This window comes from Syntrophomonas palmitatica JCM 14374, from assembly GCF_001311885.1.
GTDB lineage: Bacteria > Bacillota > Syntrophomonadia > Syntrophomonadales > Syntrophomonadaceae > Syntrophomonas_A > Syntrophomonas_A palmitatica.
Map to the genome: position 1 here is coordinate 57672 of NZ_BBCE01000008.1, position 57671 is coordinate 115342.

Below are 57671 nucleotides of genomic sequence, written 5' to 3' on the forward strand. Positions count from 1 at the left end.
GCATCCGGGCCAACCAGCACCGTACCTATATCACGGGCGAGGTCACCGGTTTTAAACATTAACTCCCTGAATTTCTCGGCGGTTATATTGGAATGTTCAACTACGAATCGCACTACCCTATCCTGCATTTTATCGAGATATTCATACGTCTGCGGAACCCCGATCACTAATCCTGTTAGTCTTATCGGGTGAATCGTCATCGTGGCTGAAGGAGCGATGAAAGAATAATCGCTGGCGACAGCTATGCTGGCGCCTATGGAGTGTCCTCCTCCCAGTACAATTGAAACCGTAGGTTTTGACATGCTGGCAATCATTTCAGCCAGTGCCAGACCTGCTTCAACATCCCCGCCGACTGTATTAAGGATAACCAGCAATCCTTTTATTTCCGGGTTTTCTTCCACTGCCAGCAGCTGAGGTATAAGATGTTCGTATTTAGTTGATTTGTGCTGAGGCGGCAAAAGGATGTGTCCTTCCACCTGCCCGGCTATGGTCAGGCAGTGGTAGTCGCTTTTAAAATTAGGTATATTCAGTTGTCCCAATTCTTTTATCTGTTCCAGTTTCGGATTTCGTTCCGGTGACGGTGCTTCTTCCGGATCCTGAACAGGCACTTCCGGTATGTCGTTCACAGGCTTAGCCCCTTTCAATAAGGTAAATAGACATTGCAGTCGCGGATTTAATAAGAAAATAGCCACAGATTAACACTGATTTAAGTGGTTAATTCATTACTAAATAGATTGGCCTGTTGTTGAAATAAACATACACGTGAAAAAAGCCACCTTTCAAAAAAAGGCGGCTTTTCGAATCATGCCGTTAATTTGTAATAATCCTAGACTTCCATTATTATGGGCAATATCATGGGACGCCGACCGGTTTTTTCAAATAGATGTTTACCCAACCGTTCACGAATCTGGGTTTTTATAACCGCCCATTCCGTAATGTGCTTGCGGGTGCATATATCCATGGCTTCGCGCACTTTTTCTTTAGCATCCTCGATCAGCTGTTCAGATTCTCTTACATAAACAAAACCGCGGGTAACAATATCAGGCCCGGCTGCCACTTCACCGCCGTCTTTGTTAATAGTAACAACGACTATCATGATGCCATCCTGGGAAAGCTGCTTGCGGTCTCGAAGAACTATATTACCTACATCGCCCACTCCCAGTCCATCAACCAATATCTTGCCGGCAGTAACTTTACCTGATATGGTGGCTTTTTTCCTGCCTACTTCAATAATTTGGCCATTGTCAACCACAAAAATCCGTGAGCGTGGTATTCCCAGCTTTCCGCCAGTTTAGCATGCTTCATCAAATGTTTATATTCCCCATGCACGGGTATAAAGTAGCGAGGCCGAATCAGATTAAGCAGTATTTTCAGTTCTTCCTGCGAAGCGTGTCCCGAAACATGAACTCCCATGCTTTTCTCATATATTACTTCTGCACCCTGCCGATATAGTAAATCCACGGTTTTGGCAACCAGTTTTTCATTGCCGGGGATAGGGGTTGCGGAAATAATTACCGTATCACCCGGTTCTATACCTACCCAGCGATGGTCTGCCGTAGCCATACGGGTTAAAGCTGACATTGGCTCACCCTGTGAACCGGTTGTTACCACCACCACCTGGTCAGCAGGATACTGGCTGATCTCTTCCTGCTCAATCAGCAGTCCTTCAGGTATATTCATATACCCCAGTTCGCTGGAAATCCTGACATTATTGACCATGCTGCGGCCTACCACAGCAACTTTACGGTTATATTTCTGTGCGGTTGTAACCACCTGCTGAATCCGATGCACATTGGACGCAAACGTGGTAACAATTATACGACCCTCACAACGTCCGAAGAGATCGTCAAAAGTATTGCCTACCACCTTTTCAGACATGGTAAAACCTGGTTTGTCTGCATTGGTACTATCACCAAGCATAACCAGAACGCCTTTTTCGCCCAGTTCAGCCAACTTGCGAAAATCCACTACTTCTCCGTCCACAGGCGTCTGATCTAGCTTTATATCACCGGTATGAAGAATGATACCCAGCGGTGTATGAATAGCAATACCCATAGCATCCGGTATACTATGACTGACCCGCATCTGTTCAACTTCGAAAGGACCGATTCTTATAATATCGCGGGGACGAACCACATTTAACAGCGACTTATCCAGGCCATGTTCGTCCAGCTTGGCTTCCACTATGCCCAGGGTAAGCCGGCTGCCGTACACCGGCACATTAATCTCCTTCAACACATAGGGAAGTGCCCCGACATGATCTTCATGCCCGTGAGTAAGGAAAATAGCCTTGACTTTCTCCTTATTCTCGACCAGAAAGGTTATGTCGGGGATAACAACATCTATACCCAAAAGTTCTTCTTCAGGAAACATGAGTCCCGCATCAATTACAATGATGTTGTCCTCGTACCTGATTGCCGTCATATTCTTCCCTATTTCCCCCAAGCCGCCCAGGGGAATAATCTGTATGCGGGAATCAAGCTCCGACAAGCTAACACCTCCTTTATTCAATTGTAAATCCGCTCAACGTCGCCACGCTTATTATAGCCCATTAGATGGCAGGATACAACGGTTTAAAATTGTAAGAACTTAGACAAATATACCAGGGGTTTTGTCACATAATATAAAAAGAGCAGACCTATTGTCTGCTCTCTAAGATTCTGACCATTATTCTTATGCCAACAACCCAAAATCAATCAGCATCTTCTTGATAGCAACTAGTTCCTTTTCCTCGGCATGACATAACGGAGGTCTAAACCCACCCACCTGCATGCCCATCATATTCAAGGCTTCTTTTAGCGGAACGGGGTTGGTCGTAATAAATAACCCCCTAAAGATGGGAAACAGTTTTTTATGGATATTTAGGGCTTCTGCGCCATTCCCCTGAACGAAGGCGTCTATCATCTTTCTCATTTCTTTTCCCACCAGGTGTGAGGCTATACTGACTACACCTACAGCTCCCAGAGCCATCATGGGCAATGTCATGGAATCATCACCAGAGTAAATGGAAAAATCATCTGGCAGTAAGGTTTTTAACTGGGTCATCTGGTCCATGTTCCCGCTGGCTTCCTTAATAGCAGTTATGTTCTTCACCTCAGCCAGCCTGGCTACGGTTTCCGGCAAGAGGTTGATACTGCTTCTGCCGGGGATATTATATAACATCACCGGCAAAGATATGTTTTGCGCTATTTGTTTAAAATGCTGATATAGCCCTTCCTGGGAGGGCTTATTATAATAAGGTGTGACCAGCATAATACCATCCACACCAAGTTTTTCCGCTTCACGGCTGAGTTCAATGGCTGCCGCAGTATTATTTGAACCGGTTCCAGCCCACACTGGTATTTTCCCGCCTACACTGTCACGAACTACAGCAAACAGTTTTAGTTTTTCCTCATGGCTTAATACCGGAGATTCGCCGGTAGTCCCGCAAACCACCAGTCCTTCGGTGCCATTCTGGCAAAGATATTCAGCAATTTCGCCTGCTTTGGCATAGTTTACCTGCAAATCATCTGTGAAAGGGGTTATCATGGCTGTCATCATTCTGGGAACCGACACTGTATCACCGCCAAATTATTAATAAATATTTTATATAGTATAAAACAATACTGATAAATGAGTAACTATTAGTTTTGTTTTCCAATAGATTTAAGCACCCGGCATATTATAAACCTTCATCTGCTCGCTATTTCTGCACCTAATTGGAACTTATCGTGCAAAGCCTTTACTGCCAGCTCCATGTGTTCTTTTTTAACCAGGCACCAAATATTGGTATAGGAATCACCTGACTGCAGGATGGGTATTCCATGGTGATTAAGGCTTCCACGACCTGGGCCATTACTCCTGGAATACCTGTCATAGCCGCGCCTACTACCGCAACTTTCGCACAGTTATATTCTATTTCCGGATAAACCCCGATTTCATGTAACAGACTCAATGCTTTTTCTGCCAAATCAGCGGTAACCGTAAACGAAATCCATTCGCTTTGTACATTAATAAAATCGACACTGATACCATCATTAGCCAGAGACTTGAAAACCCTTAATTCCAGGTCATCGTTTGGCAGGGCAACGGTCTTTTTGAGTTTCAGCTGCACTATGTTAGACGTGTAAGTAATCCCAGTTATTAAACGATCACTAATCATGCGAATCTCATAGTTTTTACCGTTTAGCCTGTGACCTACCAGGGTACCGGGGGTGTCGCTCAGAGTAGAACGAACCCGCAAGAATATTCGCCTGCATGGCTATTTCCACTGAGCGGGGGTGAATGACTTTGGCTCCGTCCCGGGCTAACTGGCAGATTTCGTTATAGGTAATGGAATCCAGCAAGCGCGCGTTTTCCACAATACGGGGATCGGCCGTCATTACCCCTTCCACATCGGTAAATATATCAATTACCTCAGCATTCAAAGCTGCTCCCAACGCGCTGGCGGTTGTGTCACTGCCGCCTCTGCCCAAAGTAGTTAAATCGCCCCTTTCACTCCGGCCCTGAAACCCGGCAACTATTGGGGTAATTCCATCCTCCAGGCACTGTAAGATGTTCTGTGGTTTTACATACAGGATATGTGCGTTGCCATAATTGCTATCAGTAACGATACCGGCCTGTTCCCCGGTTAAGCAGCGGGACGGTATACCCTGAACTGAAAGCTGACTGGCTAAAAGCGTCGCGGTTATAATTTCACCACAGGACATAATCAGGTCCATTTCGCGGAGAGAAGGGTCAGGGTTTACCGCCCGAATCATGTTTATAAAAGTATCTGTTGAATAAGGATCGCTTTCCCTTCCCATCGCAGATACTACTACTACCACTTTATAACCCGAATCCAAAGTAGAACGTACCCGGTCACATACTTTGGATCTCATTTCCGGCGTGCTGACCGAAGTTCCCCCAAACTTCTGCACTACAATTCTCAAGACTCAGCCCACCTTTAGGATATATAAATTTACATGGAAATCGCGGACTATCAAGGGGGTTTATGCTGGTTTTGAAATATCAGATGTTACCGCGACTAATATTTATTTTCTATAATCATATGTCAATGATTTAATATCTAGCCCCTTACCATATATCTTAGAACAAACCTTTTTCAACTACTATTTCTGCAATCTGTATGGCATTAGTGGCAGCGCCTTTCCTGATCTGATCAGCCGCCACCCAAAGAGCAATGCCGTTGTCAATTGATATGTCCCGCCTGATTCTGCCCACAAACACCTCATCCCGGTTGGATGAATATAAAGGCATAGGATACAAATTGGCCCCTGGATCATCTTGTAACACTACGCCGGGCGCATTGGCCAGAATCTGCCGAACTTGGTCCGGAGTCAAAGGTTTTTCCAATTCAATATTTATCGATTCGGAATGACTGCGGTAAACCGGTACTCTAACTGCTGTGGCAGCTATCTTTATCTGCGGGGCATGCATTATTTTACGGGTCTCCCATACCATCTTCATTTCTTCCCGGGTATAGTCTTCGTCCAGGAAACTATCGATATGAGGAATGAGATTAAAAGCAATCTGATGCTGAAAAACTTTAGCTTGAAAATCCCTGCCGGCAGCCATATCATTAACCTGCTGTTCCAGTTCTTTCAAACCTGCAATACCTGCACCCGATACTGCCTGATAAGTTGATACTATTATTCGTTTGATTCCTGCAGACCGATGAATGGGATTCAAAGCTACCACCATAATAATTGTCGAACAATTGGGATTGGCTATAATACCCTTATGTTCTTCTATATCATCGGGATTTACCTCGGGCACCACCAGAGGTACACCTTCTTCCAGGCGAAAAGCATAGCTGTTATCCACTACCACGCAGTGGTTTTCAACCGCCCATGGAGCTAATTCTCTGCTTATATCGGTTCCCACCGCAAATAAAGCTAAATCCGCCTTTTTAAAGGCATCTGCGCTTACAGCCTGAACAGTAATCTTTTCCCCGCCATATTCTATAATGGTCCCAGCTTCGCTGCGATCAGCCAGGCATAAGAGCTCTTTTATTTTAAACTGCCTCTCCTGCAGGACTTTCAACATTTCCTGACCCACGGCCCCTGTGGCCCCAACTACTGCTAAACTTATCCCTTGCGACATAATATGAACCTCCTTGTCTAAAAACTCTGGCTACTATTTTAGCACAAGCACAGAGTCGGGCCAATTAATTATAGGGGTCCCAGGAGTACCGGTTGTTTCTGTTTCCCCTGCAAGGCAGATACTACGGTATCGGCTAGCTGGTCCATATCGGCTACGAGTGAATTAGCCTTTTCTACCGGGTTATCCTGCCGGAAAGGAACAAAGAATATGTTCTTCATATTAAGCAGCATACCTATATTTCTGGCATTCAGTCCCAACGCATCATTACTGGATACAGCTATAACAATAGGACGCAAATTTCTCAGCTGCGCTTTTATCGCCATGAGAGCCGGGGTATCTACTATTCCGTTGGCCAGTTTGGCAATGGTATTGCCTGTGGCTGGCGCTACCACGACCACATCCAGTATTTTTTGGGGTCCGATCGGTTCAGCCTCCACAATACTGCTTATTATAGGTTTATCAGTTATTGTGGCGATCCGCTTTTTCAAATCGTCAACCGCATAGAAACGGTTATCTGTTTCTTCAACTGTATAAGAAAAAATAGGGTAAATTTCTGCGCCTTCACTTTTTAAGTTCTCTATTTGCGGCAAAACCTCACCCATTGTACAGTGTGAACCGGTAAATACTACGCCGATTTTTACTCCCCGGAGGCGAGTGGTACTCGCTGGCTGCATTTTCTATAACACCTCTCTTTCAGGTAAATATAGATTCTCATCGATACTGCTTAGTTCGTTTATTATCAATCCGGGCAATACTTCAGCCAGTATCCTGCCAGCAAACACTGGAGCTACTTTCCCCGGTAAACCTGGAGCAAGTACAGCCTTTAAACCATATGCATTAGCTGCTTCAAAATCGGTTCCTCCAGGTTGGGCCGCTAAATCTATAACCAGTACATCCGGATTAGCGTAGCGTAATATTTCCTTATCCAGGACCAGAGCAGGAACGGTATTGAATACAATGTCAGCCTGGTTTATTATTTCGCGCAGCTCCGAAAAACCGGCTCGGTGGCAGCCCATCTCATAAGCTCTGGCAAGTTCCCCTTTATTCTGTGATACTACCGTAACATCCGAACCCATGGCTTTTAGAAGACGAACCAGGGTTGTGGCAACGCGTCCGAATCCTAACACAAAACTACGGCTGCCATGTATGGCAATAGAGGTTTCTTCCATGGCTATCTGGACAGCGCCTTCAGCAGTAGGAATGGAGTTCAAGATGGCAATCTCGTCTATATCGACTATTTCGAGCAAGCGAAAACCATACTTTTCTGCCCAATCTTTCAGATATTGCCGGGCAGAGCCAATGATTACCAGAGCATTTTTGTCTATGGAGCTGATGGCCTTTTCAGTAAGGATCAGGCTTTCTTCTGAATATACCGCCCTTATTCTGCCATCAACCGTAGTTCCAGGTAGTGGCAATATTACTACTTCGGCATCCTTGCAAGCTTCTTCCACGCTATTACCGATAAAGGCCCCGTGACATAGTTTTTGCTTGGGATATCCGGCTACTACAACCGTAGCTCCCATTTTTACCAGTTCACTGACCAGTATCAATTCCCGGTCATCCCCGCCCAGTACGGCAATTTTTATGCCGGACAGCAGCGAACTCACCCGTATTCCCCCTTCAGGTCCCTTAATTGCAGCTACAATTAATAGCATTATATGTACAATTACCATAGGGGGTGACTAATCTTGTCTGTATAGCCCGGTTATTATGTTCAGATTTCAGCAGATAATGCTTTCAAAGAAGGGGCTAAAAACACAAACGAGACACGAAGGCGACTATTTTAGTCCCTTGTGTCTCTCCAAGCAGTGGTTTAAATATTTGTACTTTAAATGAGATTTTCCATGCCGTAAATAAGTCCTTTACGGTTTATAATCTCTTTTACCACCATCACCACGCCGGGCATAAAAGCGGCGCGGTCCATAGAGTCATGGCGGATTTTTAAGCTCTGACCCGGCGAACCGAAGATAACTTCCTGGTGAGCTATCATGCCAGGGAGGCGTATGCTGTGAATGCGCACCTGTTCCACCTCGCCGCCGCGGCATCCGGCTACCTTTTCAAATTCCCGAATGTTCTTGGGTGGGCGCTGACCCCGGTTTTCGCTGATCATCTCCGCAGTTTTCAACGCTGTACCCGAAGGCGCGTCCATTTTCTGATCATGATGCAGTTCGATAATTTCCACATCAGGAAAAAACTTAGCCGCTTCGCGTGCAAATTTCATCATTAAAACCGCACCGATGGCAAAGTTAGGTATAATGGCTACCCCGGTATTATTCTCCGCCGCAAGTTTTTCAAGCTGTTTCAGTTCCACTTCATTCAATCCGGTGGTTCCTACCACGCAGCTGACTCCGTTTTTCAAAGCTGTGCGGGTATTATTAAAAACCGCCTGGGGATTGGTAAAATCTATCATTACTTGTGGTTTCCGGTCCACAATAATATAATCCAGGTCGTTTTCAACCTTCATATCTGTGTCTTTAATACCAATAATATCAGTTAACATTTCGCCGCGAGCCCTGCTGTCAATGGCCCCTACCAATTCCAACCCCTCATCAGCCCACACCGCTTTCAGGGTTTCCGTGCCCATTTTCCCCAGGGCTCCGGTAACTATTACTTTGATCTTTGCTGCCATAACCCTACCTCCCATAATGCATCAATTATTGATTCTACGCCGCTTCTTCGGTGAAATTGCAGCGCTTTTTGTATTAGTCTCGGATAATACTTAAAATGAGTCAAGTCCCCGCCCACAATAACGCAGACTCGATTAAACCTTGCTGCTGTTATAGATTTTAGCCTGTTCAGTTACGTATTTCTCTACTTCCTGCGCCATCCTCTTTTCCAGGAAATTTAGGGTGGAATGAGGTTTAAACGCATTTTCAATCAAGTATAAAAACTGTCTTACAAGTGTAATCTCTTCTCGTATAATTGTAATGGTGTCCTCATTTTTCCCGGTGTGTACATATAATTCCCGGATATCATCAAGGATTTTCATTTCCTCATTTCCTGCCGCAACTACGGCAGCATGTTCCAAAAGTTCATGTTTTTTAAGATCATACTGTAAAAAAGAGTTGATTAGCTTAAGGCGGGATTTCTTATCACGACAAATTAAAATATCCCGACTGAGTTCCTTTTTAAGAACTTCTATTTTAAGCACCTGCTGCAGAATACTCTGGTAAAAGGTCATAACAGCATTTTCCATAAATAATGCCTCCGCTTCTGCCTATAGTTTAGTTCGGCATAAGATACAGTATTCCTCCCCTTCACAATGTTTGTCATTATGCCTTGATAGATGCTATACTTTTGCTGTTCCAAATTTAATTTTACAGCCTTTACAGCCGCAAATTTGCACAAGATTATCATAGATTTTATGCTGTGGGGTAAGACGAAAACGCAATAATTAAGAACAGAGTCCTGATTTACAGGTTCAGTTCATTTTCATAATTGATTGTGGCCTGCATACAAGGGGCTTGCCTGATACTAATTAAAGAGGGATAATATATGCCGTTTGATGGGTTAACAATAAGGGCGCTTTGTGCGGAATTAAATAATGATCTTCATGATGCGCGGGTTGACAAAATACATCAACCCGAAAAGGATGAAATCGTGTTATCACTGCGTTCCCGTAATGGGAGCTGCCGCCTGCTGCTTTCCGCTAATCCCCGCTGGTCGCGTTTGCACTTGAGCAGTTACAAAAAAGATAATCCCAAGAATCCCCCCGTTTTCTGCATGCTTTTGCGCAAATACCTGGAGGGCGGAAAAATAAAAGCTATTAAACAGGTGGATTTCGAACGTATAGTCACATAGACATCGAAGCCATGGATGACTTTCGTGAATGGAAGAACAAACGATTGATATGCGAATTTACCGGGCGGCATTCTAATATTATTTTAATTAACCCAGATACCAATATCATTATTGACGCTATAAAGAAATTCAGCAGCGAGCAAAATTCTTATCGTGAAGTCCTTCCAGGCAAAATCTATGTAGCCCCGCCCGATCAGCACAAGTTAAATCCCCTGGAAAGCAGTATGGAGATTTTTGCTCAATCGATGTGGTCGCAATCACCAGACATTGCTCTGGCCGCAGCCTTGTTTGCAGTGTTTACAGGCATCAGCCCCTTTTCTGCCCGGCAGCTCTGCCTGCAAGCGGGTTTGGACCCTGAGCTTCCTGTAGAACAATGTGGAGAGTATGAATTTATACGTTTATATGATAGAGTCACCAGTCTTCTCGTCCAGCTTAGCCAGGAAAAAAATAAAGCTGAAATATTATTATCAGGCCAGCAGCTTATAGATTATGCTCCCTATAATATTTTAGGCATAGCGCCGGATTATCAAGTCAATTCTTTTGAGAGTGTTAACGAGGCTTGCGATGCCTTTTTCGGCAGCAAAATGGAACTCCTGCATCTTGATTCCATGAAGGCCAATTTAAATCGCACCTTGAAAAACTACCTGGACAAGGCTTATAAAAAAAGGTTCCTGCAGGAGGGTGATCTGGCTGCCGCCCATATTAATGAGAAGTACCGGGTGTGGGGTGAACTGCTTACGAGTTATGCTCACCAGTTTAAGAAAGGTGATACCGAAATTGAACTGGCGGATTTCTATTCCGGAGAGTATATCAAGATCCAGCTTGATCCCCGATATACGCCTATACAAAACGCTCAGAAATACTTTAAGATTTACAATAAAAGCCGGGCCGCTTTAAAACATCTAGCCCAGTTAATGGCTCAAAACCAGGAAGAAATTGACTACCTGGAATCGGTAATGCTTGCCGTAAACCAGGCGGAATCTACTGTGCATATTGAAGAAATAATAGAAGAACTGGAGCATGAATCCTATTTAAAGGAACATTCACGCCGTAAATCTAAAGGTGAGAAAACCAAACCCCGGCACTTCACTTCCAGCGATGGACTGGAGATACTGGTGGGCAGAAACAACCGTCAAAACGACCTGTTGAGTTTAAAGCTGGCCGGGCCCCAGGATCTATGGCTGCATGCCCGGCAAATTCCTGGTTCACACGTTATTATCAAGCTTCCCAAGAATATTGCTAATATTGAGCAGCTTCCTGATAAGACCCTGGAAGAGGCTGCTGTTCTCGCGGCTCATTTCAGCAAAGCCAGCCAGTCTGGAAAAGTGGAGGTTGATTATACCTTTAGAGCGAATGTGCGCAAACCTCCAGGGGCAAAGCCTGGTATGGTCATCTATGATGATTACTGGACCATTGTAATCAATCCCCAGGATGAAAACCTGCTGGATATCCTGAACCACGCCCAATAGCAAAAGAATAATTAACCACAGATATACATAGATACTTTTTCATGGTCATAAATGCATAGGATTATGCTCAAGCATAGATCGCTGAGTGGTATTTTAAATCTGTGTACATCAGTGTAAATAAATATCTATCTGCGGCAATTATTTCCTAGTTATACAGAATCTCAACGCTCCCATCGGGGTTTTCTTTTACCTCATCCCCGTTTTCCAGGATGTAAATTTTAAAATTCTTAAAATCTACGGCAATATCACGATTAATAATAGTGGCCGCCTCATCCCTGGTTACCAGAGTTCTTATCTGCACACCATTATCATAGAGCTGCAGGGTCAGTTCACCATGATCTTTTTTTACTACCTGGTGCTGGTGTCTCTGATAGGGTTTCACAAAAACATATTCATAACCACCGTCTTTAAAAGGCATTTCGCGGCCATTTAAATAGAAACGCAATCTTCTTCCCCCTTAGACACGGCTGCCGGGCTTTACAGGTCTAAGTTTTCCTTCCCGGCAAAGCGGGCACTGGCTGGCTTCCCATGATTGGATATCCATGGTCAAAACAGCCTCTTGTTTTACTCCGAAATCAACTGTGCCGTTGCTTCTGTCGACCAGGACCCCGACACCTACCACCTTGCCGCCAAAAGTATTGACAATGTGCATCACTTCTCTAACGGAACCTCCAGTGGTAACGACATCCTCCACCACCAAAACCTTTTGACATGCATCTATTATAAAACCTCTTCTTAAGGCCATTTCACCTTCTAAGCGCTCGGTATAAACGCATGGAACGCCCAGCTGCCGAGCTACCTCGTAGGCTACGATTATACCGCCCATAGCCGGACCTATTACGAGTTCCACTCCATCATCACGAAATTTATCCGCCAGGTGCCGGGCCAGTTTCTCAGTATGTTCCGGATACTGCAATACCTGGGCACACTGCATATATTGATCACTATGACGTCCTGAGGTAAGAATAAAATGACCCTGCATTAATGCTCCTGATTCTGCAAATATTTCGCGTGCTTCTTTTTCGTTCAACATTGTCTAGGCCTCCATTTCTTCGATTATTTTTTGAACAGCCACGAAGGGGTCACTAGCCTGGGTTATGGGCCGCCCTATAACCATATAATCTGCTCCTAACTTTAGAGCATCCCCCGGAGTAGTTATGCGCTTCTGATCATTGGTTTCCGACCAGGCAGGTCTGATTCCCGGTGTCACGATTTTAAATTCTGCGCCGCAGGCCGCTCTTATGGCAGCTATCTCTCGGGGAGAACACACCACACCATTTATGCCGCATTCTTTAGCAACCAAAGCCCATTTTACCACCACATCTTCTATCTGCAAACCCCTAATCAGCATATCGTTTTCAAGGTCCGACTGTCCTATGCTGGTTAAGACCGTAACCGCCAGGGTAATGGGGACAGGCTGGTGCAGTTTGTCTGCTTCTTCCTGAACCGCCGCTGCTAAATTTTTCATCATTTCACGGCCTCCAGCCGCATGTATATTAAACATGGAACACCCCAAACGGGTAACAACCCGACCGGCTGCAGCCACGGTATTGGGTATGTCATGAAATTTCAAGTCCACAAAAACCTTACCGCCTCGATCCTGAATAGCCCTTACGATTCCCGGTCCGGCACTGTTAAAAAGCTGCATGCCTACCTTGTAGAAGCCGATGTTATCTCCCAGCTTATCAGCCAGCCGCAAAGCCTCTTCCTCGTGGTCAACATCAAGGGCCAGGATTATCCTATCTTTAGCCTGCACCTTATCCTCTCCTTATATTTACTCTGGATTATCTGATCTATTCTATTTGACCGCTGCTCCTCTTAATTCAGAGAGGCTTCTTATGCCCCTTTCAGCCATATATTCGCTGAGACCCTGAGATATATTCTCGGCCAGGCTCGGATGCACAAAATTACCGGTGCCGATCGATACGGCTGCAGCCCCAACCATTATGAACTCAAGTGCATCGGTAGTATTCATTATTCCTCCGCCGCCCAGGATGGGAAGGTCAATCTCCTTATACACCTGATAGATCATGCGCAAAGCCACGGGTTTAATAGCGGGTCCGGATAGTCCTCCAAAAACATTGCCCAGAACTGGACAGCGTTTATCAATGTCCACCGCCATTCCCATCAAGGTGTTAATCATCGCCAAGGCATCTGCTCCCGCATCACGGGCCGCCCTGGCGATAACTACGATATCGGTAACATTAGGCGATAATTTAGGAATAATAGGTAAACTGCTATGTTTTTTTACCGCGTTAACAACCTGATAAACCAGTTCGGGGTCGGTTCCAAACTGCAACCCGCCTTCTTTTACATTGGGACAGGAAATATTTAATTCAATACCCGCGACACCGGAATGTCCTTCAATACGTGCTGCTAATTCAGCGTATTCATCAACTGTGTTGCCGGCAATATTAGCGATTACCGTCACGTTTTTTTCCCGCAGGTAAGGCAGATGTTCATGAAGAAAGGCATCAATGCCCGGATTCTCCAACCCGATAGCATTGAGCATTCCGGCAGGGGTTTCTACAATTCTTGGCGTGGGATTGCCCGCCCGGGGCTCCAGGGTGGTCCCCTTTACTATAACCGCCCCCAAATTAGAAATATCCACAAAATCTTCATATTCGCGCCCGTAGCCAAAGGTGCCAGAAGCCACCGCCACCGGATTTTTCATTATAATACCACCCAGATTTACCGATAAATCAGGCAGGTGTTCCTTCATTCCTGTGTCTTTATGCAAGCTTCTACCTCCCTTTATTTCTGCAGTTCTACCGCAGACATTGAAAAAACCGGGCCATCTTTACATACTTTTATATAGTTTTCATCCTTGGGCTTAAGCTTGCGAGCACATCCCAGACACGCGCCCACTCCGCAGGCCATATATTCTTCCAATGATACCTCTCCGGGGATGCCCCATACTTTGGCATACTCACATACCGCTGCCATCATGGGTTCAGGTCCGCAGGCATAAATATAGTCTATTTCCTGGGGGTTCATTTTCTTCACCAGCAGATCAGTTACCAACCCTTTATAGCCCGCACTCCCATCAATCGTTGAAGGCATGAACTCTACCCCCATATCACGAAGCTTTTGCAGAGCCACCAGCTGTCTGCGGCATTCCACCCCATGCAATACTGTAACCTTACAATTATTGTCCACCAGCGCACGTGCCAGGTAAAACAGAGGAGCGATACCGACTCCCCCTCCTACCAGTATTACTTTTTTCCTGGGCGCGGCCAGAGAAAAACCACGACCTAACGGCCCCATGGCATCCAGGTATTCCTTGGTCCTGATACGAGTTAGCAGATTAGTGCCTTTGCCCACTACCTTGTAAAGTAAAGTGATGCTGCCAAGTTTTTTATCCACATCAAAGAGACTGAGCGGACGTCTCAGCAGAGGACTATTATCCAGGCTTGATCTAATGTGAACGAATTGACCGGGCCTGCAATCAGGAGCAATGCTGGGGGCTATAAATTCAAGTTCCCACATGTCACGGGTGAGCTGAGTGTGTCGCACCACCAGTCCCTGTTCTAAAAACGGCATATACTATTCCTCCGACATAAATCGAAAATACCAAGCTCATATATTTGAATGAGATATAGCCTGGCTAATATTATTTTCTTTTTTATTTGCCTAACTTCCTGCATTATCTTCAATCTTATACTTCATGGTTTTTAATAATTATCCCATAATCTGACCGTCACGAGCTACAATTCTGCCTCCTACCATGGTCAGGCAAGGCCAGCCCTTCAAGTTCATACCCTTGAACGGCGTATTCTTGCCCTTCGAATTAAACTGCGCAGGGTCAACACTCTTTACTATTTCGGGATCAATAACAGTTATATCAGCAGGTGCGCCTATATCAAGGCGGCCTTGCTTTAAACCCAATATTGCAGCCGGTCCGCATGTAAATGCTTTAACCATCTGTTCTATATCCAGGTAACCGGGAATAACCAGGCAATCCATAATTAAAGCCACAGCTGTTTCCAGTCCTGAGATACCGGACATAGCCAGATTATATTCACAATCCTTTTCTTCAAACTGGTGCGGAGCATGGTCGGTAGCGATAGCATCAATCAAGCCTTCCTGCAAGGCCTCACGAAGAGCCTGAACATGTTCCAGCGAACGCAAGGGGGGATTTACTTTGGTATCGGCATCATAAGAGCCTACTGCCTGATCGGTTAGTATCAAGTGGTGCGGAGTAACTTCACAGGTCACCCTGATTCCCTCTTGCCTGGCCTGGCGAATCAGTTCCAAAGTACCGCTTGTGGATACATGACAGATATGCAGGCGGCCTCCGGTAAGCCCGGCCAGGATAATATCCCGGGCCACCATAACCTCTTCGGCTGCGGCCGGAATACCCTTCAATCCGTAAATAGTGGAATAATAACCTTCGTGCATCTGTCCGTCGCGGCTCAGGTTCAAGTCTTCACAATGGGCCAATACAGGCAGATCAAACATCTTCGCATATTCCAGAGCATTTCGCATTATATCCCCGCGCATTACCGGTTTGCCATCATCGGAAATGGCTATACAACCGGCGGTCACCATTTCGGCTACCGGGCTGAGCTCATTTCCGGCCTGTTTTTTAGTTATGCTGCCAATGGGCAGGACATTGACCAGACCGGTTCTTTTGCCTCGGTCTCTCACAAAACTGGCTACAGCACCATTATCGATTACCGGGCTGGTGTTCGGCATACAGCAAATTGTAGTAAAGCCCCCGGCGGCTGCAGCCCTTGACCCGGTGGTAATGTCCTCCTTGTATTCAAAACCCGGTTCCCGCAGGTGAACATGCATATCAATGAAACCGGGGCATAATATCTTGCCGGTAAGGTCAATAATCTCAGCCTTATCAAGATTAATCTCTTTGTCAACAGCCTTAATTTTGCCGTTTTCCACTAAAAGATCGCCGACCATGTTTACCCCGTTAGCAGGATCAATTATCTGAGCTCCTTTAAATAGCAATTTCATCTTTGGCGCCTCCCATCATCAGGAATAACAAAGCCATACGCACAGCCACCCCATTTGTAACCTGCTCGTTAATCAAGGCATGGCTTCCGTCAGCAATTTCACTGGATATCTCTATCCCGCGGTTCATAGGTCCGGGATGTAAAACCAGGACATCATCCTTGGCCCGCAGCAGGTGTTCCGGTCGCAGCATATATAAATCGGCATATTCATCCAGGCTGGGGAAAAAGCCGACTTCCTGCCGCTCACGCTGGATGCGCAGGACGTTGATAACATCCACCCCATCCAAGGCCGTATCCAGGTCGTAGTAAACCTTAACCCCCATCTTTTCTATTTCTGGGGGTATTAAAGTGGAGGGTCCCACCACCCGGATTTCACAACCAAATTTGGTCAGACCCCATATATTGGAGCGGGCCACGCGGCTGTGGCGAATATCCCCTACTATAGCCACTTTCAGCCCGTCCAGTTTTCCTTTATGTTCACGCATGGTATACATATCCAGCAATGCCTGGGTAGGATGTTCATTGGCGCCGTCACCGGCATTAATCACCCGCATCGTAGTGTTACGAGCCACATAATGCGGAGTGCCGCTCATGGAATGGCGCATAACCATCAAATCGAAACCCATCATCTCCATGGTTTTGATGGTATCCCGCAGGCTTTCTCCTTTCTGTACGCTGCTGGTGGAAACCGCCAGGTTAGTGGTATCAGCACTCAAATACTTGCCAGCCAGTTCAAAGGATGTTCTGGTGCGAGTGCTGTTCTCATAGAAAATCGTTACCATGGCCTTGCCCCGTAGGGTGGGTACTTTTTTAATATCACGTTTGATTATGTCCTTCATCGGCACTGCGGTGTCCAGGATTTGCAGGATCTCCTCCCGGCTAAGTTCCTTTAACCCCAGTAAATCCTTGCGTTGCTCAAATTTCACCTGGTTGCCTCCTTCACTATAAGTAATAGAATCAACGCCGAAAACGCTGTATGTCAGACACATACTTCACTAACAATTCTGACTTGCACGGACTTTAAACTGCAGGGTAAGATTAAGACCCTTAACTTATAAATAAAAACCTCCCCTGCGTTTTCAGCAAGGAAGGTCCTTACGGGGCTTGTTTTGAGGTCTTCTCCCTTGCTGGCCTCTCGGACCAAATTAAAGGGTTTAATCTCAAGTATCTATTATTTCTTGTATTGTCACTCCGTCCTGACCGTCAATTTCTTCCACCATTACGGAAATAATCTCTTGTCGTGCGGTGGGAACATTTTTGCCTATAAAATCTGCCTTAATGGGCAGTTCCCGGTGTCCTCTGTCCACCAGCACCGCCAGTTCAATCGACTTGGGCCTCCCCAGGTCGATTAAGGCGTCCATGGCAGCTCGCACCGTCCTGCCGGTAAATAATACATCATCAACCAGAACAATAGTTTTATCATTTACATCAAAGTTTACTTCGGTACGGTGTACCTGCGGCTGGGCCGCCAACAGTGTCAGGTCGTCACGATAAAGGGTGATATCCAGTATACCCACAGGAATCTTTACTCCTTCAATTTCCTCGATGCGTTCGGCTAATCGTGCTGCCAGCGGTCCTCCCCGGCGTCTTATCCCTACCAGGACCAGGTTGTCTACACCTTTGTTGCGTTCAATGATCTCGTGGGAAATACGTGTCAGTGCGCGTTTCATGGCTACGGCGTCCATAATCTGGGTCTTATCTCTTAACTCCAAATCGTCTCCTCCTTACCGCACTCGCGCAAAATAAAAAAGCTGCCAAGCTCGTAAGGCCAGGCAGGCTTGTCATCCTGTTCCATCCTTGCCGGCCTCACGGGGCCAACTTAAAGGTACTGGTGTAATTCTAAATAATGGTTAGGGCATTGTCAAGGGAGAAAGAATTAGACGCACCAGAATCTAAGCCAGGTTGCTAAAAAACTTAAATACTTATCAATCATATTCTCTTGTTCATCCGCTAAAAGCAATAAATCTAAGAAATCCTTTTTATTATTCTCTATAACTTGACCCCTGCCTTAGTTTTTCTAACAGCTTTTGAAAATACTCGGGCGGGGGGCTTTGAAATTCCATGTATTCACCGCTGGAGGGATGGATGAAGCCCAGAAGCTGAGCATGCAGGCTTGTGAATCCAAACCCGGATATGATTTGGTCGGTCCGTATAGAGGGTCCCCGGCTACAGGGTGTCTAATATAAGCAAAATGGACTCGAATCTGGTGGGTGCGTCCGGTCATAAGTTTTACCCGCACCAAGGTTAAATCACCAAAGCGTTCCAGAACCCTATAATGGCTTATAGCCGGTCGGCCTTCCGCAACTACTGCCATCTTTTTGCGGTCGCTATGGCTGCGTCCAATGGGAGCTTCTATACTGCCGGCATCTTCCTTTATGTTCCCATGCACCAGGGCCACGTACTCGCGGTTGATGCTGTGTTCCTTGATCTGTTCGGCCAGATGCCGGTGGGCCATATCACTTTTTGCCACTACCATCACCCCGGAAGTATCTTTATCTAAACGGTGTACGATGCCGGGGCGCAGTTCGCCGTTTATACCGGAGAGGTCATGGATATGATAAAGCAAAGCATTAACCAGGGTGTAATCCCAATTGCCGTGGGCAGGATGCACTACGAGCCCTTTGGGTTTATCAATAACCGCTACGTCACTGTCCTGGTAGAGAATATTCAACGGAATGTCACGAGGTATTAAAGCTATTTGCTGAGGCTCGGGTATATCAATACTTATAGTTTCGCCTTCCCGCAGGCGATAGCTGGCTTTGCGTTTCTGTCCGTCGACTAGAATTTTTCCTTCCGCCAACAGGTTTTGCACGGTATTGCGTGACAGGGATTCGATTTCCTCGGCTATAAAAGCATCCAGACGTTCGCCTTCATTCTCATCCCGGACCTGCAGTATTTCATTTGCCGCCATTTTCAATCCTCTTGTTCTTTTTACCTTCATTAATATACAGATGCAAAACCAACAAGATACCTCCGCATACAATCGCCACATCGGCTATGTTAAACACCGGCCACCAGCGCAGATCAAGAAAATCTACCACGTATCCCAGACGCAGGCGGTCAATAAGGTTTCCCCAAGCCCCGCCTGCCAGCAAACCCATGTAGATCGCCAGTCTGTCAGCGGGATGATATTTCATCTGATATATAATTATTCCTAAAATCACTATGGCCGCACAGAACAAAAAAATCTTATCCCATCCCCAGAATAATCCGAAAGCAGCTCCCCGATTATGTACCAGGGTCAAATAAAGAAAACCGTCCAGGAGTGGACGGCTGCTGCCCTGGGGTAAATGAGAACTGAGCCAGTATTTGCTGAATTGATCCAGAACTAATACAGTTGTAAGACTTGACCAAAAACGCATTAAGATCCTCCTGTATATAATCCTTAATCAATTATTCTCTGTACGGATAACTGTTAAACCTGACATGAAATCCGAATCGTTCTTTGTACCCTCTACCGGATGTATTGCCGCAGGTATCCTTCTATATATCTTTTGACTTCAGCCGCAGGCTGGTAAATACCGAAATGGCCTTCGCACAGTATATCTGCTTCGAGAGCCAGCAGTTTCCGCATCGAATCCCGCCATTGTTTCATATCCGAGCCCCACTGTGAACTAAAGGGGCCATGTATGTCCTGGCCAAACAGAATCCGCTGCCCTGCAATATCTATATAAGGGGATATGCCTCCCACCGTGTGACCAGGAGTGTGCGGACAGTAAATCTGCAAATTACCTAAATGAACACCATCATCTCCGTGTAATACTATATCCACATTGACCCCGTCATATTTCATGCCGTACAGAGCGGCGGCGGTCAATTTGGGTTCACCATCCTGTATAGCGGGCAGTTCGAGATGGTGGCATACCACCTGGGCTCCGGTTTGCTCCTGCAGATATTTGAGCCCCCCCACATGGTCAATATGACCATGGGTAAGGATAATATATTTTACTGCTTGCAATGAAAGACCTAAAGACTTGATGTTATCCAGTATACGCTGGCTTCCTTTACCGGCTCCCGCATCTATCAGAACACCTTCCCCTTCGTTCTCAATCAGATAAACGCAGCAGTCCTCGGAAGCGGACAGCGTTGACCCGCCTACCTGGTATATGTGGGGACATATTTTAACAGCTTTTTTCATAAGCTCCCCCTAAATAATGACTACCGCTTTTTATAAACCGCAAACAACTGCAGGGCCACCTTGTCAAACGGATGGGCCCGCAGTTCGTCAGCCAATTCCTGGGCTGGAGAACGGTCGGCAATATCCAGGAAACTATCCCAATCCATAAAATCAAAAGGAATAATCTGCTCTTCCTCAAAACCATTGCGATTAAACATCTCGGTCAGGCTCTGGGGGTCAAAATGGTGCATGTGCAGCATGGCCGGGAATAGGGTTCCTTCAATGCTTTCCCAAATCCGTTGTTCGACTTCGCCGTAACGAGTGGGAGCGGTAATAAAAACACTGCCTCCCGGCTGCAGAACACGGGCGAATTCCTGCACGATCTTTTCCGGTTCAAAGGTATGTTCCAGAACATCCAGGCAGTTTATACAGCTGAAAAAGCCGTCAGGATAAGGCAGACCTGCGATACTGCCTTCGGTAAACGTTACCTCCTGCGAAGACCCGGCCAGCAAGGTGTCTGCTCCGGGGAATTGGCACTCTACATCTATAGTTCCCAGTTCATCCTGAATTAATTGCACTACCCGGGGGAAGATACGTTTTTCCCCTTTCTTCATCATGCCTGACAGAGCCATGGCCCTTTCCAGGCGGGCTTTACAGGCATCCACAGCGAATACCTGCAGATACTGGCTCATTACCAGGGTAGCAAACCCTGCGCCGCAGCCTGCGTCCAGGACCCTGCCCTGCATTTTCTGCACACGCGGATAAACAAATGTAAGGAACGAGGATTCTCCCCCTGAAGAAAAATTCTGCAGAGCAATGATCTCGTTCAGTGTAAAAAGGTCTTCCTGGCATAGGTGCGAACCGATTTCGCGGCGGAACCAGTTGCGCAAGTTCCTGTCCTCTCGCAGTTGATCGATAATCGCATCCAAATCACGCTTTTCCGTAGCCTGATAGACTTTTTCCCTGTCATCATCACTGATGGCTTGCCAAATGTAATTGACAAAGAAGGGAAAGCAAATATTATGGTTGACATTAAACAGAATAGCCTGACCGGGATTTTCTTCCTTCAAACGCGCGGTGGCATTATGAAATTCCAATAAAAAGGCAATAGCTTTCTCGTCATTGCGGGAAAACAGGTCGGCATATGCGGCGGCCAGATCAGGGGCGTCTGGAACCAGACCCTTGTATATCTCTAATACTTCCGGATCAACCACTCCAAAGTAGTAGTCAAAAAACTCTTTTAAAATCATCTTCTGCAACCTCCATTTATCTAATCAAGTCTATTACTCGCCGGTATTCGCTGCGGTTTTTAGCGGTATCAAATTCCCAGCTAATCTCGGCTTTTAATGATGCCTTTCCGTCTGTGAAGCGAACCATTGGCTGCAGCATAGTTCCTGAACTGTAGTAACCTAACCGGCTCTGGTCAGGGAAAACATAGCCCTTATAGTATTCTTTCACTGCAGGTCTCACGATTAACGACTCCATGGCTCCCGAAGATTCCATCTTAATACTCAGTAAATTAGAAAAAAGGCTGTCGTCGCCACCGCGAATCTGATATATATAGTCAATAACTTCTGGTCGCTCATATACAAATTCATCATTAATAACGTTATAATTATCGCCTTGTTTAGTTATCAAATACTGGGCTTTAAATCTGCAAGCCGTATCGGCTGCAGGGATGATGCCCAAACATGCCTGGGGATTAAAGTACCTTTCATCGGATGGAGCCGCCGTGCAAACCAGCTGCGGGACCAGGAACAACGGCAAAGAAGCATCGTCACATGCCGCCTGAAATTCGATTATAAAATGGTTTTTTTCGATCTCCAGCAATTTGCGGATCATAATCTGCATCTGCCTGCCCTTATATTCAAGCAGTTCACTGCGAGTTAAACATATATAAGCCACCCCGTTCTGATATTCAGCCCTTTCGATATGGTAACGAGAGGTTTCAAAACCGCCCAGGCTCTGAGTAAGATCCTCACCCACAGTAATACCGCAGCGCAAGGAGTTGCGGCATATTTCCCGCCTTCCGCCTTCTTCATAATACTTGGCCGCCAAACTGCTGTCGGTTTCACTAAAAACCAGAGGCATCGCGCAACGGTGTATGTTATGGTAAGCCTTGAGCCTTTTGACGTTATCATTTAGCATTTCATGCATTACACTTAATGATAAATCGGGTGCCAGAACATGGTGGTAACTGATACAGCCGCCTTCACTATGCACAACCAGGCTTTGAGCGGGAATGGAGAGCACAACTTCAGGATACCCGTCCGCATCCCAGTCCCTCACTTCCAAAGGTTCCTCATTATCCAAACCCAGGCTTTGATTCAGGTTGTTTTGCAGACGCAGGGCCAGTTCCAGGTAAGCCAGGCCTTGAGCGTCATAATAAGGAGAAGAACCGTAACTGGGATGGCGGCTGGCCCATTTGGGATCCTCCTGGTAACAGAGGTGGCGCACGCGGTTTATCAGTTTATAGGCATCGGCAACATCGATGCCATAACCTTCATTGAGAATTCCGTCAATGATTTCGTAACGGGCCGCTGAATCCAAAAGAGCGCCGGTAATCAAATCACCGGTTGACCCTGACCCTAACAGTTTTTGCTCCCGCCAATCATTCAGTAACTTCTTTTCAAAAAGCAACTGCCTATTTTCCAGATCCTTAATCCGGCACATAACCCGCCGCAGCCGCTCATCACCATATACCACCCCGCGAATACCGCGCCGGGCGGTCCAGTTCTCCCATTCAGGGTAGCTGTGGCTGCTGCTCACCGGATAGGTATCCAGAACTCCCTGGTTCAACAGGTAGTTCTTAAGCCCAGTGAAACTCAGTTCCTGGTCCCTGTCCACCAGACTAAAGAACTCCATCAGCCATTCCCGATCCCCGTTGGGATCTTTGCTCCATTGTCCAAACTTCTCAGCATCTTCAAATATCAAAAGTATGGGTTCGATTTCCCGGCCAAAAACCCTGGCCATTTCAGCCGCTTTCTCCAGGGCATCTTTTATATAGAAATAGTAATGGCCCGGCTTTATACGCACCCGATCATCACCGGTAAAACTCTGCCGTTTAAGCAGCTGGTAGCGGTATTGACTATGAATGGGAATGGAATAAAAACTCTCCCCCCCTATTTCATCCCGCAGGGCAAAATAAAGCATTTCCGATGGTATATGGCTGGTAGTAGTAATTGATACCGGGTCAACAAAATTAAAATGACGCAGACAATAATCACTGTCTGAACCGGGATAGGCAAAATGCACAGGATAAAAGGTTTCCTGATCCAGGTAGTAAAGCGGCACCGCTTTTAGAATACGAGCAGCCCGTGATATCTCCTGCAGGAGCAATTCACCGCACTCCCGTTCCACCAAGTGAATTCCCTGCCAATCACAGGAATTAACCCCGGTAACAGATTGCAGCAGTTCATTGTAACGGCTTAACTGGTAGAGGTAGTCGTCACGGCGGCTGGATAATTGAATAAACGGTTCATCCGCCAAACCACCTATCAGGCCTATCTTTCCGGATTTCAATAACTCTCGTAATTTGCTTACAAACTCCGGTTTTTGATCCTGCATCCAACAGAGGAATGGTCCTGAGAAATGCAGGTTTATATAAAAAGAATCCAGTTTAACAGCCTCCTGCAGTAACTGCAGCCAGGGCTGATAACTGTTACAGTAGGCTTCTTCTCGGGTTCGGTAAAGTTGGAAATGGGGTTGATGAAAATGTGGGCAAAAGGCTATATGCCCTTTCATAAAATACCTCCAGCTTTAATGATGTTAAGAAAATCATCTTCGTATTCTATTCTCTGCAGCCACCGGGCAAAATCCTCATCCATCTGTTTGGTTTGCAGGCAGTTACTGAGCCGCAGCAGTTTGGTGTAATGTTCAAAAAATCTTTTCATGGCATAGTCGCGGGTAAGGTTATTACTTACCATAAACAGCCAGTCGCTGCTCTGAATGAGCATTAACTCCTTCAAGGATTGAATCATGGCACGTGCAGCCAGTCCTGATTGGGGATACGCCAACTTCAAGGTCTCATATTCCAACCCGACCTTTTTGATAATCTCCCACATCCATGTGGTTTCGGCATTATTCCACATATAGTGTTTGCCGCCCATACCCCAGGATGATTCAAACACCTGAGCCTCATACTGGATGTCTCCCATCTGAGCCGGGCTTACCATGGATATTTGAGGGGTACGGTTCAGTTCACGGAACACCTCTTCCAGCCAGTTAACCCCTTCCCACCACCAGTGCCCGAATAGTTCGGTATCATAGCAGCCTACTATGAGAGGAGATGTGAATCCTAGTTTTTGAGCTTCTTTGCTGTTTTCCTTCAGGCTGTTCACAAAATGACAGGCGTGCTCTCGAGCGCGAAATACGGCCCGCTCAGGATGGTAAACCTGTTTGCGGTCCAGCGTGTTCTGGCGGTCAGTTATCTTCCAGTATTTGAAACCCGAATTGGTATGTTTATGGAATTCACGATAATCAGCGTCACCCGGATAACCGTAATCAGCTGACCATACCTGGTTGCTTACCATGGCATTGCGGCCAAAAACCGTAATCTTCTTGCCTTCAATACAATAAGGCCGGTAGGTGCTGAGTCCGGTATTGGCAAAGGTCTCGATTTCCACCTGGTTGCTGGCTTCGCCGCTGAATACCTCCAGCGGCCTGCCCCCTTCGATAGCATGGCTGTCAACATAAAAATATTCAAAGCCATATTCGATTAAAATGTCTTCAACACCCTTAAAATATCCGCATTCCGGCAGCCAGAACCCACGGGGAGGGTGTCCGAAGTAGTGTTCATATGTCTTCTTTCCCCAGAATATCTGGTTTTTCAGGCTGGTATAATCCAGAAGCGGCAGATAGGCATGAGTTGCAGCCGTAGTAATAACCTCGATAGTGCCCTCATTCTGCATACGCTGCAGAGCGCCGATTATATTGCGGTCAAGGTCAACCAGAAAATCCCGGCGGATATCGCGGTAGAAACGGTGATAATAAGCAGCCACCCGGGCCATTTCATTTTCGGCTCGGGACAAGTAATAACGTTCATCTTCAGCTGCCCTTTTTTCCCGCTCATTAAGGTAGTTTACAAACTCGTTTTGTATGTAATGGGAAGCAAGCTGTTCCAGCAATGTGGGACTAAAGCTGAAGGTTAAAGAAAGGTTTATCCCTTCATCACGCAGCCGGTCCAGCGTGCGCAGAAGCGGGATATAGGTTTCAGCCATGGCTTCAAACAGCCAAACCTCGCCAAAAGGCCAGCGGCCCTGGCGTTTGACATAGGGGATATGACTGTGCAGAACCAGCATTAATTTAGAATTCAAAATGTCCTCCACTTCCCCTTTTAAATCTGGCCATGAATGAATACCGGTTTGGTCTTAAAAGACAGGGCCTCATTATAAACCTCTGCCGTACTGCGGGCAATAACATCCCAACTGTAAGTAGTTTCTATAACCTCAGCCGAATTGGCCCGCAGTTTATCAGCCAGCGTCTTGTCCTTTAAAATTCTAATAATTGCCTCGGCCAGCTCGTTTTCATCTCCGGGGGCAACTTTTATTCCCGTTACGCCACTTTCCACAATCTCGCCCAGCCCGCCGGTATCAGCCACCACTACGGGAGTAGAGGTAGCCATGGCTTCCAGGGCCACGATACCGAAAGGTTCATATAGGCTGGGAAAGACAGCAACTTTAGCCTTCTGGTAAACGTAATTTCTCTCTTCACTGTAGATGAATCCAGTAAACTGAATCTGTTCATCCAGATCCATGCCTAGTACCATGCGTTCCAACTCTTTTTGCTGTGGTCCCCGCCCCCCAATATAAAGCCTGGCATTAGGCACCTCTTTCAGTACCTTTGGGAAGGCACGCAGAAGGAAACAAACGCCCTTTTCCGGCACCAGCGCCCGATGAAGAAAACCACTTCTTCGTCATCGTTAATAGTAAAACGGGGACGCTCGGGCATGGGTAAAAATAAGGAAGGGTCAACCCCGTTGGGTATAATTGTAAGTTCTTCCGCCGGACGACCAAATAGGCTGGAAATCTCGTGCTGCATATAACGGCTGCAGCATATCACCCTATCAGCTTCCAGAGCCAGGTTCCTTTCTATCTCGTTGATTTCCATTTGGAAGCGGTTGTGCAGGCCAAGATTGCGCCCGTGTTCAGTCGCATGAATGGTTGTTACCAAAGGGATTTCAAAGATCCTGGCCACAGACCTGCCCGCATAGGCCACCAACCAGTCATGAGCGTGAATTATATCGAAGCCCCCAACCTCTCCATTGATTACCACCGCTTCACGAATGGCCTCACTATTGAATCTGAAGGTCCAGGACTTAAAATTCTCAACTTCCCGGTAAGCGCTGCCTACCCGGTGTATATGCACCCCGTTCTCTTCCTGATAATCAGGATAGTACTTTACCCGGGGAGTAATAATATGTACGCATACGCCATTGCGCACCAGGAACCGGCTCAAATCATATACGTGTTGTCCCAGCCCGCCCACCATATGCGGTGGATATTCCCAGCTGAAAATCAATACCTTCACCAGGAAATCCCTCATTTATTACGATATTTAAAATTATATTACCAGATTGTTGTTTATTTTGTAACCCAATTTATCTTATAATGACCTGGAAAGCAGCGTTAATAACTGCTATAGTGAAATCACGATTTATAAATTAATACGGAGGTTTAATAATGACCGCTATGCTGCATAGCCTGAGTGAAACTAAATCCATTATCAAAGACCTGGCCCTGGCCCCTGCCGGCTACGCCAAACTCGAATGGGTCAGCCAAAATATGCCCGTTCTTAATATGTTAAAAGAAGAATTTACAAAAACCCTTCCTCTGAAAGACATGACTATCGCCTGCTGCCTGCACCTGGAAGCTAAAACCGGCTATCTCCTGCAAACCCTGCAGGCGGCCGGCGCCAATGTGGTGGCCTGTGCCAGCAATCCATTATCCACTCAGGACGATGTGGTCGCCGCCCTGGTAGATTCAGGCATAACTGTTTTCGCTATACATGGTGAAACCATGGAAGAATATCATCGTTTCCTGGAGATGACCCTGGATACCATGCCTGATGCTCTGATTGATGATGGAGCCGATATGGTGGGCTTATTGCACAAGGAACGTAAAGAGCAGGCTCTGTCTATTATTGGAGGTTGTGAGGAAACTACCACGGGGATAGTACGTTTAAGGGCTCTGGACCGTGAGGGAGTTCTCGTGTTCCCCATGATAGCTGTTAATGACGCCTATATGAAATATCTTTTTGACAACCGCTACGGTACCGGGCAATCGGTTTGGGACGGTATCAATCGTACTACCAACCTCGTAGTAGCCGGCAAAGATGTGGTAGTTGTAGGATATGGCTGGTGCGGCAAAGGTGTAGCCATGCGGGCTAAAGGATTGGGTGCGCGTATTATTGTAACGGAAATCGATCCCATAAAAGCCAACGAAGCTATTATGGATGGATTCGAAGTAATGCCTATGGCTAAAGCGGCCGAACTGGGAGACGTTTCATAACCGTAACCGGAAACATAAATGTAATCCGCAGAGAACACATGCGGGTTATGAAAAATAATGCCATCATGGCCAATGCAGGGCATTTTGACGTTGAAGTCAGCAAAGGCGACTTGAACAGCCTGGCAGTCAGCACACGAGTCTTGAAAAATAATATTGAAGAGTTTGTAATGGAAGACGGACGTAAACTGTACCTGCTGGCTGAAGGACGCCTGGTCAACCTGGCGGCCGGCGACGGCCACCCGGCGGAAGTCATGGATTTAAGCTTTTCCCTGCAGGCCCTGTCCCTTTTATACGTAATTAAGAATCGTAAAGAACTGGACAATCACGTATACAACGTACCCGAGGAAATCGACCGCAAAGTAGCCTATCTGCGGTTAAAATCACAGGGTGTGGAAATAGACGAACTTACCAGTGAGCAAAAGACCTATTTGGCCAGTTGGGACTAAATAATATAAAAAGTTGAGCTCAATTTGGTTATTATACTGATATAGTGCTTGAGTGTTCTGTATAAAAGGTTTCCGATGATCTCCGGAAGCCTTTTATTATTTTATCAGTTATATTTGCCCGATTAAGGCAATAATTTTACTTGTTTCTTGTATTAGTGACAATCATGAAGCATATATAACCGCTTTTAATTTGTCCCTTGGTTGCAGACTGAATAAAAATCCGCCTTTTTCAAAATAATAAATAAGCAAAATAATAAATAATAACGATTAAACGAAAAGGGCGGTTTATATGGATAAAGTTCTTGATAGGAAATATGTTATTATATTTTTCATGATCTTATTGGCGGTTATGTTGGTCGCCTATATTTTTAATATTATAAGCAGTCCCCAGGCCAAGCCGCGTTTAAGTCCGGCGCCTTCAACCGAAAAAGCTACTTTACTATTAGAGATACTGCCGGTAAAGTAATTCTGGAGACCGGTTTCCCAGTCAGTGAAAAGGATGAATACATCAGTGAAAAAAATATCCATTATATTATAACCAGTGTAAAGGGAACTAACGCTATCGCTCGCGTAAAAAGCAACTCCGTTAATAATGTCAAACCCAATCTCAAAAAGGCCGTATTGCCATTGAATTCAAAAGGTATCCCCGTTCAAGCCCCGTCTATTAACAGTCATGTGGTAATATATCATACACACAGCGATGAATCATATGGCTATTCAACCGGTATTACCAGTAAACCAGGAAATGGAGATATATATGCTGTAGGAACCTCATTGGCAAATTCCCTCCAACGTTCAGGCATCAGCGTTACTCATAGTTTTAACCGGCACGATCCTCACGATATCAATGCATACCACCGTTCGCGCCGAACGGCTCTGCAGCTATTAAAGGAAAGACCTGATGCCGCGTTTGATGTTCATCGTGACTCCGCCCCAACCAGCTCGTACTTTACAACTGTAAATGGTGTCAATACCTCCCGCGTCATGATAGTAATAGGACGTTCCAACCCAAATTTGAAAACCAACCTCGATTATGCCCGCAGGGTTAAGGCAATGGGCGACACCCTCTATCCTGGTATGATGCGCGGTATATTTATTGGGAAGGGAGACTACAATCAGGATCTTTACCCTACCGCGCTAATCTTTGAAATCGGCACAGACGGAATGTCTTTAGATCTGGCCCAAAACGCGGCCACCTGTCTGGGAGACGTTATCGCCCATGTCATGATTCAAAGCTAGGTAATGGTATTACCGATACAGGAATAGACTAGTGAAATAGAAATTAACCAAGATGCTTGAAACAGCCCTCCATTAAAACCAGGGGGGCTTTTCTTTGCGCATATTTTGCAATATTTTGTTGATCTTTAAGCAGGTTTATCTCAATATAATGGCGAAATATTTTTATATTTATAAATAATGGAAAGGAAGCGGAACAAAGATGACCCCGAATAAGAAACCCCTTCTTCTGTACCTGTTCCTATTGGTGTTCCTGCTGAGCATGAGCACAATAGCGCTAGGGGCTCCGGTTGGAGACAGCAGCATCACTCCCCCGGTACAATCATCATCAGTCGTTAAAACACCATTTACGGACGTAGCAGCCAATGATCCCAATCTGATTTTTATCACTTACCTGTCCCAGCGAGGTTTAATGAAAGGCTTTCCTGACGGAGGCTTTCACCCGGAAGAAGGCTTGACTCGTGCCGAAGCCGCATCATTGTTCGCGCGTATCGCGGGACTGAAAGCGGGCAGCAGTCCCAGTGGTTTTAAGGACGTTGCCAAAGACCATTGGGCTGCAAGCAGTATTGCAGCAGCCGTTAAAGCGGGATACATAATGGGTTTTCCCGATGGCAGTTTCCAGCCCGAAAGGAAACTCAGCCGGGCTGAAGGCATCAGTTTATTTTTCAGGTTAACGAAAGAAAAACCTGATGCAGATTTGCCGTCTCTGCAGGATATTAACAACCAGCACTGGGCCGCCAAGAGTGTTGCGGTTGCCCTGGAAGCCGGGATGATAAGTCTCAGTAAAGACGGCAAGAAATTCTATCCCGACCAATCATTTAAACGCGGAGACCTGGCCCGTACTCTCAGTATACTGCTTACCAAAGAGCCGCAGCTCAGCAGAAGCAGCCTTTACATAACTTTGAAAGTAAAGAGCGGAGAAGTTAAAATAACCCGTGTCGGCGGCAAAGAAGAAAATATCAGCGGAAATAGTACCCTGGCCGTTGGAGACAGCATCAGCACCGGCAGCGGTGAAGCTGAATTAAGCTTCCCCGATGGCAGCGGTTTATTATTGAAGAGCGGTACCAAACTGGCTATTAAAGAAAACCAGGGAAGGTCATACATAACGACCGACGGTACTCCCGGTACGGGAATAGACTTCCTGGAAGTTGAACTTAAAGAAGGAAAAATGTTTGGCGCTCTGGCCAGTAAATCTTCCGCCGAAACCAGCCAACCTGCAGCAGAAACAAAGAAAACCAGTACATTAATCAAGAACTTGAGCAAAGTAGCCAGCTTAAAGAACCTGGGACCCTGCTTTTTGCGGCGGCAGACTCGGCTCAGCCTGGTACAAGACGGCGGAAAAGAAAAAAGTAAGGGTAAAAGTAGACATGCCCTGGGGCGTAGCCGCTATTAGAGGCAGCTTCTGGAGCAACCTGGTTACAGACAAGGGCAACAGCACCAGCCTCCTGGAAGGTGAAGCTGAAGTAACCAGCGGCGGCCAGACCCAATCCCTGGGCCAGCTTCAAAGCACCACAGTTACCGCAGCCAACGCGCCACCCAGTGCGCCCACCCAGATGACAGCCGCTGAAAGCAAGGAATGGGTAGAGGTTAAAACCTGGGTCGAAGCCAAGGCGCAGGAAATCGCCAGTAAACAGGAGGCTGCTCCCCCTCCACCCGCATCGGTTGATGCCCCGCCGGCCCCATCTCAGCCAACGACTGTTCCGCAGTCTGCTGCTCCATCTGTCCCTAATGTTATCAATGCGGTAAGCAGCGCATTATCCCAGGCTGCCAGTACAGCCAGCGGTTCCGCCAGCACCCCGGCTTCAAACAATAATACTGGTTCGGGAGGAACTTCAAACAGCAGTGTAAATTATACTGGTACAATTGGAACCTGGACGGTTACCGATGTGATCAGCACAGTATATAACGGCACAACTTATAAACTGGCCAGCGACTTCGCGGTTAACAAACCCTCAAATATTGTCGGCAATTACTACTGCCTGGAGATAATGAACAACAGTAATTTTAATGTGGGAGTTCTGGAATGGAAACCTGTGACAGAAAAAATGCGTCGCCCTACATTATTTTTCAGTGACCCTGCCAGAATAAGGGTATTATTTGCTAAAAGCTATTCCGGCTGCGATATTACTGGAGTTTATCGGCTTAATACAGACGGAACCCTGTGCGACGAGATGAAAACCATCCAGGGTATCATAACCCTGGCTTCTCCATACAAGGCTCCGGCAGGCGGCTTGCGGGTAGGTATCGAAGCCCATGGAATTTCAGGCGTAGACCAAATCTATGTTTTCACCAATGAAGTAACCATACCGGAAGGCGCCTGCAGCATCAGCTACAGCCTTAAAGTACCGGGTACACTCCCAAACAATTCCGGATATTGTGTTTCCTTCTGGCCCCTGGGTACGTATAGTGAGCCCTGGATGGAAAGCGCACCCGTTAACATTAGCTGCGCCGATATTGCAACAGCTCCCATAAATGGTGAAATTCCCCGGGGAGTCTGGGTCAACGGTTCCGTGCAGCTGCCCGCACCCGTACCCAACGGACAAACACTGGGGGTAACAATAAAATTTGAATACCAGGATCCTAATGAACACCCAGTTTTCACTTGCAGCGGGGTTATCAACGGCAATATATCAAGTTTTAATTATACGCGTCCGGTCAAACCTGGTGATTACAAGGTAAGTTATATACTCTATTCTACAACGGATTTATTAGATTATTTTGCAGCCAATCGTTTACTGGAATGCGCTTATTACCGCATCAATGGTCCTTGCACACCGTTTGACGGCGACATTATTACCATAGGCAGCACCAGCCAGGAGATTAACCTTAATGTTCTCAATAATGGTCTCTTAATAAGCGGCAGTGCTATTCTTCCCTGGCAAGCTCATGAAGATACAGATGTATATATATCTTCTCCTTCACTGCCGCACTATCAAGGTTTTGCTAAAATACCAGCAGGTAGTTTATCAACCAATTACACCCTCGTAGTCCCCAGCGGGACGGTCGGCACAATATATTTCTTTGTTGGCGATGTTAACGGAGAATTAACTATTTTGTCACCGCTTACCGCCGACTTGCCCGGTCAGAATATCTATCTTAGCACCAGTTCGATGGCATCGTCTTCAGGGAAAACACATTTTAATGTTCCTGGCCCCATTGAACCTAATTCTATTTTGATAGGCAGCACCGTTTTCAACCTGGACAGCCCTGATTATACTCTTGACAACCTGCTTATCGCGTTGACACAATTAGATTCATATTGCTTTAAGAATGGTCTCTTGCCCAGCCTGGGGCTTTACTACAAGTCACCCTTGCCAGCCTGGTTTGACCTGAATAACCCAGCCATTGGCAATGGCAGCGGCCTAAATGATCCCGCCAATGCTATAGACCCTGCAAATCTTCCCGAGCTATTCGGAGGGATCTACCCATCATCAAGCATGCTGGGCATACATTCCTCTGTCCTTCACTACTATGTGCCGCAAGGATTCACGGGAAGTATATATCTGCCTTTTTCCCCGCCGACTGTGAATATAGCCGTTTCAGTCGGTTCAACATCATCACCGGTTGTGCTTACTGATCGGGGACCGGTTATCTATCCTCAGCCTATGATAAGGTTCGATGTCGATGCTAAACACCCCGGCCTGGGCACCAATAGCTTAGCTTACACTTTAGAAAATAGCAGTTATTCGCCCTCTGCAGTAACCACTACCATCCAGGTGACATCTCTGCCCGGCTTGGAAATAGTGGATTCTTCAACCCCACCAAAGCATTGCCTGGAAGAAGGCTACGCCGCTACCACCATGACCATAACCGGAGCTGCCATCGGCCAGGCTACCTGGAATGCAGGCGATCCCTTGACACTTGTTCTAAGCTCCGGCTTAGGCAACAAACCTGTGCCGCAGTGCAGTATCGATCAGAGCACTGTTTCAGTTGTTTATAACCAGGTCAGTTTTACCCTGCCGGCTGGTTTGCCCGCTGAAGGCTTCTACTGTGTGGAGTTGTTCCGCACCGGCGATTCGGAGCCTTTCGCCCTGGCGCCATTCCCGGTCTGTCCGGCGGGTAATAATTCGAAGATTAATCCAGGTGCGGTTTACAATAAAGCAGACAACATCTTAACCATACCGGTCAGCGGCTATGAACCCTATGCGTCCCTTAATCCTAATAAGTTGACGATAACCAGCAACGGCAACAGCTATACACTTGGAGGCACATATATGGGTATGCCAGATTATGCATCCTTAAGTCCTGGTTATTTTAAATATTGCCCGGCAAGCAACAGTTTCCAAGTATACCTGACAGGTGTCGATGTCAGTAATATGAACTCATTGGCTAGCGGTCCTGCCACCCTGACGGCTGCTTACGGCTGGTGTATAGATGCTGCAAATAATTACGCTGCCGCAACTACCGGCGGGATCAACATGGTAATTGTCGGTCCATAAGCACCACGAGAATAATATTAACCATCGTAAGATGACATACTTAAAGGGCATTTGTTCCTCACTGGAGCAAATGCCCCGCTTTTTCCCGGCTTTGCCTATTCTGAACCCAAATTATAATAAAAATGTTTCATGGTCAGCTATATAACGTAGTAAAATATTATACAGTATCCCGTTATCTTAAGTATAGAGGCCAATACTTTCAGGCAGGGCGGAAACAGATGATTAATAGGCCGAAGCAAAAATGGCAGGTCCTGACAGTTATATGTATCGGCATCTTTATGGCTACCCTGGACGGCAGCATTCTTAATATAGCCAATCCCAGCATAGCCTCTGCTTTCCATGTAAGCATATCCAGCGTGCAGTGGGTGGTCACCGCTTATATTCTGGTGATAACCGCTACCCTGCTCCTCTTCGGTAAGCTTGGAGACAGAATTGGTGGCCAAAAGATATACAGAAATGGTTTTGCTGTATTTACGCTGGGATCACTGCTGTGCAGTCTTTCATCCTCATTGGGGGTTCTGGTTGGTTCGCGTCTCATTCAAGCCATCGGGGCCAGCATGATGATGGCCACCGGAATTGGCATTGTATCCAACACATTTCCTCCCGCAGAACGCGGCAAGGCCCTGGGGCTGACTGCCAGTATGGTCGGTATGGGCAATATGACCGGCCCGCCCCTGGGAGGTATCATACTGGCCAAGCTAAGCTGGCCATTCATCTTCCTTATAAATGTTCCTATTGGCCTGGTAGGATTTATTTTGGCGGTAAAGCTGCTCCCCGCTCAAGAAATAAATAAAACCGAATCGGCTTTTGATTTCACCGGAACTATTTTATTGGCTGCCGCTTCAGCCCTTCTGGTTTTTTCCACTAACACCGCCCATGGCATCAATTATAAACTGTTAGTATTGGGTTTGGCGCTGCTGTTAGCTTTTTGGCGGTGGGAAGAATATTTAGAAAACGGCCTTCTTGATTTGGAACTGTTTAAAATCCCTCGTTTTGTTTTCGGTAACCTGCTGGCCTTTGTGGCTTATTCCTTGCAGCCTTTTATTATATTTCTTATGCCCTTCTACCTGGAAAGGGTTATGAACCTTACCCCGGCTTATTCAGGTTTGTTAATGGCAGTTACTCCCATTGCGATGGCCTTAACCGCGCCCCTTGCGGGAAGCCTGTCAGATCGCATAGGTCCAGGCCTACTAACACCATTCTCTTTTTTGATGCTGGGGTTAGCCAGTGTCATGTTGTCGGCTTTAAACGAGTCAAGTTCTATTTTATACATAGGATTATGTCTGGGCTTATTCGGAATGGGTATGGGAGCTTTCGGTTCTCCTAACAACAGTGCGATTCTGGGAGCAGTCTGCCGGGAAAAGGCTGGTTACACCGGCGGGTTCATCTCCATGGTGCGAAACTTTTCCTTTGCCCTGGGCACAGCTATGTCGGCCGGTCTTTTTTCCTTATTTTTCAGAAGCGTCTCAGCCAGTCACAGCTACGTTGCTTCTTACGCAGCCGCCACCCGCCATATATACTGGATCAGTTCAATCCTGTGCCTCCTGGGATTTATCCTGGCCGTTTTCACCCGTATCCATCTGGAAACCAAAACGGTGGATAATAACGTGGAATGACTTTTGACCTGCGGACGTTATTCTGTTATAATCATATAGCAATATGCGCCCGTAGCTCAGTGGATAGAGCACCGGCCTCCGGAGCCGGGTGCGGAGGTTCGATTCCTCTCGGGCGTACCATAAGAAAAACCGGCACTTTCAGGGGTAGTGAAAGTGCTATTTTTTGCCCATTTTACTGTTTTGACAGAAGTTTTTTTTAATCACGACCTCATAGACTTTCTTTCTGGTAACTTGATTTGACGCTTTATTTTGTCATCGTTAGTTACCAACCTTAACCGTGGATACTCTATCGCTGGTTGAATAGATTCTTTAGTAATTCATCAGGATAAATCAACATTTCTGTAAAGCATAAAACGACAGGTTTAGGAGAAGGGATTTTAAAGCCTTTGAGTTCTGCTTCTATTGACAGGAACGTTTCTTAAAACTTATGCTGTCTCATCGGTAAGCGGCCGCGGAAAAAATGTATGCCCGCAAAGGATATGATAAATATCAATGCGATTATACTCAATGTTACTGTCATGTTGCGGCTTTTCATAAAGTAATTGCCCAGGGCCACATAAATAATAGCCCAGGGGATTTTACCCAGCGCCGAGGAACTTGCAAACACCCGCCAAGAAACTCCGCTGATTCCTGCTCCTACGTTTATGATTACGGTAGGAACCACAGGAAAAATGCGGCAAATCAGCAGAATTAAAAAGACGCTTTTTTCGTCCAGGTTTCTAAGGTCCAGGTCATAACGGTTTCTAATCCTAAATATGAAGTAGTCGCGGGCTGTGAACCTGGAAAGGTAGTAAAGAAATAATGCTCCGGCAAAAGCCCCGCTCCAGGCCAGACAAAACCCCATCCAGTTGCCGAACAGCATACCGGCTGCCCCCGCGAGGATCATATAAGGAATGATAGGCGCCACACCCTGCACAAAAAATAATATAAAGGCCACCAATGGACCATAAAGGCCGAACCCCCTGAGGTATAATACGGTGGAATTTATACTGGTGAAGTCAACGTGTGACAGTTCTATGCCTCTTTCATCTCCGTTCAATTATATTCTCCAGCAGCCATTTGAGAGTAATATCCTGACGCTGCTCTACCTTCCCGGCAAAACGATGGTCTGCTCCCTTGATAATATGTAATGAAGCATTAGGCGCTCCCTCAGCAATTAAAAACGCGTTTTCAGTGGATACCACTTCATCGTTTTGGCCATGCACCACCAAAACCGGTCGCACTCCCAAATGCCTGATACAGGCCAGCATATCATGATGGTTAAAATCCTGTATCAAGTCTGGAGCCAGAAAAAACCGTCCCCATTCATCTTCCAATTCAACTGTTCGGCCTGATAACAGCTCCCGGTATGCCTCTCCCAATACCGCGGAAAAAGTATCATGCAGCAGAACCGGTGCTGACCAGAAAATATACCCGGCTATTCTTTCATCAGCAGCCGCTCCGGCCAATACAGTACTGCCTCCCAGACTTCTTCCCAAGACTATTAATGGTACTTCATAATTATGGTCTGCAAAGTCGATAACATGCTGAAGATCAGCGGCCTGGCGCGAGATAGTAACATTCTTGAAATCCCCCTCACTTTCACCGCTGCCGGAAAAATCAAAAGCCACTGCCCCCAGACCTATATCATTCAAACGGTCAGCAAAACCATATATCTTGCCCCCGTTTTCTTTGCTCCCACGAAATCCATGGGCTATTATTACTACCGCCCGGAGCATCCCGGATGGCATGAAAACATATGCTGCCAGTTGATGTCCATGAGAACAATTAATGTTTATTTTCTTCAGTAGAATTGCCCTCCGTAATGATTGCTCAATATTTTTTATTTATGATAATTACTTTATCCGCCGCTCCTGATACTCCCACTATCTTCTCGCCGCTCACTTTTCAATCATATCGGTTTCTTGGGTTTCCGGTCCTCATCGGCTTCATGACGAACTTTTCGGTTACAAAGATCACAGATAAAAGTTGGTTCTTTCTCTTTGGCCGCCAGTTTTTTATAATCCTGATGTTCCTCGTTAATAGCATAGGTTTTGCCGCACATAAGGCAGCGCGCATCAATAGTTGTGCTCATTGTCTCACATCCTTTGCTCAACTTATCCAGTATTCAGAAGGATTTTAAATAGAAAAATAGGAAATAGCTTCTTTTAATTCTAGTATAACCGTATTCAGAGCATCTAAAGAGGCATTTATTTCTTCTATTCCAGCCATCTGTTCTCCAGCCAGTTCGCTGATATTCTGCGCTGCCAGGGAATTGCTGTCCGCAGCCGATGCGGTTTGTTCAATAGAGTTAATTACTGTATCAGCGCTGTGAGCCATTCTCATACTGGCATCGGTCATGGATTTAATCTGCTCATTAACGGTGCTGACGGCTTGAATAATGTAACCAAAAGCATGTCCGGCACTGGATACCACTTCGGTGCCATTTTTCACTTCGCGGGTTCCTGCCTGCATCGAATCTACAGCGCGCTTGGCTTCAATTTGAATCTCTTTTACCAACTCGGCGATACGCTTGGCAGCATCAGCCGATTCTTCAGCCAGTTTGCGAACTTCTTCGGCCACCACAGCGAAACCCTTACCCTGTTCACCTGCACGAGCCGCTTCAATAGCCGCATTGAGTGCCAAGAGGTTGGTCTGGTTAGCAATATTGGTTATAAGATCTACGATTTGCCCTATTTCCTCGGATTTATTCCCCAGACCGCCTACAATATCCGCAGTGGAATTTACCGTATGACTGATTACATTAATTTGTTCTATGGCATGGGCTATTTGTCCTTCGCCCTCATGGGCGCGGGTAGTGGCCATATCCGCTGATCCTGCTACTTCGACAGCGCTGTGGGCCAACTGCTGGATGGCCCCGGACATTTCCGCAATAGATTCTTTGGAATCCCGGGTTAAATTCACCTGAGATTCAGTACCGCGGCTCATTTCGTTAATCTGATATGTCATCTTCTCCATAGCCACAGCACTCATTTCCGCACTTTTTAAAAGTTCGTGACTGGAATGACTGACAGTTATAATTAATTCATTTGTCTTGCCAATCAATGCTGATATCTTTTCTATCATGGTATTTACCATACGGGCCAGGTTGCTGGGTTCATCATCGGCAAATACGGGGATATAATGCGTCAAGTCTCCCTCGCTGGTACGTTTAACCGCTTCCGAAATCCGTCTCAGAGGCATATATACTGTATAGGCAATTAAAAAGGCAGCAATAAAGCCAATACCGATACCTAAAATAGAATAAATGATCATAGATAATCTGAAGTGGCTGACTATATTATCATAAGGGGTGGCTGGAACCCCCACATACCAGATGCCGATTATTTTCCCGCTGGCATCCTTAATAGGTTTATAAGCGGTCTGGTTCCTGGTTCCCACCACCTCGGCTTCCCCTAAATACGGTTTACCCTGGTCTAGAACCTGAGCTTTTACCTCTGGTGATACCTGGGTTCCTACCATTCTCTGGCCATCTTTCTTTACATTAGTGGCTACCCTGGTATCACCGCGGAATATAGTTACTGTATCCCCGGTCAATTCACCGACTTTATCAACTACGTCATATTTGCCTTCGATTAATACCCCGCCCTTAAAAAGCTTGCCGTCGCGCAGTTCCCACTCTCCGGGATACATCATATTCAGGATTTGTTCTCCGGTAGCCAGGTCTGATTTTAATTTTTCTTCAGCGGTTAATACCAGCTTGCTTTTCACAACATATGTAGCGTAAATACCCATTATTCCCGTAACGCCAGCTAAAATGAGCGTAAACGCCAGCAGCAGCCTGAGTTGTACATTCATCTTGCGCAATACTTTTTCAATCCAATTTAAAAACTTCAATATCAAACCCTCCCCCGATTAATATTAAAAGCCGCTCATTAAATCCGTTTTTATGTTTTTTCAACCACCTTTAAAACCTTAATATAAATAATTTGCTGGTAATTAAAAACCCCTACAACATTGCCGTGCTCGTCATACATATAGTTGGCTGAAGACCCGCCAACATAGACCTGGGCGTTTTTATCAATTCCCAGATTGTTAATATATGTGACGATTTTTTGATTGTTGGTAAATGTTATTTCAACTTTTATAAGCTTTTGACCTTCTTCAGCGCTGGAATTATTAAAAAGACTTGCCGTTTGAAACTTACAGCCCCCGATAAATAATGATCCCGCCAACAGCAAACATATTAATAGGTTATTTTTATATGTCAAATTTCCCTCCTCCTTCTGGGACTTCGAAATCTTTTGGGGGTATTGTCCCGGTCCGTTTCACCTCCGTAATAGGCTCTGCGCGCGCTCCAGGATGAAAGTTTCTTGTCTACAAGTTCATGGACACTTCCGCTGGTAAATTTCCCTGACTCTTCTCTGATTCCGGCAGGTACTCCGGTTACAATCTCCAATCCTTCATCTATTGTTGCTACGGCCCAAACATGAAAAGCCCCTGTTTCCACAGCCGCAATAACTTCATCGCTCAACATGAGCTGGGATACATTTTGCCGGGGAATGATTACCCCCTGCCTTCCATCAAGACCTTTATGTTTACATACTGCATAAAATCCTTCGATTTTTTGATTTACTCCCCCTACCGCTTGAATTTCGCCGTTTTGATTAACTGATCCCGTAACGGCAATTCCCTGATACAGCGGCAAATCAGCCAAACTGGATAATAAAGCATATAATTCGGCACTGGATGCGCTATCACCTTCAATGCCATAATAAGACTGTTCAAATGTTAAACTTGCCGAGAGGGTTAAGGGTTTATCCTGCGCATATTGGGCGCCCAAATATCCGTTCAGCGTTAGAATGCCCTTACTATGAATACTGCCGCTCATTAAAATTTCACGTTCAATATTAATCAGGCCTTTTTCGCCCATAAAGGTCTTGGCTGTAATCCTAACCGGTTTGCCAAAGGAATGCTCACCCATTTCATACACAGCCAGTCCATTTATTTGTCCGACTTTTTGGCCTTTGACATCAATCATTACTAAATCTCTAAACATATATTCACGGGCTTTATCTTCCATCATGGAAGAGCGATAGCGCTTTTCGGCGATAGCCTTGCAAACATGAGATTCGCTCACCAGTTCTTCTTTATCATATTCGGCCCAACGGTTTGATTCGTAAATTATCTCTACCAGCTTGTTAAATAGGGTGCTTAGTTTATTCTGGTCCTCAGCCATGCGGCTGCCGTATTCGACCACTCCGGCAACGGCTCCAGGAGAAAAATGCCTGAGATTTTCGCTTTCGCAGACCGAACTTATTAAACGCGCATAATCCATGATATTCTGGCGGTTGCGTTCCATTTCGATATCAAAATCCGCCCTGATCTTAAAAAGCTTCTGGAACTCCTCATCTAAAGAATAAAGAAGATAATAGTATATGGGTTCACCTATTATTACTACTTTGAGTTTGGCCGGGACGGGTTCCGGCTGCAAGGTCTCGGTGTTGGTAACCCCAATAATTTTCCCGATGCTCTCTATATAAATTTGCTGGTTTTTTAATACCCGTTTAAGTGTGTCCCAGACATAATAGTTTTTAATCAAATCATAGACATGCAGAACCAGGTAACCGCCATTGGCCCGGTGTATGGAACCGGCTTTTATTTTAGTAAAATCAGTGGTCAGGACACCGAATTCGCTTTCATATTCTATTTGTCCAAATAAATTAGAAAAGGTGGGATTATTTTCAAATACTAACGGGGCTGATTTTAATTCCGAGTTATCCACGAATAGATTTACTTGATAACGCCTCAAGGCCGTCCTGCGGTCCAGGTTCTTAAACCAAGCCACGGGAGCATTTTCCTCAGGTTTGATTAAGAGTTCCAGGTGTCCCAGGAAATCCTTTTTAATTTCCTCCAGGTATTGGGTTACCCGGGGAAACTGCCGGTATTTTCTGCTCAGACGATTAAAGTGGGGCGAAATTACCGAACCGGCTGTTTCTATTTCCAGAGCCGCAATTTTTTGTTTCATGGATTTTTCTAATTCCCGGTACTGGCGAAAGGCTTCGTTTATCTTTTCCTGAACAGCGGCACTGCGTCTTACCAGATCAGCTCTCTCTTCTTCTGACATTGACAGGTATTCTTCCTGTTTTAAGGCTTCACCATCTTTTAAGGGAACAGTACTGATGCCGTTCTGGTTGCGGGAAATGCTGAATCCGTACTTATGAGCCTCTTCATCCAGCCGCAGGTACATATTATTAGTATCTTCGAGAAATGAGGACAAAACCTGGTTTTTGCGAAATTCAAAAGCTTCTCCTTCAAAAACACGGCTGACCTGTTCCAGAATCTGTTCAAGCTGTTCGTTCAAATCTTTTCGCAATATCCTGCCTTTGCCCGCTGGTATTTCTATCAGCCGCGGGGTATCAGGGTCGGCAAAATTATAAACGTATAATAAATCCGGAGGCACGGCTTGATGACGCGCTTTCTTTTCCAGCATCTCCCGGGCCAGAGTGGTTTTACCGGTTCCAAATGGTCCGGAAAGGTATACATTATAACCGGGACTATCCATATCCAGGCCAAAAGCCAGCGACCGTACCGCACGATCCTGGCCTATGATTCCTTTTAACGGTTTAATCTCAGCGGTACTGGCGAATTTAAAAATGGCAGGATTGCATTTTCTGGCCAGTTTATCAGGTTCTACCCGGTATTTGTTTAGGTTCAAATCGCACCCCCAAAATTTAAAACCATGCCCGCATCGCCCTTTATTATTTTCATGCCCAGTTCGTTATATAACCTGGCGGCGGCATAAAAGCCCGTACAATGGCATAGAACGATTTTGTCTATATCCATCTTTTTAAGATCAGCAGCGGTTTTCTCAATCCGTGATTCAGAAGCGGCAAACAGATGAGTTCCGCCAATAAACGCGATTATTTTTGATACTCCGGTCTTTTCCATGGCATTATTTATTATGTTGATCATTCCGGCATGTGCACAGCCGCTTATTATAACCAATCCTTTTGAAAGCTTAATGATTAAAGCCAGGTCATCAAGGATTTCATCATCAAACAGCTGCCCGTTGATTTCTATCTTAAAGTTTCCGCCTGCATCTTCGTATTCTGTTAGGCGTGGAATTTCTCCGCTAAGAAAAATACCCGGCCATATTTCTTGGAAATTATCCGCTTCAACCAGCGGGATATTCTTAGCCTCTATATCGCGCTTGGAAAAGGCGCAGCCAATTTCCTTATAGGTTCCGTTTGCCAAGGGAAACGGCCGCGGATTGAAAAGCCGGGAATGGGCATAGATCACCGGCACATTATATTGATCGATTAATGAACGCAAACCGCCGGTATGATCAAAATGACCGTGACTGATTACAAGCGCATCTAAATCTGACAGGTCAATACCCTTTGTCCGGCTGTTGTGAATCAGGGCATCACCGCTGCCTGTATCAAAAAGGATCTTTTTGCCCGCTTGTTCAATTAACGCGGCAAAACCGTATTCACCCCTAAGATTAGGAGCACAAGCAGTGTTTTCCACTAATATAATTACCCTGGTTTGCATTTTTCCAACCCCTCTGTTACATACAAATGATAATATTTTATATAGACAGCCCTAAATCCTTCTAATTAGGGTCATGATTTTTTAATTTTTCCCTTCAAATAATCCTTATTTTTTCTAAAACTTCATAATACTTGCTCCCTCCTAAATTACCCATCATGTCTTCGATTTATCCATATTCCCTATTTACAGCCAAATAAAAGGGGTTTGCGCAGAAACCCTGCAAGTGTTGACAAATTCCGCTGATTAAGAGTATATAATTAAAAGAGTCTAAAATGAAAGGCGGTGGTAAGATGGAACCTATACCCGAATACCGATCATGGCAATTGTCTACTCTATTTAATAATAAAGTGAGGGTTACATTGAGCCACCATATCAGTGGATAGCCCTCTTTTGCCTGGAGGGATGCACATGATCAAAACCTATTTTTACGATTCTGAAAAAGACGCCATGTTTCATGATGTCGACCTCACCGCTAAAGATTCGCTATTATCCAATCCGCATAATCATCTCTGGATTGATGTTTACGATTGTTCCGCCAGTGAGTTGAACTATCTGGGAGATGTTTTTGATTTTCATCCCCTGGCCTTGGAAGACTGCCTGCAGGTTAGCCCCCGAGCCAAGCTGGACCGGTATGATGATTATAACTTCTTCGTTTTTCATGCTTTGCGTTATTTTGAAGACGCTGAAGAAGAAGATGAGATTTCCAGTATTGAATTAGATGTGTTTATGGGGAGTAATTATCTGGTTACCATTCACCCGGTTGCTCTGGCAGCGGTAGGTAAGGTAGCCCGTATTTGCTTGAAAGAAACTCAGCTGATGAATCTGGGGCCTGAACACCTGCTTTATAGAATTATTGATAATATCGTTGATGATTATTTTCCCATCATTTCTCGCCTGGGAGAAAGAATTGACGATCTGGAGGACAATATATTCCTGGACCGCGGCCGGGAAATAACTGAAGAAATCCTGGCATTAAAAAGAACTATTATCTTGCTGCGTAAAGTCCTCATTCCGCAGCGTCGGATTTTCGGTAATATTAATGGTCATTACTCATTTCTCGTTAATGAAGAGAATGTCCCTTACTATTTGGACCTGGTGGACCACCTGGACAGCATCCTGGACACCGCCAATACCTACCGGGATCTGGTAAACAGTACCACTGAGACTTATTATTCCATTATTAACGGCAGAACCAGTGAGATTATTACTGTTTTAACTGTAATATCGATTATTATGATGCCACTTACTGTTATTACCGGCTTTTTCGGAATGAACGTTACTATACCTGGCAGTGCGAATCCTTATTATATTTATTTCATTACCGCTTTCATGTTGGTACTATCTATTTCCATGCTGGGCTTTTTCCGCTACCGCCGCTGGATATAAAAAAAACGGGCCGCCTAAAGCGGCCCTTGTTTATCTTATGAATATTTTATACATATGTTAGTTATCAGCTCACCTACATCTTCCACATAATCCTGGGCCATCTCAATATGTTCATATACCTCACGCCATTTTATTATCGATACCGGATCGTTTTCATTGTCAAATAAATAAGCCAATCCGGTGCGATAAAGGGTATCCTGTTCTTTCTCCAATTTATTAATCTGGCTGCAGCAATCTATAATAGCCTTTTTATTGCTTTCCACCCTATCCAGCATATTCAAGGCCTTCTCCTGCAAAACCAGTGATTGGTAAAGTACCTCAACCATTTCTTTAACCTTATCATCAGGTTCGCCGGCCTTATACAATATCATGCGGTCTATTATTCCGGTAATATAATCGAGAGTAGCCGCAAGTTTCTGCACCAGTTGGAATGCGTCCTCGCGATCAAAGGGCAGGATAAAGCTCGTATTCAGCCTACGTACAAGTTCTTGTATTATACGGTCGCCTTCGTGTTCCATGGCAGTAAGTTTGGCCATCTTAACATCTAAATCAGTGTAATCATCAACTACATTTTTAAGAATGTCTCCGCCTCTGACTACTACTGCGGCGGTTTCTTTGAACAATAAAAACAGTTCATCATCTTTTTTACCAAACAAACGCATGTTATATCCCCCCTTCGAAAAACATCCCCCTGAATTGCTTTCTCTCTCTACGCTTTAATAGTCTTGGAAATATGCTATCTATTTTAAATATAATATTAAAAACTGCCAAGCACTTTATTTTACAAAGCTCGCAAATAATCGGGGCGTAAATATTTGCGGTCATTTTTTGCAATCATTTCATTAATTAATTTTAAAACCTTTTCTTTATCATCAGGGAAACGCCCTTTTATGGGAAGGTAATTTGAGGCATGGTTGCTGCGGAACTCTGTTCCCTGAACATCCAGATGGGATATCATAATCCTCATTTCATCAAGAATCTCAAAGGGGCCCGGCAGTTCGAATTCACCTTTCTCCATGCGCCGGTACAATTCCGTACGCGGAACCAGCATCAATACCAGCGCCCCAATGTAATCAGGATTCATTTCATTGCAGATCTGAGCGGTTTTTACAGCATGGTCCACTGCCCTGGGTGTACGCCCGGCCAGCCCCAGCAAAACCGTGACCGAAAGCAAAATCCCGGCCTGCCGTACTTTCTTGCCGGCCTCAACCATTTCCTCATAAGAAACCCCTTTGCGAATATCTTTCAGTAATTCTGGGTCGCCGGTTTCAACACCCAGGTAAGCTATCGTCAAACCAGCCGCCTTTAAAGCGGTCAATTCGGAAATTTCCTTCTGTAAAATGCTGTCGGGACTGGCGTAGATACCTATATGACGCAAATGCGGGAACGCACCCTTTAACTCATATATTACTTCAAGCAAATCAGGAGTATCCATAGCCAGGGCATCGCCATCAGCTAAAAATACCTTTTCCAAATCACCATAATATAGTTTGGCCATGCGAATATCGGTTTTAATTTCTTCCAGGCTGCGCACCCGGTATTTTTTGTCTTTGTACATTGCGCAAAATGTGCAGCGGTTGTGGCTGCAGCGACAGTACACTGCAGGATATAACTTCTGGCCTCACTGGGCGGTCTGAATATATTACCTTCATATCTCATAATTGTCACCTCCCGGTGATATAAGTTTATACAAGAAAAAGGTTTTTGTGAAATACTTTACTGGTCAGCGATAATAATCTAGCTATATTTTATTATGCCCTGGTAAAAATAATAGCGGTGCGAGCCAAACAATAAGGAGGTCTATTAGTTTGGCAAAACGGCGCAGCATTATGTCAGAACAGCTCAAATACGAAATCGCCCGGGAACTAGGGGTTGACCAGGTAGTTGCCACCCAGGGATGGGGTGCGGTGAGTTCCAGAGACTGTGGTAACATGGTTGCCAAGGCTATAGAAATAGCGGAAAGAAATATTGCCCAGCAGAATCAGGCCATATTGTAGTCTGCTCGCACTATCCGGGTTAAACCCCGGATTTTTCATATCCTGCGCGCCGGATATCTTATCAGCTGCCACTCCTATTATTAAAAACCGCTTTTTTATAAATCCTGAAAACACATAAATGATAATAACTATAAATACAGCAGCTGCACTTACATTTTCCAAACCAGCGCCCACAAGCATTCCCAGAATTGCCGTTACCCACAAACTGGCCGCCACTGATAAACCTTGCACTTCGTTTTTTTCCGAAACCCATATTAATCCTGTGCCCAGGAAACCCAAAGCTGATACCATCTGCGCCGACAGTCGACCCGGATCACTGAACCAGGGATCGTTCAGTACCTTGAAATATTCCGTAGAAATTAGGGTTAATAAAGCCGCTCCCATACATATTATTGAGAACAACCTGGCAGTAGTCCGGCTGGTAACAATACCTACTGCCATTCCCACAATTCCAGCCATAATAATACGAACCAGGATTTGGGTCAGCATCATAAAATCCTGTAATTGGGGGCTTCCTTAGTTATGGAAATGTCATGGGGATGACTCTCTACCAAGCCGGCATTGGAAATGCGCACAAAACGCGTTTTAGTCTTCATTTCTTCGATGGTTTTCACGCCGCAGTATCCCATGCCTGCACGTAATCCGCCAACCAGCTGGAAAATGGTTTCTGAAACATAACCTTTATAGGGAATGCGGCCTTCTATGCCTTCGGGAACCAGTTTCTGAGCATCTTCCTGGAAATAACGGTCGCTGCTGCCCTGGAGCATGGCATCCATAGAACCCATGCCCCGGTAAATCTTATAACTGCGTCCCTGGTATATAATGACTTCTCCCGGACTTTCTTCAGTGCCGGCAAAAAGGTTGCCCAGCATAACCACGTCCGCGCCGGCAGCAATAGCTTTTGCAATATCTCCGGAAAATTTAATCCCACCGTCAGCGATAATAGGAATACCATACTTTTGCGCTGCATTGGCACAATCATACACAGCGGTAATCTGCGGCACTCCTATACCTGCCACCACTCGCGTGGTACAGATTGAACCCGGACCTATACCCACTTTAACCGCATCAGCTCCGGCTTTAATTAATTCTTCGGTAGCCTCACCCGTGGCTACATTACCAGCAATAATTTGCAGATCGGGATATTTTTGTTTTATTTTAGCCACCATCTGAATGACACCCAGCGAATGTCCGTGAGCAGTATCAACTACGATGACATCCACTCCCGCTTTAACGAGAGCCTCTACTCGCTCAAAGGTATCATGGGCTGTGCCAACCGCTGCTCCCACTAAAAGCCTGCCGCGTGCATCCTTCGCCGCGTTCGGGTATTTTTGGGTTTTTTCAATGTCTTTAATCGTGATCAGGCCCATTAAATTGAAATTTTCGTCTACCAGCGGCAGCTTTTCAATTTTGTATTTGCGCAGGATATCCATAGCCTGATCCATACTGGTTCCAACCGGCGCTGTAACCAGCCTTTCGCTGGTCATAACATTCTTAATGGGCTGGTTAAACTCGGTTTCAAAACGGATGTCCCGGTTGGTTATAATCCCTACCAGCCTTCCTTGCTCGGTAATCGGAACACCGGAAATCCTGTATTGTTCCATTATATCCAGAGCGTCACGGATGGAATTGTTGGGAGAAAGCGAAAAGGGATCGGTAATGACCCCGTGTTCGGATCGTTTGACCCGATCCACCATCTTGGCCTGTTCTTCGATAGACATATTTTTATGAATGATACCTATTCCACCTTCACGAGCCACAGCAATTGCCATACGGGTTTCGGTCACTGTGTCCATGCCTGCGCTCATTATAGGGGTTTCCAGGCGAATATTACGGGTCAGGCAGGTGGAAATATCTACGTCCCGAGGCATAACTTCTGAGCGGCCGGGAACTAAAAGAACATCATCAAAGGTAAGACCTTCTTTGCTAAATTTATCATTCATGTTCTGGTCCTCCTTAAGGAAATTTAAACTATCTTATAATATTCCCTTGGCTTTTTCAACCCGAACCCGACCAAAAAAGACGCTGAGAACGCAGATAATTGTTCTGCGTTATTCCGCGTCTGAATTTAATCCCCGCCAATTACGGAACCGATGCCATAGTGCCAGAAGTGATTGACCAGATCAGCCATAGTCTCCTCGCTTATGCCAAATCTGGCGGCCAGAGCTGCACTGCTGTCACCCTGTTTAATGCCCGCCAGCAGCTGGTCAAAATCCACCCCTGCTTCCGCGGTCATTTCAACTAAAGAAGGAATACGGCTCCAGGGAGGAAAAGAACCCAGATTTTCATCAAAATTATCCACAGGCAAAACTCCTTTTTATTTTAGTTTGCCCGTTTTGAGGGATTGAATGTGGAAGGGAAAAACGAAGAAATCAGTAGGCACAAGCAAGATATGAATCTGGGTAAACCGCACAATTTGCTTTTATTGGTAAAAATAAATGTAAAGCTCGTAAATATAGCAAATGGTCGCCTTATCCACTTCATTTGCTCATTTTTAAAACGAACTGTTTTTAAGCCGCATGTGGGTGTGGTCGATTTCGACTACAATGACTTCGCGTCCAATCTTTTTGACCGCTTCCCAGGGAACCACCATTTTCTGCCGGTCAGTCCAGAAATTAAAGGCATTGCCCCGGTTGGGCAAGATAATGGAAATGATTTGGCCGTTCTCTTCGTCAATCAACATATCTGAGTCCCCCACGGTTCCCATGCGCATACCGTCATAAATATTCACCATTTCCTTGCCCACCAGATCATTTAAACGCATCTGCCCACCCCCGTTTATATTATACCCCGGTGTGGCCGAAACCCCCGTCACCGCGTTCGGTCTGGTCCAATTCCTTAACTTCTATCATTTCGGCCTGTTCTATCCGGGCAAAGACCATCTGGGCAATTCTCTCGCCCCTTTTCAATATATACTCCTTGTCCCCCAGGTTTATTACAATAAGCTTGATTTCGCCGCGGTAATCGGCGTCAATGGTTCCAGGCGTGTTCAACATGGTTATGCCATGGTTAATTGCCAAACCGCTGCGCGGACGAATCTGGGCCTCATATCCGGCCGGTATGGCTATGGCAATACCGGTTGGCACCAGTTTGCGTTCCCCCGGAGCAATGGCGATGTCATATTCACAGGCCGCATATAAATCTACTCCGGAAGCTCCCCTGGTCATATAGCGCGGCATGGGCAAATCAAATGAGTGCAGCCTTTTTACTTCTACTTTCATTATTTAAACTCCCCAACTATCTCCAAAATTTATTGAATTCATTTTCTACGCTCATTAAGGCCTCATCGGAACCGATAGCCGCCAGGGAAAACTGCCCGGGAAGCAGCAAGCTGCGAGCCAGATCACCTACGGCTTCTTCCTTGACGCGCAAGAAATTATCCATAACCTCTTCCAGGGGTATTATGCGGTCATACATCAAAAGTGATTTTCCCAGACGGGTCATACGGTTCATGACACTTTCCATACCCAGGTAAAGACTTGATTTTAACTGCTGGCGGGTGCGGGATAATTCGTCTGCTGATATGCCGTTCTCGGCAAAGCCTGTCAGCTCTTTATGCAGAACTTCCATCAATTGAGGGATACGAGCTGGTCCTGTCCCGGCATAAATCACATATGAACCAGAATCGGAATAGGTGGAAGGATACGAATAAATCGAATAGGCCAGACCCAATTCCTCCCGCACGGACTGGAAAAGCCGTGAACTCACGCCCCCGCCCAGGATACTGTTCATAATATTCTGAGCATAACGACGTTTGTCGTTGTAATCAATCCCCGGTACTCCCAGGCATATCTGTACCTGCTCAGTCTCCTTGGGCAACAGATGCAGGAACGGACCTGTAATCTCGGTTTGTTCCCGGTGCAGCTCGAACTGTGGCGATGTATTCTCCTGCTCCAAATAACTATCCACTGTCTCATACAATTTCTCATTATTTATATTGCCGGCTACGGAAATAACCATATTGGCAGGTACATAGGCTTTATTGTAAAAAGAAAATAATTCCTGGCGCGCAAAAGCAGACACCGTATCCAAAGTTCCCAGGATTGGCGACCCCATCCGACTCCCTGACCACAGCTGCTGGGAAAAGATATCGTGTACCAGGTCATCGGGAGTATCTTCGTACATGTTTATTTCTTCAATTATTACACCCTTTTCCGTCTCAAAATCACGGGGGGCAAAGCTGGAATGGAATAACATATCGAAAAGAATATCGAGAGCGGTGTAGAGGTTTTCATCCAGAATACGTGCATATAAACAGGTATGCTCCTTGGAGGTGAAAGCGTTTAACTGTCCTCCCATGCCCTCGAAGCTGTCAGCTATTTCACGGGCAGTGCGTTTTTCCGTGCCTTTAAAAAGCATATGTTCAATAAAATGGCTGGCCCCAGCCATCTGCGGCGATTCGTGCCTTGAGCCTACCCCAATATATATGCCAATAGCCACAGATTTTACGTAGGGTATTTCCTCAGCCACCAGCCGGGCGCCGCTCTTAAGGTTCCAACAATTCAGCACTGATCTACCCCCAAAATTTCTTGCATGTGGTGTTCAAAGCAGGTCTCTCCTGTGTAATATGAACATTTTAACATTATTCTGCCCATTAATCGAAAATCCTTTTCAATAGATAATATCTTTAATGCGCTGAAATATATTGCTGTGCCTTTCTACCGCATCGCCGCTGACGAGGTCGGTGCTGTCCACCAGACCGCCGTCAACATAAACACTTAATGCTCCAACCTTTTGACCTGGCCGTATCGGAGCCTGCAGATCATAATTTATCTTCACCCTTTTTTCAAAATTGAGATCCTTCTCCCCCTGCCAGAGGAACAGGTCCTGACCAGGATAGATTCTGGCATATGCCATACTCCCGTTTTTTACCCGCAGTTCTTTAAAGATCTGAGAATGGTCAATTACTTTTACCGGCTTACAATTATTGAACCCATAGTTTAGCAGGCGGGTACAATCACCGCTGCGATCGCCTGACTGCAAGGCTACGGCTATGAGATGGCGGCCTTTTCGAATTGCCGAAGCAACCAAACATTTACCGGCATCATTGGTGGTACCGGTTTTGATGCCATTAGCACCCGGATAACTTTCTAAAAGGCGGTTGCTGTTAGTGATGTCTATTACTTGTGTATATGAGGGATGTTTAAACTTCGTCTGCTTGGTGGCTACAATTCTGGCCAAGTAAGGGTCATGGCACAGGTACCTGCCAATAAGAGCCAGATCATAAGCGGTACTGTAATTATCGTGATTGGGGAGTCCAGAAGCATTCGCAAAATGGGTGTGCCTCGCCCCTAGAAGAAAGGCCTTTTGTGACATGAGATGGGCAAACAGCGCCTGTTCACCGGCACAATGTTCAGCCAGAACTACAGCCGCGTCATTAGCTGAACATATCAACCCTGCTTTTAATAGTTCTTCTACGGTCAGTTTCTGACCTTGGCGCAGGCCAATAACATAGCGCGGAGTCCGGGCTGCTTCAGAGCTGACGACAGCAGTTTCATTAACCCTACAGTATTCTCTGGCTATAATGGCGGTCATCATTTTGGTGGTGCTGGCTACCTGGCGTTCTTCATGGGCATGACGTGAATAAAGAATCTGCCCGCTGGAACATTCTATCAGGCAACAGGCCGACGAACTTATATATGGTACGGCAAGAAGAGGTTTGGCCGAAACCGTAAACATTATCCCTGAAACAAGCAAGCTAAGAACAATTAGGTACGATAATTTCTGCATTTTGATCTTAGTTGGAGGTTTTTGCGGTTTTCTTTTCAATCTTAGCATCCTTAAGCATTTCATCTATACTGATCATCCTGTAGCCCTGTTTTTTTAACTGTCCCAGCATTTCAGGCAGTGCTTTTACAGTAGGTTCGGTAGGGTGCATAAGCACGATAGCGTCGTTATGCACCCGGCTGACCACCCGGTTGACAATGGTTTCCGGAGCCGGACGCTGCCAATCAATTGTATCCAAACTCCACATAATGAATTCATAGTTCATATCGTTTACAGCTGTTACTAATTGCTGGCTTTTTTCCCCATAAGGAGAGGCAAAGAAACGCGATCTTTCCCCGGTAAGCTTATAAATAATCTCTTCAGCCTTTTTAATCTGTTCCTGGGTCTGGGCGCTGGAAAGCTGATCGAAATGCAAATGCTTGTAACCATGGTTTTGAATGCTGTGGCCGGCCTTCTTCATAGTTTTTAGCAATTCCGGGTGTTTTTCCGCCCATTTGCCGGTTACAAAGAAAGTGACCCGGGCATCATTTTTCTTAAAGGCCTCCAGCATAGCCGGAATATACTCTTCACCCCAGTCAACATTTACCGTCAAGGCTACAACTTTCTGTCCGGTATTGCCCTGGTAAACAGGGGACTTTTTGGGTGTGGCCACACCGGTATGATTAAAATAGACCATAGAAACTCCTAAAAAACCGCATATCAATAGCAGCAATACTCCCGTTGTTAACAGGTTCCTTTTCGTAACAAAATAAATTCTCATGATTCCCTCCTTCCTAATATCTGCACCCAGACTTTGCCTCGGCTGATGCCAGCCTTTATGATGATAGGCCCGGGAGAATCGTTTAAAAATTTCAAATCCAGGCAACCATAGTCTACAGTCGCATCCTGACCTGCCTCAATATATGGAACTGGTTTGCTGTGTTGATGCCGTTCGGTGATCTTTAACCCACTCTGCCTGACCGCGTTGTACAATGTGCTGGCTAGCTGACACACCCCTCCTCCATAATCGATGTCACTCCCCCCCATCAGGATTACCGGTGCAGGCATATAGCCCCTTTCTGCTGTTCTGGGGCCAACCGTATCGTTAAAAGAGAATACTCCTCCCGGCCAGACCAGAGTATTATTAATAGCGGCAACAGCCAGAGATATGTTGGTAAAACGCTGGTAGCTTCCTGAAATCCAGGTTCCGTAACTGCCCAAAGGTTCCGTGACGGCTTGGATATCATGTACTGAATAGTGAGGCTCTATGTATATCCACTCCGCCTCTATGCGTTGATTTTCATGGGCTTTCATGACTTTCCGCATGCTGGCATCTATGTTTATCATCTTTCCAGTCCTGCCGGGAATCACCTGCCCGCTTTCCTTATCCAGCTGGGGTTCAGCGGCCATAACCAGGCTGCGGGCTGCCATTTCCTGAATGCTTAATCTCACTTCACCAGGAAGCAGATTCTCCATGGTTTCTCCCTCCATGATTACCCCCGGCTGTACACCATAAAAATGACGCTCCATTTTATCAAGCCACATGCTGATTATGGGAATGGTGATAAAAAAGCATATTAGCAGTATATTTCTGGAATCCAGGTTGACTAAACGGTGTTGTCGGAAAAATATGCCCACCCCGCATTTTCAGCCAGAATTATAAACACAGGTTTCACAGTCTGCACAAATCTACAGCTTGCTTGCACCCACTCCGTCGCCAAATAATACTGTATGTTTGACTTGGCGCTCAAATGGTACCGCGCAAAGTTTTCACTAAAAATAATTATTCGCAGGCATTGCAGACTATGCAGTAAAGTTTCTGTGCGTTGTTCAACGTTCGTACCCCGGAAAATGCAAATAAACCGAGACACCTCGGTTTATTGATAGTAATTGATTCATTTGTTAAAGAAGAAGCACAAGCCTTAATACATCTCTAAGTATTATTGAAACGATAGCCCGCCCCCCAAACAGTCTCAAGATACTGGGGGTTAGATGGGTCGCTTTCAATTTTCTCTCTGATTTTGCGGATATGAACGGCAACCGTACTAAGATCGCCAAGAGCTTCTTCACCCCATATATTGGCATATATTTGTTCCTTGCTGAGTACCCGGTTGGGATTACCCGCTAAAAACAGTAAAAGATCAAATTCTTTGGAGGAAAAGGGTATTTCCTGATCATGTAGGAAAACCCTGCGCGAACTTTTGTTAATCAAGAGTCCCTTGATTTGCAGTTCATCATTGGTATCCGGTCTAAAACCTGATAAACGTTCATAGCGAGCAATATGAGCTTTGACCCGGGCTACCAATTCCAATGGACTGAAGGGCTTAATCATATAATCGTCCGCACCCAGGCCCAGACCGCGAATTTTATCCATGTCCTCAGTTTTAGCCGATATCATAATAATAGGAACAGCACTGGTTTTGCGTAATCTCCGGCATATCTCGAAGCCGTCCAAACTTGGAAGCATCAGGTCCAGAATAATCAAGTCATACTGCTCCTGCTGACTACGGTTTAAACCCTTGCGGCCATCAGATTCAATCTCAACGGTAAAGCCTTCAATCTCCAGGTAATCCCTTTCCAGTTCGGCAATGTTAATCTCATCTTCAATAATCAGTATTTTTTTCATATCTGGCTCCCCTATTTATCCGCTTCATTCACAGTTTCCGGCACAGTTTCCGGTTTTACTTTCGGCAGAGTTAAGAATATGCTGGTGCCCGCGTTTTCTTCGCTTTCCGCCCAGATTCTGCCGCCGTGAGCTTCAATTATCTGTTTGGCTATAGAAAGGCCTAACCCGCTGCCGCCGCTTTGTCTGCTGCGGGCGGGATCGCCGCGATAAAGCCGGTCAAAAATATAGGGCAGGTTTTCAGCTGGAATACCATGCCCATTATCCTTGATTTCAATTATGGCTTCAGTTTCATTTTCCAGTAAAACGATTTCCAGCCAGGACAGCGGTTTGCTCCGATCACAATGTTGTTCGGCATTAATAATAATATTGTTGATGACCCGCTGCAATCTCTTACGGTCAGCTATAACCGGCGCCTGGCTGGGATAACTTCCGATATAGCTTACCTGAATACCGTTGCTTTCTAATTCATATCCTTTTTCTTCCGCGCAGTCACGCAGAAAAGCCTCAATATTAACAGGTTCAAAATTAAAATCTAACTGTTTTAAATCCAGCTTGGAAAACAAAAATAATTCATCAATTAACCGCTCCATTTCCACTGAGTTGTTATAGATTATTTGCATATATTTTTGTTCCTTATCAGGAGTCCTGGCCACTCCTTCCATCATTCCCTGCACATAGCCGCGGATAGAAGTGATAGGAGTTTTTAAATCATGTGAAATATTGGCTATTAACTCTTTGCGGTTGTTTTCATAACGCTGCCTGAGTGTTTGGGCATCTTTTAACTGCAGACGCATTTGTTCAAACGACTGGCACAACTCACCCACTTCATCCAACGAGCGGTAATTTATAGCACCATCCAGATTGCCACGGGCTATATCAGCCGTAGCCTTATTAAGTATCCGCAGCGGGGTTATAATACTCTTAGCCATGCGATAGCTGATCCAGAGGTTAATAAGCATGGCCACCAGCAGGGCTATGCCCAATACAATATCTTCAGCGGTCCCGGCGGTTTGGTTTGGGTTAGAAAAAATATATGCCCGTTCTTTTGATCGCTGAATGTAAAATCGCGATATTTCAGAAGCATATAACCATGATGGTCAGGCGGCCGGTTGTTTTCTTGGAGTACTGTGGCGGCCCGCAGCCCCATAGCATCAATGTGTTTGGGTATATACACAAACTGGCCGTCTTTTTCGACTAAAACCATTAGAAACCTCTTATCAGTTTCCTGGTTTAACTGCTGTAGGTAAATGGGATCGGCCAGGCGATCGGAATTTTTAGCGATTAAAGCGTCCAAACTGGCCACCAGTTTGCTATTGTGGCTTAATATCGTTTCCAGTGCAGGCTCTTCCGGTGCAGCGTATTGCTTATGAACGAAACCATACCAAAAAACCAGCCAGGCCGAATAGTATCAGGGGAATCAGGATCATTGAAATATGGGAGACAGCCAGTTTATATCCTAATGAATGTCTGTTGCTCAACCCTCGCATATTATCCCCCATTTGTTTTTTCATAATTAATGATAACAACCATTTATAAAGCTCACCTTAATAAATTCTTAAAATTTTATAAAGCCAAGTTTTCCTGGTAAAAGGTGGTTAAAAGAAAATTTCGTTTCTGTTAATAAAATCTTAATCTCAGCTTAGCCAGGATTTTCATTTTACTTTCTATACTATTATAAAGAAATACATTAATAATATTTGGAAGGGGGATAATAATGGCTTTAATATTCAGGATTACGGCTGCTATGCGTTCAGTTGTTCAATTACTGGGTCTTCTAATATTGGGACTCGTCTTCATTGTTGCTCCTGAATTAGCCCTGGATCTTAGTATAAGTATATTCCGGTTCAGGTCAGAGCTGCAGGGATAACCTGAATAACTGCCCAGGGGCTTTCTATACAGGTCATCTAAAAAAAGAAGGGTAGGATGAAAATGAAAAACAAAGGTAAATTTAATATTATACTTGATTTTCTTATGTTTCTGGTGATGCTGGGGTTGTTTTTTGTCAAAGGTGAATATCATGAGACCCTTGCTTATACCGTAGGCGGGCTGATCGTACTCCATATTATTCTGCACTGGCCGCAGATCAAAGCATTGTATCGTCAGCTACTGCCAAGCACCACTCAGCAGATTTTAGGAATTATACTTATCGTAGTCCTGGCTGTCGGGATAATTACCATGCCCATGTACCTCCCCAATGCCGGGGAACGAGGTCACGGAGAATTTGGCCGGGGATACGGACCTTTGCCTGGCTACTCCGGGCATGGCAAATTCCATTAGCATTGCAAGCATGTTAAACCTGCAGAGGCAGTTTATAAATTGCCTCTGCAAGGATTTAATTCCCTCAGAAATGCAAATAAACCGAGACGTCTCGGTTTACTTGTTAACTGCCTATTAAGTTGTGGGCCGCTGTTATTCAGGTTTTACAGCGTTCTTTAACACAGCTTTGCGCGAAAGGTTAACCCGTCCCTGCCTGTCGATCTCAGTACATTTGACCAGAATCTGATCACCTATATTAACGACATCGGTAACCTTGTTGACCCTTTCTTCCGCGAGTTGTGAAATATGCACCAGGCCTTCTTTGCCTTGGGAACCCAGGACACCGGGTATAATCTCTACAAAAGCACCGAAATCCATGATGCGCTTAACCGTACCCATATAGGTCTTGCCAACTTCGACTTCAGCCACAATTGAATCAACCAGGAATTTAGCCTTGGCTGCCGCCTCTTGGTCGGTTGCCATGATAAAGAGACTGCCGTCATCTTCGATATCGATT

Annotated in this window: 53 protein-coding genes, 1 tRNA gene and 7 pseudogenes (2 of these 61 cut by a window edge); 12 read left to right on the forward strand and 49 right to left on the reverse strand. The window is 45.6% G+C overall.

The window, feature by feature from the left end; genetic code table 11:
- The 9 genes and pseudogenes from JCM14374_RS05940 to JCM14374_RS05980 form a co-directional block, all read right to left on the reverse strand.
- A protein-coding gene (locus JCM14374_RS05940; RefSeq protein ID WP_083453900.1) for an ATP-dependent Clp protease proteolytic subunit crosses the window boundary here: on the reverse strand, positions 1-626 show its 5' portion. The gene continues 97 nt to the left of window position 1, outside the view; the window shows 626 of its 723 coding nt (coding positions 1-626); it begins with the start codon at positions 624-626; the stop codon falls past the left edge of the window.
- Positions 627-826: 200 nt separating this feature from the next.
- Positions 827-2490: pseudogene (locus tag JCM14374_RS05945) on the reverse strand (ribonuclease J).
- A gap of 183 nt (positions 2491-2673) precedes the next feature.
- Positions 2674-3540, reverse strand: a complete 867-nt coding sequence (gene dapA, locus JCM14374_RS05950) for a 4-hydroxy-tetrahydrodipicolinate synthase (protein WP_054694909.1) — start codon at positions 3538-3540, stop codon at positions 2674-2676.
- 131 nt (positions 3541-3671) lie between these two features.
- Positions 3672-4910: pseudogene (dapG, locus tag JCM14374_RS05955) on the reverse strand (aspartate kinase).
- A gap of 157 nt (positions 4911-5067) precedes the next feature.
- Positions 5068-6084, reverse strand: coding sequence for an aspartate-semialdehyde dehydrogenase (locus tag JCM14374_RS05960; RefSeq protein ID WP_054694731.1), 1017 nt, complete (start codon positions 6082-6084; stop codon positions 5068-5070).
- A gap of 68 nt (positions 6085-6152) precedes the next feature.
- Positions 6153-6758, reverse strand: coding sequence for a dipicolinate synthase subunit B (locus JCM14374_RS05965; protein WP_054694734.1), 606 nt, complete (start codon positions 6756-6758; stop codon positions 6153-6155).
- Positions 6759-6761: 3 nt separating this feature from the next.
- Positions 6762-7691 carry a dipicolinate synthase subunit DpsA gene (gene dpsA / locus JCM14374_RS05970; protein WP_157048985.1) on the reverse strand — a complete coding sequence of 310 codons (930 nt, stop codon included), beginning with the start codon at positions 7689-7691 and terminating at the stop codon, positions 6762-6764.
- Between the two features lie 221 nt (positions 7692-7912).
- Positions 7913-8713 carry a 4-hydroxy-tetrahydrodipicolinate reductase gene (gene dapB / locus JCM14374_RS05975; RefSeq protein ID WP_054694737.1) on the reverse strand — a complete coding sequence of 267 codons (801 nt, stop codon included), beginning with the start codon at positions 8711-8713 and terminating at the stop codon, positions 7913-7915.
- Positions 8714-8845: 132 nt separating this feature from the next.
- A complete protein-coding gene (locus JCM14374_RS05980; protein WP_054694740.1) occupies positions 8846-9280 on the reverse strand; it encodes a hypothetical protein in 435 nt (144 codons plus the stop codon).
- Between the two features lie 299 nt (positions 9281-9579).
- On the opposite strand from JCM14374_RS05980, the pseudogene JCM14374_RS05990 reads away from it, so the two are divergent.
- Positions 9580-10892: pseudogene (locus JCM14374_RS05990) on the forward strand (Rqc2 family fibronectin-binding protein); the annotation flags it as partial.
- A 108-nt stretch (positions 10893-11000) separates the two neighbouring features.
- Positions 11001-11354 carry an NFACT RNA binding domain-containing protein gene (locus JCM14374_RS14520; RefSeq protein WP_242848859.1) on the forward strand — a complete coding sequence of 118 codons (354 nt, stop codon included), beginning with the start codon at positions 11001-11003 and terminating at the stop codon, positions 11352-11354.
- Positions 11355-11499: 145 nt separating this feature from the next.
- Here JCM14374_RS14520 and JCM14374_RS05995 read toward each other — a convergent pair whose 3' ends face one another.
- The 17 genes and pseudogenes from JCM14374_RS05995 to JCM14374_RS06070 all read right to left on the reverse strand — a co-directional run bounded on the left by JCM14374_RS05995 (position 11500) and on the right by JCM14374_RS06070 (position 26969).
- Positions 11500-11799 carry a hypothetical protein gene (locus JCM14374_RS05995; RefSeq protein WP_054694751.1) on the reverse strand — a complete coding sequence of 100 codons (300 nt, stop codon included), beginning with the start codon at positions 11797-11799 and terminating at the stop codon, positions 11500-11502.
- A 12-nt stretch (positions 11800-11811) separates the two neighbouring features.
- On the reverse strand, positions 11812-12387 hold the full coding sequence (gene pyrE, locus JCM14374_RS06000; RefSeq protein ID WP_054694753.1) for an orotate phosphoribosyltransferase: 576 nt from the start codon (positions 12385-12387) through the stop codon (positions 11812-11814).
- Positions 12388-12390: 3 nt separating this feature from the next.
- Positions 12391-13110: an orotidine-5'-phosphate decarboxylase gene (pyrF, locus tag JCM14374_RS06005; RefSeq protein WP_054694756.1), complete on the reverse strand. Its 720-nt coding sequence runs from the start codon at positions 13108-13110 to the stop codon at positions 12391-12393.
- Positions 13111-13152: 42 nt separating this feature from the next.
- Positions 13153-14076: a dihydroorotate dehydrogenase gene (locus tag JCM14374_RS06010; protein ID WP_054694916.1), complete on the reverse strand. Its 924-nt coding sequence runs from the start codon at positions 14074-14076 to the stop codon at positions 13153-13155.
- Positions 14077-14108: 32 nt separating this feature from the next.
- Positions 14109-14897: a dihydroorotate dehydrogenase electron transfer subunit gene (locus JCM14374_RS06015; RefSeq protein WP_054694758.1), complete on the reverse strand. Its 789-nt coding sequence runs from the start codon at positions 14895-14897 to the stop codon at positions 14109-14111.
- Positions 14898-15035: 138 nt separating this feature from the next.
- Positions 15036-16325, reverse strand: a complete 1290-nt coding sequence (locus JCM14374_RS06020) for a dihydroorotase (protein ID WP_054694761.1) — start codon at positions 16323-16325, stop codon at positions 15036-15038.
- The gene (locus tag JCM14374_RS06025) at positions 16309-17250 is read right to left on the reverse strand and encodes an aspartate carbamoyltransferase catalytic subunit (protein ID WP_054694764.1); all 942 of its coding nucleotides are present in this window, start codon (positions 17248-17250) and stop codon (positions 16309-16311) included. The genes JCM14374_RS06020 and JCM14374_RS06025 overlap by 17 nt, the downstream gene beginning before the upstream one ends.
- A 234-nt stretch (positions 17251-17484) precedes the next feature.
- Positions 17485-18036 carry a bifunctional pyr operon transcriptional regulator/uracil phosphoribosyltransferase PyrR gene (pyrR, locus tag JCM14374_RS06030; protein ID WP_157048987.1) on the reverse strand — a complete coding sequence of 184 codons (552 nt, stop codon included), beginning with the start codon at positions 18034-18036 and terminating at the stop codon, positions 17485-17487.
- Between the two features lie 200 nt (positions 18037-18236).
- A pseudogene (locus JCM14374_RS15710) lies at positions 18237-18317 on the reverse strand (GNAT family N-acetyltransferase); the annotation flags it as partial.
- Positions 18307-19235 (reverse strand): annotated as a pseudogene (locus JCM14374_RS06035) (RluA family pseudouridine synthase). The pseudogenes JCM14374_RS15710 and JCM14374_RS06035, both read right to left, overlap by 11 nt.
- Entirely contained in the window at positions 19222-19686 is a 465-nt protein-coding gene (gene lspA / locus JCM14374_RS06040) for a signal peptidase II (protein ID WP_054694767.1), read from the reverse strand. Before lspA ends, JCM14374_RS06035 begins: the two are co-directional and overlap by 14 nt.
- Positions 19687-19778: 92 nt before the next feature.
- The gene (locus JCM14374_RS06045; RefSeq protein WP_054694770.1) at positions 19779-20462 is read right to left on the reverse strand and encodes an MBL fold metallo-hydrolase; all 684 of its coding nucleotides are present in this window, start codon (positions 20460-20462) and stop codon (positions 19779-19781) included.
- 20 nt (positions 20463-20482) lie between these two features.
- Complete coding sequence (locus JCM14374_RS06050) at positions 20483-21691, reverse strand: class I SAM-dependent methyltransferase (protein WP_054694773.1); 1209 nt, start codon at positions 21689-21691, stop codon at positions 20483-20485.
- Positions 21692-21707: 16 nt separating this feature from the next.
- Positions 21708-24185: a polysaccharide deacetylase family protein gene (locus tag JCM14374_RS06055; RefSeq protein WP_054694776.1), complete on the reverse strand. Its 2478-nt coding sequence runs from the start codon at positions 24183-24185 to the stop codon at positions 21708-21710.
- The gene (locus tag JCM14374_RS06060) at positions 24182-25756 is read right to left on the reverse strand and encodes a 1,4-alpha-glucan branching protein domain-containing protein (protein ID WP_054694779.1); all 1575 of its coding nucleotides are present in this window, start codon (positions 25754-25756) and stop codon (positions 24182-24184) included. The genes JCM14374_RS06055 and JCM14374_RS06060 overlap by 4 nt, the downstream gene beginning before the upstream one ends.
- 20 nt (positions 25757-25776) lie before the next feature.
- Positions 25777-26325 (reverse strand): glycosyltransferase family 4 protein, encoded by a 549-nt coding sequence (locus tag JCM14374_RS06065; protein WP_172674167.1) that lies wholly within the window; start codon positions 26323-26325, stop codon positions 25777-25779.
- Positions 26274-26969, reverse strand: coding sequence for a glycosyltransferase family 4 protein (locus tag JCM14374_RS06070; RefSeq protein WP_054694784.1), 696 nt, complete (start codon positions 26967-26969; stop codon positions 26274-26276). The genes JCM14374_RS06065 and JCM14374_RS06070 overlap by 52 nt, the downstream gene beginning before the upstream one ends.
- A gap of 161 nt (positions 26970-27130) precedes the next feature.
- Between JCM14374_RS06070 and JCM14374_RS06075 the strand changes: the two are divergent.
- Positions 27131-28395: pseudogene (locus tag JCM14374_RS06075) on the forward strand (adenosylhomocysteinase).
- Positions 28396-28755: 360 nt separating this feature from the next.
- On the opposite strand, the gene JCM14374_RS13750 reads toward JCM14374_RS06075, so the two are convergent.
- On the reverse strand, positions 28756-28923 hold the full coding sequence (locus JCM14374_RS13750; RefSeq protein WP_172674168.1) for a hypothetical protein: 168 nt from the start codon (positions 28921-28923) through the stop codon (positions 28756-28758).
- A 33-nt stretch (positions 28924-28956) separates the two neighbouring features.
- Between JCM14374_RS13750 and spoIIP the strand changes: the two genes are divergently transcribed.
- From spoIIP to JCM14374_RS06100, 5 genes are all read left to right on the forward strand, one after another.
- Positions 28957-29634 carry a stage II sporulation protein P gene (spoIIP, locus tag JCM14374_RS06080; protein WP_278279242.1) on the forward strand — a complete coding sequence of 226 codons (678 nt, stop codon included), beginning with the start codon at positions 28957-28959 and terminating at the stop codon, positions 29632-29634.
- Positions 29635-29833: 199 nt separating this feature from the next.
- Positions 29834-31024 carry an S-layer homology domain-containing protein gene (locus JCM14374_RS06085; RefSeq protein WP_054694790.1) on the forward strand — a complete coding sequence of 397 codons (1191 nt, stop codon included), beginning with the start codon at positions 29834-29836 and terminating at the stop codon, positions 31022-31024.
- Positions 30999-34070: a hypothetical protein gene (locus JCM14374_RS06090; RefSeq protein ID WP_054694793.1), complete on the forward strand. Its 3072-nt coding sequence runs from the start codon at positions 30999-31001 to the stop codon at positions 34068-34070. The genes JCM14374_RS06085 and JCM14374_RS06090 overlap by 26 nt, the downstream gene beginning before the upstream one ends.
- Before the next feature lie 218 nt (positions 34071-34288).
- The gene (locus JCM14374_RS06095; RefSeq protein ID WP_054694797.1) at positions 34289-35686 is read left to right on the forward strand and encodes an MFS transporter; all 1398 of its coding nucleotides are present in this window, start codon (positions 34289-34291) and stop codon (positions 35684-35686) included.
- 45 nt (positions 35687-35731) lie between these two features.
- Positions 35732-35806, forward strand: a tRNA-Arg gene (locus JCM14374_RS06100).
- A gap of 298 nt (positions 35807-36104) precedes the next feature.
- Here JCM14374_RS06100 and JCM14374_RS06105 read toward each other — a convergent pair.
- The 7 genes from JCM14374_RS06105 to JCM14374_RS06135 form a co-directional block, all read right to left on the reverse strand.
- Entirely contained in the window at positions 36105-36725 is a 621-nt protein-coding gene (locus tag JCM14374_RS06105; RefSeq protein WP_054694799.1) for a TVP38/TMEM64 family protein, read from the reverse strand.
- Complete coding sequence (locus JCM14374_RS06110; RefSeq protein WP_172674169.1) at positions 36712-37404, reverse strand: alpha/beta hydrolase; 693 nt, start codon at positions 37402-37404, stop codon at positions 36712-36714. Before JCM14374_RS06110 ends, JCM14374_RS06105 begins: the two co-directional genes overlap by 14 nt.
- A 173-nt stretch (positions 37405-37577) precedes the next feature.
- Positions 37578-37760 carry a DUF2197 domain-containing protein gene (locus JCM14374_RS06115; protein ID WP_054694804.1) on the reverse strand — a complete coding sequence of 61 codons (183 nt, stop codon included), beginning with the start codon at positions 37758-37760 and terminating at the stop codon, positions 37578-37580.
- Positions 37761-37804: 44 nt separating this feature from the next.
- A complete protein-coding gene (locus JCM14374_RS06120; RefSeq protein ID WP_242848853.1) occupies positions 37805-39523 on the reverse strand; it encodes a methyl-accepting chemotaxis protein in 1719 nt (572 codons plus the stop codon).
- Positions 39524-39573: 50 nt separating this feature from the next.
- On the reverse strand, positions 39574-39897 hold the full coding sequence (locus JCM14374_RS06125; RefSeq protein ID WP_054694807.1) for a hypothetical protein: 324 nt from the start codon (positions 39895-39897) through the stop codon (positions 39574-39576).
- Positions 39894-42344, reverse strand: a complete 2451-nt coding sequence (locus JCM14374_RS06130) for a Lon protease family protein (protein WP_242848854.1) — start codon at positions 42342-42344, stop codon at positions 39894-39896. Before JCM14374_RS06130 ends, JCM14374_RS06125 begins: the two co-directional genes overlap by 4 nt.
- Positions 42341-43183: an MBL fold metallo-hydrolase gene (locus tag JCM14374_RS06135; protein ID WP_054694812.1), complete on the reverse strand. Its 843-nt coding sequence runs from the start codon at positions 43181-43183 to the stop codon at positions 42341-42343. Before JCM14374_RS06135 ends, JCM14374_RS06130 begins: the two co-directional genes overlap by 4 nt.
- A 408-nt stretch (positions 43184-43591) precedes the next feature.
- Between JCM14374_RS06135 and corA the strand changes: the two genes are divergently transcribed.
- Positions 43592-44569 carry a magnesium/cobalt transporter CorA gene (gene corA / locus JCM14374_RS06140; protein WP_054694815.1) on the forward strand — a complete coding sequence of 326 codons (978 nt, stop codon included), beginning with the start codon at positions 43592-43594 and terminating at the stop codon, positions 44567-44569.
- Between the two features lie 35 nt (positions 44570-44604).
- Here corA and JCM14374_RS06145 read toward each other — a convergent pair whose 3' ends face one another.
- Together JCM14374_RS06145 and JCM14374_RS06150 are read right to left on the reverse strand one after the other, a co-directional pair.
- Positions 44605-45231, reverse strand: a complete 627-nt coding sequence (locus tag JCM14374_RS06145; RefSeq protein ID WP_054694818.1) for a DUF47 domain-containing protein — start codon at positions 45229-45231, stop codon at positions 44605-44607.
- 119 nt (positions 45232-45350) lie between these two features.
- On the reverse strand, positions 45351-46127 hold the full coding sequence (locus tag JCM14374_RS06150) for a radical SAM protein (RefSeq protein ID WP_242848855.1): 777 nt from the start codon (positions 46125-46127) through the stop codon (positions 45351-45353).
- Positions 46128-46377: 250 nt separating this feature from the next.
- Here JCM14374_RS06150 and JCM14374_RS13065 point away from each other — a divergent pair, with 250 nt between their 5' ends.
- Complete coding sequence (locus JCM14374_RS13065) at positions 46378-46566, forward strand: small, acid-soluble spore protein, alpha/beta type (RefSeq protein ID WP_083453904.1); 189 nt, start codon at positions 46378-46380, stop codon at positions 46564-46566.
- Positions 46567-46671: 105 nt separating this feature from the next.
- On the opposite strand, the pseudogene JCM14374_RS14530 reads toward JCM14374_RS13065, so the two are convergent.
- From JCM14374_RS14530 to JCM14374_RS06210, 12 genes and pseudogenes are all read right to left on the reverse strand, one after another.
- A pseudogene (locus tag JCM14374_RS14530) lies at positions 46672-47058 on the reverse strand (MgtC/SapB family protein); the annotation flags it as partial.
- Positions 47055-48509, reverse strand: coding sequence for an IMP dehydrogenase (gene guaB, locus JCM14374_RS06160; RefSeq protein WP_054694828.1), 1455 nt, complete (start codon positions 48507-48509; stop codon positions 47055-47057). The gene guaB and the pseudogene JCM14374_RS14530, both read right to left, overlap by 4 nt.
- Positions 48510-48634: 125 nt before the next feature.
- A complete protein-coding gene (locus JCM14374_RS06165) occupies positions 48635-48868 on the reverse strand; it encodes an SWIB-MDM2 domain-containing protein (protein ID WP_054694832.1) in 234 nt (77 codons plus the stop codon).
- A gap of 192 nt (positions 48869-49060) precedes the next feature.
- Complete coding sequence (locus JCM14374_RS06170; protein WP_054694835.1) at positions 49061-49330, reverse strand: YlmC/YmxH family sporulation protein; 270 nt, start codon at positions 49328-49330, stop codon at positions 49061-49063.
- 19 nt (positions 49331-49349) lie between these two features.
- Positions 49350-49787: a dUTP diphosphatase gene (dut, locus tag JCM14374_RS06175; protein ID WP_054694838.1), complete on the reverse strand. Its 438-nt coding sequence runs from the start codon at positions 49785-49787 to the stop codon at positions 49350-49352.
- Between the two features lie 16 nt (positions 49788-49803).
- Entirely contained in the window at positions 49804-51075 is a 1272-nt protein-coding gene (locus JCM14374_RS06180; protein ID WP_054694841.1) for a M16 family metallopeptidase, read from the reverse strand.
- Between the two features lie 102 nt (positions 51076-51177).
- Positions 51178-52335, reverse strand: coding sequence for a D-alanyl-D-alanine carboxypeptidase family protein (locus JCM14374_RS06185; RefSeq protein ID WP_054694843.1), 1158 nt, complete (start codon positions 52333-52335; stop codon positions 51178-51180).
- Positions 52304-53053, reverse strand: a complete 750-nt coding sequence (locus JCM14374_RS06190; protein WP_054694846.1) for a polysaccharide deacetylase family protein — start codon at positions 53051-53053, stop codon at positions 52304-52306. Before JCM14374_RS06190 ends, JCM14374_RS06185 begins: the two co-directional genes overlap by 32 nt.
- Positions 53050-53817 carry a VanW family protein gene (locus tag JCM14374_RS06195; RefSeq protein ID WP_242848856.1) on the reverse strand — a complete coding sequence of 256 codons (768 nt, stop codon included), beginning with the start codon at positions 53815-53817 and terminating at the stop codon, positions 53050-53052. Before JCM14374_RS06195 ends, JCM14374_RS06190 begins: the two co-directional genes overlap by 4 nt.
- A gap of 388 nt (positions 53818-54205) precedes the next feature.
- A complete protein-coding gene (locus tag JCM14374_RS06200) occupies positions 54206-54898 on the reverse strand; it encodes a response regulator transcription factor (protein ID WP_054694849.1) in 693 nt (230 codons plus the stop codon).
- Positions 54899-54909: 11 nt separating this feature from the next.
- Positions 54910-55881 (reverse strand): sensor histidine kinase, encoded by a 972-nt coding sequence (locus JCM14374_RS06205; protein ID WP_054694852.1) that lies wholly within the window; start codon positions 55879-55881, stop codon positions 54910-54912.
- On the reverse strand, positions 55872-56201 hold the full coding sequence (locus JCM14374_RS06210) for a hypothetical protein (protein ID WP_157048988.1): 330 nt from the start codon (positions 56199-56201) through the stop codon (positions 55872-55874). Before JCM14374_RS06210 ends, JCM14374_RS06205 begins: the two co-directional genes overlap by 10 nt.
- A 411-nt stretch (positions 56202-56612) precedes the next feature.
- On the opposite strand from JCM14374_RS06210, the gene JCM14374_RS13455 reads away from it, so the two are divergent.
- The gene (locus JCM14374_RS13455; RefSeq protein WP_157048989.1) at positions 56613-56765 is read left to right on the forward strand and encodes a hypothetical protein; all 153 of its coding nucleotides are present in this window, start codon (positions 56613-56615) and stop codon (positions 56763-56765) included.
- Between the two features lie 62 nt (positions 56766-56827).
- Positions 56828-57175, forward strand: coding sequence for a hypothetical protein (locus tag JCM14374_RS06220; protein ID WP_157048990.1), 348 nt, complete (start codon positions 56828-56830; stop codon positions 57173-57175).
- A gap of 132 nt (positions 57176-57307) precedes the next feature.
- Here the strand turns inward: JCM14374_RS06220 and JCM14374_RS06225 are convergent, their stop codons facing one another.
- Positions 57308-57671: the 3' portion of a polyribonucleotide nucleotidyltransferase gene (locus JCM14374_RS06225; protein ID WP_054694863.1), read on the reverse strand. The gene runs 1748 nt beyond the window's last position; the window shows 364 of its 2112 coding nt (coding positions 1749-2112); the start codon falls outside the window, past its right edge; the stop codon is at positions 57308-57310.

Coding starts and splice junctions, on each gene's coding strand:
- dapA (WP_054694909.1), bottom strand. CDS start 3,540: ATGATGACAGCCATGATAACCCCTTTCACAGATGATTTGCAGGTAAAC.
- JCM14374_RS05960 (WP_054694731.1), bottom strand. CDS start 6,084: ATGTCGCAAGGGATAAGTTTAGCAGTAGTTGGGGCCACAGGGGCCGTG.
- JCM14374_RS05965 (WP_054694734.1), bottom strand. CDS start 6,758: ATGCAGCCAGCGAGTACCACTCGCCTCCGGGGAGTAAAAATCGGCGTA.
- dapB (WP_054694737.1), bottom strand. CDS start 8,713: ATGGCAGCAAAGATCAAAGTAATAGTTACCGGAGCCCTGGGGAAAATG.
- JCM14374_RS05980 (WP_054694740.1), bottom strand. CDS start 9,280: ATGGAAAATGCTGTTATGACCTTTTACCAGAGTATTCTGCAGCAGGTG.
- pyrE (WP_054694753.1), bottom strand. CDS start 12,387: ATGTTGAACGAAAAAGAAGCACGCGAAATATTTGCAGAATCAGGAGCA.
- JCM14374_RS06010 (WP_054694916.1), bottom strand. CDS start 14,076: ATGAAGGAACACCTGCCTGATTTATCGGTAAATCTGGGTGGTATTATA.
- JCM14374_RS06015 (WP_054694758.1), bottom strand. CDS start 14,897: ATGCCGTTTTTAGAACAGGGACTGGTGGTGCGACACACTCAGCTCACC.
- JCM14374_RS06020 (WP_054694761.1), bottom strand. CDS start 16,325: ATGAAATTGCTATTTAAAGGAGCTCAGATAATTGATCCTGCTAACGGG.
- lspA (WP_054694767.1), bottom strand. CDS start 19,686: ATGCGTTTTTGGTCAAGTCTTACAACTGTATTAGTTCTGGATCAATTC.
- JCM14374_RS06045 (WP_054694770.1), bottom strand. CDS start 20,462: ATGAAAAAAGCTGTTAAAATATGTCCCCACATATACCAGGTAGGCGGG.
- JCM14374_RS06050 (WP_054694773.1), bottom strand. CDS start 21,691: ATGATTTTAAAAGAGTTTTTTGACTACTACTTTGGAGTGGTTGATCCG.
- JCM14374_RS06055 (WP_054694776.1), bottom strand. CDS start 24,185: ATGAAAGGGCATATAGCCTTTTGCCCACATTTTCATCAACCCCATTTC.
- JCM14374_RS13750 (WP_172674168.1), bottom strand. CDS start 28,923: ATGGATATTTTTTTCACTGATGTATTCATCCTTTTCACTGACTGGGAA.
- JCM14374_RS06085 (WP_054694790.1), top strand. CDS start 29,834: ATGACCCCGAATAAGAAACCCCTTCTTCTGTACCTGTTCCTATTGGTG.
- JCM14374_RS06090 (WP_054694793.1), top strand. CDS start 30,999: ATGCCCTGGGGCGTAGCCGCTATTAGAGGCAGCTTCTGGAGCAACCTG.
- JCM14374_RS06095 (WP_054694797.1), top strand. CDS start 34,289: ATGATTAATAGGCCGAAGCAAAAATGGCAGGTCCTGACAGTTATATGT.
- JCM14374_RS06110 (WP_172674169.1), bottom strand. CDS start 37,404: ATGCTCCGGGCGGTAGTAATAATAGCCCATGGATTTCGTGGGAGCAAA.
- JCM14374_RS06115 (WP_054694804.1), bottom strand. CDS start 37,760: ATGAGCACAACTATTGATGCGCGCTGCCTTATGTGCGGCAAAACCTAT.
- JCM14374_RS06135 (WP_054694812.1), bottom strand. CDS start 43,183: ATGCAAACCAGGGTAATTATATTAGTGGAAAACACTGCTTGTGCTCCT.
- corA (WP_054694815.1), top strand. CDS start 43,592: ATGATCAAAACCTATTTTTACGATTCTGAAAAAGACGCCATGTTTCAT.
- JCM14374_RS06145 (WP_054694818.1), bottom strand. CDS start 45,231: ATGCGTTTGTTTGGTAAAAAAGATGATGAACTGTTTTTATTGTTCAAA.
- JCM14374_RS06150 (WP_242848855.1), bottom strand. CDS start 46,127: ATGTACAAAGACAAAAAATACCGGGTGCGCAGCCTGGAAGAAATTAAA.
- guaB (WP_054694828.1), bottom strand. CDS start 48,509: ATGAATGATAAATTTAGCAAAGAAGGTCTTACCTTTGATGATGTTCTT.
- JCM14374_RS06170 (WP_054694835.1), bottom strand. CDS start 49,330: ATGCGTTTAAATGATCTGGTGGGCAAGGAAATGGTGAATATTTATGAC.
- dut (WP_054694838.1), bottom strand. CDS start 49,787: ATGAAAGTAGAAGTAAAAAGGCTGCACTCATTTGATTTGCCCATGCCG.
- JCM14374_RS06190 (WP_054694846.1), bottom strand. CDS start 53,053: ATGAGAATTTATTTTGTTACGAAAAGGAACCTGTTAACAACGGGAGTA.
- JCM14374_RS06195 (WP_242848856.1), bottom strand. CDS start 53,817: ATGTGGCTTGATAAAATGGAGCGTCATTTTTATGGTGTACAGCCGGGG.
- JCM14374_RS06200 (WP_054694849.1), bottom strand. CDS start 54,898: ATGAAAAAAATACTGATTATTGAAGATGAGATTAACATTGCCGAACTG.
- JCM14374_RS13455 (WP_157048989.1), top strand. CDS start 56,613: ATGGCTTTAATATTCAGGATTACGGCTGCTATGCGTTCAGTTGTTCAA.
- JCM14374_RS06220 (WP_157048990.1), top strand. CDS start 56,828: ATGAAAAACAAAGGTAAATTTAATATTATACTTGATTTTCTTATGTTT.